This is a genomic window from Mesorhizobium sp. M7A.F.Ca.US.011.01.1.1 (assembly GCF_003998295.1).
Taxonomy (GTDB): Bacteria; Pseudomonadota; Alphaproteobacteria; order Rhizobiales; family Rhizobiaceae; genus Mesorhizobium.
In genome coordinates this window covers 34,114-88,576 of sequence record NZ_RZRT01000020.1, presented here as the reverse complement: position 1 = coordinate 88,576, position 54,463 = coordinate 34,114, and the positions used below count along the sequence as shown (strand labels likewise).

The window sequence follows — 54,463 nt, the reverse complement described above, 5'->3', positions numbered from 1 at the left end:
TCCGACCGCTTCGCGGCCACCTCTCCCCCGCTTTGCGGGGGCGAGGAACCCAGATCCTGCAAGGTTCGCCTTGCCGACCAATCATTCCCACGGAGCCTCCCCTATGCGCATCGCTGTCCTCGCCGATATCCACGGCAATGTGCTGGCGCTCGACGCCGTGCTTGACGATCTGAAGCGGCGCGGCGGCGCCGACCTGACCGTCAACCTGGGTGACAGCGTTTCCGGCCCGCTCTGGCCGCGCGAGACGTTTGCGCGGTTGGAGGCGCTGAACCTGCCGACGGTGCGCGGCAACCATGACCGCCGTGTCGCCGCCGACCCCGCTGATGACACCATGTGGCCCTCCGACGCCTATGCGCAGGAGCGGCTGACCGAGACGCAGCGCCAGATGCTTTTCGCCCAGCCGCTGACGCTGGAGATCGCACCCGGAATCATCGCTTTCCACGCCCGTCCCGACCATGACGAGAAATATCTCGCCGATACCATCGTCAATGGCCAGCTGGTGCGTGCGCCGTTGGCGGCGATCCGGCGCCGGCTGAAGGCGCTCGACCCGGCTTGCCGCATCGCGCTGTGCGGCCACAGCCACCGCGCGGAGCTGATCCGCGTCCCCGATGGTCCTGTCATCTTCAATCCGGGCAGCATCGGCTGCCCTGCCTATGACGATTCCACACCGCCGGCGCATGTCTCCGAGCAGGGCTCGCCACATGCGCGCTACGGCATCGTCACGTTGGGCGGCAGCGGCCAGCCTGACCGCTTCGAGGCCATCGCCGTCGACTACGACCATGAGGCGGCCGCCAGGCAGGCCGAACAGGCGGGCCGGCCGGAATGGGCTCACGCGCTCAGAACCGGGTTCATGCCCCTGCCCGGCTGAACGCTCTTGCATTCATGCCCGGTTGAACGCTCTTGCGTTCATGCCCGGCTGAGTAGGCTCACGGCCTGGCGGTCCGGGTTGAGACCGGCGAAACGGCGAATTTTCGGGCTTACATGGCGCGGCGTCGTCCCTTATAAAATCGGCCGGGCTTGCGGCGGGCTCGATCCGCCGCGGCATGGTATCAGCGCACGGCCAAACGATGAGGCGCACAGTTACGCTCCGAACAATCCTCCATGCGCTGATTGCTGCTCCGCTGTTGATGACGGCGTGGCCGGTCATTGCCCCTGCTATGGCTGAAGAGGCGCCGGACCTGGTCATTTCCGTCGTCACCGGCCTGGCGCCGGACGACCTTCTCAAAGTCCGCACCACCGCATCGCCGGTCGCCACGGTCGAGGCGCGGCTGAGCAGCGGCGACATGGTCACCAATCTCGGCTGCAACGACATCAACGGCTACAAATGGTGCAAGATCGAGAGCACGGGCAAGGAGAAGCTGAGCGGCTGGGCGCCGGCGCGCTATCTCATCCCCCTCAATCCGGCCCCCTATGTCGAAGGCGAGACAAGACCGGCCGATGCGCCGGTGGTTGCCTCCACCGGCAGCGCCAATGAGGCCGGGCAGGCCTCGGCGCCGGATCAATCGCAGGCCACCGGCTCGGCCAACAGCGCGCCGGTCCCGCCGCCCGACCTGACAGCGCGGCTTGGCGGCGCCCGTCCGGCAGCCGAAAGCACGCCGAAATCGGCCGCGGAAATCGGCCGCGCCGCGATGCAGGATGCGTACGTACTGGCGCTGGCGGCGCCTGACGTCCCGCCGGATCCCGCTCCGACGCCGGCTTCTGGCCCCGAGATTCCCTGCGCCCGCTATGTCGGCCAGCCAATGGAGCGCTGCAAGGTCAGCGTGGTGCACACCGCCGACAAGGCGAACATCACTGTGACCTGGCCCGATGGCGGCACGCGCATCATCTCCTTCCGTGCCGGCCAGCCGGCCGGTTCCAACGCGGACGGCAATTTCCGCTTCACTCGGGAGGGCAGCCTCAACATGATACGCATCGGCGAGGCCGAGCGGTTTGAGATTACGGATCAGCTGGCGCTGGGGAATTAGAATTTAGGGGAGTAAGGGAGTAGGGGAATAAGGGAGTATGTTTGGAATTCCCTCGAACCCACCCTATTCCCCTATTCCCCTACTCCCCTACCTCGCATTTTCGGGGTTACATCAGTCAGAACTCTTCCCTATAAGGCCCTCCTAGCCTGATACCAGAATCGCGAGCACAACCGGCCGGGTCTTCCCGTCCCGGTTTTTTGTGCAAGCCGCCCGCCGAACGGACCTTTGACATGCCAAGACGCACTGACATCAAGTCGATCCTGATCATCGGGGCCGGCCCCATCGTCATCGGCCAGGCCTGCGAGTTCGACTATTCCGGCACCCAGGCCTGCAAGGCGCTGAAGGAGGAAGGCTTCCGCGTCATCCTGGTCAATTCCAACCCGGCCACCATCATGACCGATCCGGAACTGGCCGACGCCACCTATATCGAGCCGATCACGCCTGAAGTGGTCGCCAAGATCATCGCCAAGGAGCGGCCCGACGCGCTGCTGCCGACCATGGGCGGCCAGACCGCGCTCAACACCGCTCTGTCGCTGCGCCGCATGGGTGTGCTCGAGCGTTACAATGTCGAGATGATCGGCGCCGACGCCACGGCCATCGACAAGGCCGAGGACCGCGCGCTGTTTCGCGAGGCGATGAAGAAGATCGGCCTGGAAACGCCGAAATCGATGCTGGCCAACGCCACTGACGTCAAGAACACCGACCGCAAGACGCATGAGGCCGAGCGCGCTGCCGTGAAGGCCGAAGCGCCGGCCGATCTCGACGCCGCGCTCGATGCGCTGGAAACCCGCTGGAACCTCGGCGAAGGCGACCGCAAACAGCGCTACATCAGCCATGGCATGGCGATCGCCGCACAAGCGCTCGACCATGTCGGCCTGCCCGCCATCATCCGCCCGTCCTTCACCATGGGCGGCACCGGCGGCGGCATCGCCTACAACCGCGCCGAATTCTACGAGATCGTCCAGTCCGGCCTCGATGCCTCACCGACCACCGAAGTGCTGATCGAGGAGAGCGTGCTCGGCTGGAAGGAGTATGAGATGGAGGTCGTCCGCGACAGAGCGGACAATTGCATCATCGTCTGCTCGATCGAGAACATCGACCCGATGGGCGTGCACACCGGCGATTCGATCACCGTCGCTCCGGCCCTGACCTTGACCGACAAGGAATACCAGATGATGCGCAACGCCTCGATCGCGGTGCTGCGCGAGATCGGCGTCGAGACCGGCGGCTCCAACGTCCAGTTCGCCGTCAACCCGGCCGACGGCCGCCTGGTCGTCATCGAGATGAACCCGCGCGTCTCGCGCTCGTCAGCTCTGGCCTCGAAAGCGACCGGTTTCCCGATAGCCAAGATCGCGGCAAAACTCGCCGTCGGCTACACGCTGGACGAGTTGGAGAACGACATCACCGGCGGCGCCACGCCGGCCTCGTTCGAGCCGTCGATCGATTACGTCGTCACCAAGATCCCGCGCTTTGCCTTCGAGAAATTCCCCGGCGCAGAGCCGGTGCTGACCACCGCCATGAAGTCGGTCGGCGAAGTCATGGCCATCGGCCGCACCTTCCAGGAATCGCTGCAGAAAGCCCTGCGTGGACTGGAGACCGGCCTGACGGGTCTCGACGAGATCGAGATCCCCGGCCTCGGCTATGGTGCGGCCAACCATGCCGACGACCGCAACGCTATCCGCGCCGCGCTCGGCACGCCGACGCCGGACCGGCTGCGCATGGTGGCGCAGGCGATCCGCATGGGCACGTCGCTGGAAGACGTGCACGCCATGTGCAAGATCGACCCGTGGTTCCTCGAGCAGATCGCCGGCATCGTCGCCATAGAAGCCCGCATCCGCGAGCACGGCATCCCCGAGGATGCCGTCAATCTGCGCATGCTCAAGGCAATGGGTTTCTCCGATGCCCGCCTCGCGTCGCTGACGAAGACCGACGCCGAAGTGATTCAGAAAGCTCGCGAAAAGCTCGACGTTCATCCGGTTTACAAGCGCATAGACACTTGCGCGGCCGAGTTCGCCTCGCCCACCGCCTACATGTACTCGACCTATGAAGTGCCGTTTGCCGGCGCGCTGGCCGACGAGGCGCAGGTCTCGTCGCGCAAGAAGGTCGTCATCCTAGGCGGCGGCCCCAACCGCATTGGCCAGGGCATCGAGTTCGACTATTGCTGCTGCCACGCCGCCTTCGCGCTGCGCGACGCCGGCTATGAAGCGATCATGATCAACTGCAACCCGGAGACAGTCTCGACCGACTACGACACCTCCGACCGGCTTTATTTCGAGCCGCTGACGGCCGAAGACGTGCTGGAGATCCTGCGCGCCGAACAGGCCTCGGGCGAGCTGGTCGGCGTCATCGTGCAGTTCGGCGGCCAGACGCCGCTGAAGCTCGCGGATGCGCTGGAAAAGGCCGGCATCCCCATCCTCGGCACCTCGCCCGACATGATCGATCTCGCCGAAGACCGCGACCGCTTCCAGAAGCTGCTGCACAAGCTCGGCCTCAGCCAGCCGAAGAACGGCATCGCCTATTCGGTCGAGCAGGCCCGCCTTGTCGCCGGCGAACTCGGCTTCCCGCTGGTGGTGCGCCCGTCCTATGTGCTGGGCGGCCGCGCTATGCAGATCATCCATGACGAGGGCATGCTGCAGACCTATTTGCTCGACACCGTGCCCGGCCTGGTGCCGGAGGACATCAAGCAGAAGTACCCCAACGACAAGACCGGCCAGATCAACACGCTGCTGGGCAAGAACCCGCTGCTGTTCGACACCTATCTGTCAGGCGCCATCGAGGTCGATGTCGACTGCCTCTGCGACGGCAAGTCGACCTTCGTCTCCGGCATATTGGAGCACATCGAGGAGGCCGGCATCCATTCGGGCGACAGTGCCTGCTCGCTGCCGGTGCACTCGCTGCCTTCCGAACTGGTCGACGAGTTGGAGCGCCAGACGGCGGCACTGGCCCGTGCGCTCAATGTCGGCGGTTTGATGAACGTGCAGTATGCGATCAAGGACGGCACGGTCTATGTGCTGGAAGTCAACCCGCGCGCGTCGCGCACCGTGCCCTTCGTCGCCAAGACCATCGGGCGACCGATCGCGAAAATCGCGGCCCGCATCATGGCCGGCGAAAAACTGGAAGATGCCTTCGCCCATTACGGCGCGATGCCTGATCCCCGCAACCCCGGCCACATCGCGGTCAAGGAAGCCGTCTTCCCCTTCGCCCGCTTCCCCGGCGTCGACATATTGCTCGGCCCGGAAATGCGCTCGACCGGCGAGGTCATGGGCCTAGACCGCGACTTTGCGCTCGCCTTCGCCAAGAGCCAGTTGGGCGCCGGCGTCGACCTGCCCCGCTCCGGCACGCTGTTCGTCTCGGTGCGCGACGAGGACAAGAAAGGCATCCTGCCGGCCGTCAAGCGCCTGGCAGGCCTCGGCTTCAAGGTGCTGGCCACATCAGGCACCGCCCGCTTCCTTGCCGAAAACGGCGTCGACGCCCAGAAGATCAACAAGGTGCTGGAAGGCCGCCCCCACATCGAAGACGCCATCCGCAACCGCCAGGTGCAGATCGTCTTCAACACGACTGATGGCCAGAAGGCGGTGTCGGACTCGAAGTCGCTGCGGCGAGCGACGCTGATGCAGAAGGTGCCGTATTACACGACGCTGTCGGGTGCCGCGGCTGTGGCGGAGGCCATTGCGGCGCTGAAGGCGGGGAGCCTGGAAGTCAGGCCGCTGCAAGAGTATTTTGCGTGAAGTGATTAGCTAATCTCCCTCCTTGTGGGGGAGATGGCCGGCCGGCCAGAGGGGCCCCCTGTCCCGCCGCGGGTGCGTGCTGCGGCATCCCTTGAGCCCTAGACTCCATAATTTTGCTTTGTAAACAGAAGCGGCAGTCAACTCGAGACATCGACAACAACTGCTTTCGCAACTTTGTTCTTCGCTCTCTCCAGCTTGTTTATTGCTTTGCGCATCCTGGCTACGGCTTCTTTCGCCTTGTCGCCTTCAACCGTGTCACGCTTGACCACCTCATTTTCGATGAGCAGCGATAGGTTCTCATTGCCGACCTTTATGTCTGGAAAGAGCTTGCGGATTTCCCTGCGCACCACCGAAATTACCGCCTCGGAACGGATGATCGCGGAAACGGTAAACTTGTTGAATAGTTGAGCCTGTTGGTGAAAGGCGTCCATCGCATCAGTCGTCAGCCCTTCCTTGGCGAACAGGAAGAGACACTGCAGATGATCCTCGTTCTTGGGACTCAAGTCGGCAAAGACGATGCGGCAAACTTCTTCGTGGCTGATCTGATTTGCCACATAAATACGAACCAGCCGCCACTCCACCGCGTTGGTCAGGATCACCCAATGAATGCCTTGATGAGCCCCATAGTCGATAACTTGGCGTAGATGATTGTCGGCAAGTCCACTGCCTGCTGATTTCACTTCGACGAGCAGCCGCAGTTTTCCACCAATCTTTATCGCAAGATCGCAGTATGTGGATTTGATCTGATGTTCAGACGTGAGCTCATCATATTTGTCGTAACCAAAAACATCTGCCAGAATGTCCTTGATCAAGGTAACCGTGTCGGCTTCCGCCACGTCGGACTTTTGCTGTGCCAGGGTAATCCGCTGATATTTCTTGAGATTCGATGCAATTCGTTCGACGAATTTCTTCGGCAGTTTGTTCAATGACTCACCCTCCCTGTCCCCGAAGAGAGTTGAGAGCGAGTTTACTTGAAAGACAAGCAAAAACTTATGTTAGGCACCACCGGCCCTTCGCAGGCTCAGGGCGTTCGAAGCTCGAAAAGCCAAGCAATTGGCTTTTCGTCCGCTGCGCGGACCGCCTCTCACCCTCACGCCACCGCCACACACTCAATCTCAATATCGAACTCCATCGGCCAAGACGCCACCGGCACAAAACTCCGCGCCGGCGGGTTCACGCTGAAATACCTAGCATAGACCCGGTTGATGGCGTTGTAGAAGCCGGAATTGACGGCGTAGATGCGCACCATCACCACATTGTCCAGCGAAGTGCCGGCCGCTTCCAGGCAATGCTTCAGCGCCTTCAGCGACGCCTCGGTCTGCGTTTCGATGTCGCCGCGCACCATCTCGCCGGTCACCATGTCCACCGGCGGCGTCGCCGAGATGAACACGAAGCCGTTAGCCCTGACCGCTGTCGAGCAGGGAAGGCCGAGCGCCCGCACCTTGTCCGACATGACCGGCACTTCGATGATTTCTTTCTTCATGGTGGTTCTCCCTGAGTATGCAGCAGGCTGCCGCGTTAGTTCTAATGAAGAGCCCCTAACCTTCCCCCCAAGGGCAGGGCTATCGCATGTGGATTCTTGCGAAGAAGGACCCCCACCCTAACCCTCCCCACAAGGGGGAGGGAACGCTGCCGCGTGCCTTTAAATTCTTCTTTGGCGCCGAAAGACAGACGATTTGCCTAGGTCAGCGCCAACGGAAGTCTCCCTCCCCCTTGTGGGGAGGGGTTAGGGGTGGGGGTCCTCTTCGCAAAAAAACTGTAGGTGACGCTTCAGGGAGCTTATCCCGGCGCTGGCGGAACGCCAGTGCAGGCGCTCGCTCTAATCAGAGAAAACCGATGAACCGTCCGGCGAAAAGCACGGAGGTCCACAGCACCATCGAGAGCACGGCCAGGACGGTCCCACCTGCCGGCTCGTCGCTATCTGTTGCGCGGGAGAAGCGCATGAAGGCGAGGAAGTTGACGCCGGCGAGAAGGATGAGCGCCATCTTGGCGAGGAAAATCGGCATCGCCGCATAGGTGCTCGCCTTGACCGAAAACAGCAGCGAGCCTGTGACGAGCGCACCCGCGAACGCCGCCAATGCAATGCGGCGCAGCAGCGCGACGAACGCCGCGTGCGGCAGCGAACGGAAGGCGCCGCAGATCCTGAGGTCCATGAGAACGACGCTGGTCAGCAGCGCGCCGATCGATATGATGTGGAGCGCGTTGACCACGGGGTAGGCGACGAAGGAAGCCTTCAGCCACCGCGCCAAAGCGAGTTGCTCGATACCGGCGAGGAGCTTCGCCATCTAGGCCGGCGGCACACGGTCGGGATAGACATCATAGGTCTTCCCGTTGACGATGATGCGCACCGCTTTCATGCGCTTTTCGGCCGCCTCGAGCGAGCGATTGCCGATCGCAGTCACCTCGTCGCCGACCTTGGCCACCTCCTCGGTGAAGCCGGCGGCGATGGTGCGGGAGGGCGGCGCCATCTCCACCCGCCAGGCCTCGCCCTCTGCATCGACATCCAGCGTGGCGTGCGGATTACCGATATAGATGGCCGTGATCTTGCCCCTGAGTTCGAAAAACCCGTCCTGGGTCCACGACCAGCCATGATGGGCATAGGCCGCGGTGCCGGCGGCAAGGATCACGGCCGCCGTCAGCGCGACGCTGCGAATTCCGTTGAACTGCATCGCTCGTCTCCTCGGTTCATCCCGCAGGGATTGAAGAGTAGGACGCGGCGCGGCAACGTCAAATCACATCGGGCGAAGCCGCCAGGCGCCGCTCGATCACCGGCGACCTTGCCTTGCTAATGACATCCACGCGCGTCACTCTCTCCTTCCTGGCCGTTCTTCCCCTGGGCTGAAGATCGGACTCACATCCAAACGAGGCAAATCATGAGCAGCATGAGAGACCGTCAGGAAGGCTTCGAAAAGAAGTTCGCGATGGACGAGGAAACGAAGTTCCGGGCCATGGCGCGCCGCAACAAGCTGCTCGGCCTGTGGGCCGCCGAACAGCTCGGCAAATCCGGTGCGGACGCCGACGCCTATGCGAAGGATGTGGTGCACGCGGACTTCGAAGAGGCCGGCGACAACGATGTGTTCCGCAAGGTCCGCGCCGATTTCGACGCGGCAGGCATCGCCCAGTCGGATGCCCAGATACGCACCGCCATGGAAGAACTGCTGGTGACCGCGGTCGAGCAGATCAGGTCGACCTGAGCAGCGCTCAGCCTTGATCGGTATAGGGCCACATTGTGGTGTTGGTTTGCCAAGCGGGCCGGCTTCCATGGTAGCGCCCTACGGCGCCCCCCTCTGTCCTGCCGGACATCTCCCCCTCAAGGGGGGAGATTGGCAGCTTTGGCGCCGGCCTTCATCTTGCAACGTTGAAAATTGGCGAAAACAGTGACGACGGCCAATCTCCCCACCTGTGGGGGTTGAGGAGTGGTCCGCGAAGCGGATGGAAAGCCAATTGCTTGGCTTTCCAAATAACGAACGTCCGGCAGGACAGAGGGGGGCGCCGTAGAGCACAGACCTTAAACCGCCGCCTAACCCTGATGCGCGGCCGCCAGTTCCTTCACGTGCTTTTCGTGCATCTGCAGCGTCGGCAGCGTCTTCTTGGCGAATTCCTTCATCGCCGGGTCGTCGCCTGACTTTGCATAGCCGCTGAACAGCGCGACGGCTTCCTTGTGGGCGTTGGTCTGCATTTCGATGTATTTCGCCTGGAACTGATCACCGCTGGCGCTCTTCAACTCATCGAGCATCTTCTGCTCCTTGGGCTGCAGGGCCGGACCGGACGGCGCTGTGGCCGAGGTTGTCTGGCCTTGGGCAAGCGCCGCCTTGAATTCCTCGCCGGCCTTGGTGTGATCGGCGATCATCTGTTTGGCGAACGCCTTGACGTCGGCGTCGGTCGCCTTCTGCTCGGCGAGCTTGCTGGACTCGATCTCGAACTCATTGGCGCTCGGCACCGTCTTGATGAAGGTCGAAGTGTCGACCTTCGTCGTCGTGGCGAGCGGCGTGGTCGTGGCGGTCGTGTTCGACTGGGCAAAGGCCGGCGCGCCGGTAAGCAATGCTGCTGCGGTCAGAATGGTAAGCGTTTTCATGGCATGTCTCCGGTTGGAATTGTCCCTCGGACAAACCAACGTCGCTTGGGCACTCCGGTTGCAGCTCATGAGGAAGAAGCCCGCGCATGTCGCCTCAATCGCCCCACCGTATCCGTACCTGACTCGAACGCTCGCCGATGCCCTCGTTCGAGCCAGCCATGGGACTCATGTTCCGAAAACTGAAACGCGGCGGCTGACCAGAGCTGCCTTTCAGTGGCAACACGCCTCGCCATATTGCAACTGCTCGTTCCAGTTCGGGCGGCCTTCAGGCGTGAAATCCATCAGGTTCCACAGCGTTTCGCAGGTGCCAAGGCCGCGTGGGTCCTGGCCCGGCTCCGTCGGTGCGAGATCCAGTTCCGAGCTCCAGAAATGGCGTATGCCGTCGCCGTCGCGGTGGAACACCGACAGCAGCGGGATCTGTGAGCCGTCGGCCGCCTCCGCATTGTAGTCGCGCTTGAAGCTGTTGGAAGCCGAAGACACAAGCCGCATGTTGCGCCAGCCCCGGTCGCGGCCGAGCGTAACCAGGTTTTCGAGCGCGGTCTTGCCCACCACCGCGAAATTGAAGCCGGCGGCCTGGAGATGCCCGACCGCGCCGTCGAACTGGTCGAGCAACGCCGTACAGGAGGGACATGGCTGGTCCGGTCGGGCAAGCTTCGCCGTGCCGCCGCTGGTCGCCACATCGCGCTTCTCCTGCGGGTGACGCGGGAACATCATGTTGTAAAGGATGAGCGAGTCCTTGCCCGGCGCGAACAGCTCCGACAGTCTTGTCTTTGCGGGCTTGCCCTGGGCATCCAGTGCGTCGAATTCATAGTCCTGGCGGATCAGCCCGCCCGGCGGCAGCGCGCGCCGGGCCTCGGCGACCTCTTCCATGACCCGGCGCAGCTCGATTTCCTTGCGCAGCAGTTTTTCACGCGCGGTGCGGTATTTCGCGGATTCGTTGGGAAAGGTGATCATGATCGGCTCCTTCAAGTCGCGGCGCCGGCGTCCCGGCGCGGTTGCTCTGCGACCCAAGGACGTTTGCGGCGATCGGTCCCGACATTTATTGCGCATGGTGAGATGTCGTAATACCTGTTCGGGCAGCGTGATCCGGGGAACAACATGCACGACGACGAGATCGATCTGCGCTGCCCGCAAGTGGTGGCCGACAATGCCGCCAAGGGCCTCAGGCTGCGCGGCGAATTCGGCCGCGGCGGCACCGGGATCGGCGTGGCCCGCGCCACCGAGCTGAAGAACCGGGAAAAGCTCACGCCCTCCACCATTCGCCGCATGGTCAGCTATTTCGCCCGCCACGAGATCGACAAGCGCGGCAGGAACTACGGCAATGAGCAAAACCCTTCGGCCGGCTACATTGCCTGGCTGCTGTGGGGCGGCGACGAAGGCCGCGCCTGGGCGCTGGAGCTCAAGAAGAAGATCGGCAACGCACCGGACATCTGAGCGTTCGCCCCCTCACCCCTTGACCCCGCCGGCGGTGAGGCCGGAAACGATCTTGCGCTGGAAGATCAGCACCAGCACCACCAGCGGCACCGTGACGATCACCGAGGCCGCCATGATGTTGCCCCAGGGGATCTCGAACTGCGAGTTGCCGGAGAGCAGCGCGATCGCCACCGGCACGGTCCGCTGTGCGTTATTGGAGGTGAAGGTCAGGGCAAACAGGAACTCGTTCCACGCGCCGATGAAGGCCAGCAGCCCGGTGGTTGCCAGCGCCGGCCACATCAGCGGCAGGAAGACCCGCGTGATGATGATCCACGGCGTCGCGCCGTCTAGGATCGCCGCCTCCTCGACCTCGACCGGCAGGTCGCGGACGAAGGTGGTGAGCACCCAGACGGTGAACGGCAAGGTGAAGATCATGTAGGAGAAGATCAGCGCGAACAGCGAATTGTAGAGGCCGAACAGGCGGACCAGTTCGAACAGCCCGGCCAGCAGCGCCACCTGCGGGAACATCGACACCGACAGGATGATGAACAGCAGGGCCGAGCGACCGCGAAAGCGAATACGCGCCAGCGCATAGGCTGATGTGACGCCGAGCAACAGCGAAAGCGCAACCACCGCGCCGGAGACGAACAGCGAGTTCAGCAAGTTGCGCACGAAGCTGCCTTCGGTCAGCACATTCCGGTAATTGGCAAGACTGATCGTCGTCGGCCACAGATCGGCCCGAAACAGATCGGTCCCCGTTTTCAGGCTGGTGACGATGGCGTAGTAGAACGGGAACACGGCGACGAAGACGATGACCGCGACCAGCAGGTAAAAGGCCGTGCGCTTCACGATCCACATGTCAGCGGCCTCCGTCCAGGCTTATCCGGCCGATCCGGATGGTAACGATGGTGAGCAGAGCCAGGATCAGGAAGAGCAAGGTCGAGGCGGCGGAGCCATAGGCGAACTTATCGAACTCGAACAGGTTCTCGCGGGCGAACACCGACATCGACTTGGTGTGCACATTGTTGGGCGTCAGCACATAGATCAGGTCGAAGATGCGCAGCGCATCGAGCGCGCGGAAGATCACCGCCACCATCAGCGCCGGGCGGATGAGCGGCAAGGTCACCCGCCAGAAGATCTGCCACGGATTGGCGCCGTCGAGCCTGGCGACCTCGATGATCTCCCTCGGCAGCATCTGCAGCGCGGCCAGGATGAGCAGCGTCATGAACGGTGTCGCCTTCCAGATATCGACGATGAGGACGGCCGCCATCGCCGTGTCGGCGTCGGCCGTCCAGGCGATCTTGGTGCTGATCAGGCCGAGATTGAGCAGCACGACATTGATGATGCCGAACTGGTCGTTGAGCATCCATTGCCACATCTTCGCCGAGACGATCGTCGGGATCGCCCAGGGGATCAGGATCGCTGCCCTGACGATGCCGCGGCCGGCGAATTCCGCGTTGAGAACCAGGGCAACGATGGTGCCGAGGATGGTCTCGCAGGCCACCGAAATCACTGTGAAACGAACCGTGTTCCAGACGGCACGCCACCAGACCGGATCGACGAGCAACCCGTCATAGAGGGTCCGGCCGCTCGGCATGCTGAACACCGAGAAATAATTGGCGAAGCCGACCCATTGGCGCGCATCGAGATCGGCCAGCGAGGCATCGGTGAAGCTGAAATAGACCGTGCGGGCAAGCGGCCAGCCGGCCGCCGCGGCGAGCACCAGCAGCATTGGCGCCAGGAAAAGCCACGCCGAGCGAACGCGCTGCGCCGTCAACTGCGAGTGCGCGGCCCTGGCTGTTTCCGGTTCCGTCCCTGTCATCTCGCTCCGCTCGTTGCGGTCCCGCCGGGTGGCTGTCCCAGTATCGTCACCAGCCTCGGCCCTTCAACTTGGTCAGCATCGCTTCGAGGTCGGCCAGATTGTCGGCGGCAGTGCCGTCGCCCGAGAGCGTGTTGTGAACGGCGTTCCAGAACTGGCTCGACGCCTCGTTGTATTTGATCCTGGTCGCGGCCGAGGGGCGCGGCACCGCATCGAGAAAGATCTGCTTCCAGCGCGGAACGATCGGCTGTTGCCTGGCGATGTCGGCATCGTCATACAGCGCCTGGATGGTCGGCAGGTTGGACGTCTTCAGCGTGCGGTATTTCTGCATCGCGGGCGAGGCGATGAACTTGATCAGCTCGATCGCGGCATCCGGATGCTTCGAATATTTGGAAACGGCGAGATTCCAGCCGCCCAGGGTCGCGACCGGTCGGGCGCCCTCGCCCGTGCCGGCCGGCAGCGGCGCCACGTCGAACTTGCCCTTGATCGGCGAGCCCTCGCCGTTGCCGAGCGCGTAGGCATAGGGCCAGTTGCGCATGAACACCGCATTGCCTGTCTGCCAGACACCGCGCGATTCCTCTTCCTGGTAGGCGAGCACGCCGGGCGGCGCGATGGTCCCGACCCAGCCCTTGACCATGTCGAGCACCGCCGCCGCTTGGCTGTTGTTGACGGAGATGGTGCCGTCCGGCTCGATGATCTGGCCGCCGCCATTCGACATCACCCATTCGAGCGCGTCGCAGGTCAGCCCCTCATAGGCGTTGCCCTGGAAGACGAAGCCCCAGATATCCCGATTGCCAGCCGCACGCTCCTTGTCCATGACCAGCCTGGCGGTGTCGGCCAGTTCCTTCCAGGTGGCCGGCACCTTGGCGCCATATTTGTCGAGGAGATCCTTGCGGTAGTAGAGCGCCGGCGCATCGGTAAAGATCGGCAAGGCGACGAGCTTGCCGTTGACGGTCTGCGACTGGATGATCGACGGGAAATGCTCAGCCACGATATCCTTGGTGGCCGCGGTCAGATCGACGAGCTGGCTGGCGAGCTGCGGCGCCCAGATGACATCGGTCTGGTAGACGTCGATATCGCTGTTTCCCGCGGCGAGCCAAAGCCGGTACTGGCCGAACTGGTCGGTCCCGGACGTCGGCATGACGACGATGCCGACTTTGTTGCCGCTGTTTTTCTCGTAACGGTCGAGGATCTCGCGCAGCACCTTGATGCCGTCGCCGGTATCGCCCGACACGATCGACAGCTCGACGGCCCGCGCTTGCGTGCTAACCAGCATGGCGGCGACGCCGAGCACCAGGAATGCGTGAAAAAGCTTCATGATGGTGGATGTCCCCCTGGAGCCGGCGAAATCCTCCCACGCGCCGGCAGCTTGTCAGACCCCACCCTGCAATGAATGCGGAGCGACGCTTTGGGTTCCCAAAGCGAGCCATTCCTGGTGTGTCGAGATTGGGGGGCAAGGCGAGACGCGAAAGCCGGTGGGTCCCGAAACCCGCCAGCCCAGGGACCCACCGTGGAGTGGTGACACATGCCGGCGCAGCCCTCTCCGACGCCTTGCCAGCGTCGACCCCCCGATCGGCCGCACAGCGTGATGTATCGGTTAGCATTTGCCTGTGGGGGCCTATGTGAAGCAGTTCACAGACCGAACGCTTTTCCCGCCAACGCGGCTGGAAACCGCCTCAGCCTTCCCGGGCGATCAGCCTTCCCAGGCGACGGGGCTCATGCCCAGCCGCTCATAGAGCCGGACGGCGGCGGGATTCTCGACCGTGTTGGTCTTGAGGTCGACATGATCGGCGCCGCGTTCGCGAAAAACGGCGAAGGCGTGCCACATCAGCGCTTCGGCAACACCCTTGCCGCGCGCCTCGGGATGAACGGCGAGGTCCTTGACGAAGCCGCGGGTCCAGCACAGTGCCGCCGCCGCCAGCCGGCCCTTGACGTCGATGACGAGGAAGCACAGTGCCGGGTCGAATTCGGGATCGTCCGCGATACGCGGCCACCACTCGTCGAACGGGCCATCGGCGCCATCATCGAACACTTCGGTCAACAGCGCATGAAGGGCGGGCGCGTCACCGGGCTCGAAGCTGCGCATGACAAAACCCTCCGGCCAATGTGGCGGAACCAGCGTCTCGTCGAGGATTTTGCGCAGCCGGATGTCGTTCAAAGCCGGCGGGCGCGGTTCAGGCATCGCGCTCAGGCGTCGGGCTGCAGGCGGCGGCGCTGGCGGTCGCGGCCAAGGCCGGTCGCCTCGAGCAGGCCCTTGCGCTTGGCGTCGTAATAATAGCCGGTCTGGTAGAGCCAGTCGGCCTTCTTGGCGTTGCCGCCGGCCACCAGCCAGGCGCCGCGCAGATATTTGACCGCGTATTTCAGATTGGTATCGGCGTCGAACAGGCCCTTGGCCGGCCCGTCATAGCCCATGCCGCGCGCCGTCGCGTGCTTGATCTGCATCAGTCCCCAATGGCCGTTGTTGTAGGCTTTTGGGTTGAAGGTGCTCTCGCGGTTGACGACATGGCGCACCAGATCCACCGGCACCTGATAGATCGCCGCATATTTTTCGATCAGCCGCTCGACGTCGCCACGCACGCCCGTCGCGTGTTCTTCTTGCACGGGCCCTGCCGGGAACTGGACCAGGGCGGCCGGGTTCTGCGGCACGACATAGGCGATCTGCTGGACGCCCGGCATGCGATCGCCCTTGGCGGTTGCCGGTATGACGAGCCCCGCGGTCGTATAGGTCTCGGCCGCCTTGACCGGCTCGCTCGCCTTTGCCGGCGGCGGCGCCTGCCAGGCATTGGCGGTCATCACCGCGGGCACGGCTGGTGCCGCCGGTGTCGATCCGGCAAAAGCGGCGGTCGCGGCAGCCGGCTGTGCGGCGGGATCGAGCGGCAGTTCGGCCGTCTGAGCGGGAGCAATGCCGGAGGATTCCGGCAGCACCGAAACGGTCTCCGGCAGAGGCACAGTGAAGCCGGCGTCAGTGCCGGCGACGGTCGCTGTTTCGGTGAGAGCAGGCGCGGACTTCATCTGCGAGGTCGACGTGCAGCCGCTGATGCCGGCGGCGGCCAGGATCACGCCGATCGCGATAAGGTTGAGTTTTGCTGGCAAGCCGCGCTCGGGTCCGGTTTGTCGGGTTGTTAAGAAATCCCTTACACCAGCGATTCAGGCCGGGCAATCGGGGCGATCAGGTGGTTTTCGGGTGGCGAGACGCAGGCGCTGGTGCCATATTGTTCCGGATATGTACTGGGGCGAATCCCGGATTTCGTCACTTTGCGGGAAGGAACGCATCATGGTCACGACAGCTTCGATCACGGCCGGCCACGCAGTGTTAGAAACAGTGATCGGTTTCATGGGCATTGCCTGGAGCGAAAAGGGCCTGATCCGGCTCTGCCTGCCCGAACGCAGCCGCGAAGCGGTGGAGCGGCGCCTGCTGCGCCATGGCGGCGTTTCCACCTCCACGGCGCAGCCGCCATGGGTGATCGAGCTGATCGCAGCGATCAAGGCCTATGCGGCGGGCGAGGACATCGATTTCTCCGCCGTGCCGGTCGATCTCGACGGCGTCGACGATTTTCGCCTCGCCATTTACGACGCGGCGCGAAAACTCTCCTTCGGCGAAACCACCACCTATGGTGAGCTGGCCAAAACCGCCGGCCATGCCGGGCTCGCCCGCGAAACCGGGGCCGCCCTTGGCGCCAATCCGGTGCCGCTGGTCATCCCTTGCCATCGCATCCTTGCCGCCGGCGGCAAGATCGGCGGCTTCTCGGCGCCCGGAGGTTCGGTCACCAAGGAGAAGATGCTGGCCATGGAAGGCGTGCGCGTCGGCCCGCCGCCACCGGCGCAGGTGTCGTTCGGGTTTTGAACGGCGGCGGCCGAGAACCTAGTTGTTGTGGAAGAACCGCCGGCGGAAATGCCGGTCATTGTCCGGCCGCTTACAGTTGTAGACCGGGCAGGACTTTGTGTCGGCGCTCGGCACGTAGGCCCGTGTCCTCACCTCGCCCATGCTGCAGAATCGCTGGCTCTGCACATAGCGGTCGTAGAGCGGCAGCCCAGGCACCCGCTTCGACTGGTAGCGCAGGATGACGGCCCCTTGCCGGGCGATCGTCCCCTGAACCTTGCCGCAGCTCATACGCGTCGGGTCGTAGCGCGAGATCGCCTGCGCCTGAGCGGCGACAAGCGTCAGGCAGGCGGCAAGCAGAATGATTTTCATGGTCCTCTCCCCCAAGATCCCCTCCCAAGCGGGTGTGGATCGAGCGCCCACAGGCTCCGATCATCGCGACGCTCTCACGCGATTGGGGCGGCCATCGGGCGGCGCCCTCATCACGGCTTTCTCACGCAGTCTTGTTTTTCGTGCGAAAGCAGCCTATATGCCTTCCATTGATATTTCGGCCGATCGATCCGGGCCTCGCGATAATCGCGTTTGCTGACGTCTATCTCCAAAATCTCGATGCACACCGGCTGGACCTCGGTCCGGTCAATCTAAAGCAAATGTGAAGGACTATCTAAATGGCAACAGGAACGGTCAAGTGGTTCAACGCCACCAAGGGCTTCGGCTTCATTCAGCCTGACGCGGGCGGCGCGGACGTTTTCGTCCACATCTCCGCTGTCGAGCGTGCTGGACTGTCGACCCTGGTCGAAGGCCAGAAGATCAACTTCGAGATTGAGCAGGACCGCCGCACTGGCAAGTCGTCCGCTGGATCTCTGAGCAAGGCAGCCTGATTTTGCGATAGCGCGCGCCGGGCGAGAGCTCGGGGCGCGCGGCAAGTCACGGATGTACTGACAGTCGCGCGAGAAGCGCGCTGGAGCGGAAAGACCCGACAAGCTGGATCAGCAGATAGCTGCCAGCCCGGACCGGACGCTCCGATCAGGCTACCAAGCATGGAAGGCGGGATTTATCCCGCCTTTTTGCTGTCTGGGCTTCAAATGCCGCCGCCAGGACCTATAGTCCCACTTGTGGTACTTTTGGCCCAATAGTGGTACTATTCAGCCATGACCAAGCTTGAGCAAATCGAAAAATCCGTCGCCGAACTGAGCCCTGAAGAACTGAAGGCGTTTGCCGCCTGGTTCGAAGCGCTTCGGGAGGACATGTGGGATCGGCAGATCGAGGCCGATGCGAAGGCCGGCCGATTGGATAAATTGGTGGGCGAGGCGCGGGCTGAGATAGCTGCCGGCAAATTGCGCGACTTGTGAAACACCGCGCGACCGCGAGCTTTTGGACGAAGTATCAATCTCTGCCGAAAGCCGTTCGCCGTCTGGCCGACAAAAGCTTCGTGCTGATGAAAAGCAATCCCCGCCATCCATCTCTTCATTTCAAAAAAGTGAGCGAGTTTTGGTCAGCAAGAATAGACATCAACTATCGCGCCCTGGCTCTGGAGAGCGCTGACGGCTTTGACTGGTTCTGGATCGGCACTCATGCCGAATACGATCGTCTCCTGAAATAGGCGGCGCCTTGTGCGGGCAGCCGCGAAATGGCGACGGCGGCGTGCGGGACAAAACTATCCCATCCACCCGATCGGCACATGTCCGGGATCGGCTTCCACCCTTTTCAACCAGGCAGCCACCGCCGGATAGGCGTCGAGCTGGAAGCCGCCCTGCTCTGCCGTATGCGTATAGGCATAGAGCGCGATGTCGGCGACGCTGAACGCGCCGCCGGCGAAGAAGGCATTGTTTTCCAGATGCCTGTTCATCACCCCGAGCGCCTTGTTGCCGCGCTCCAGCGTCACCGCCAGCCGCTCCGGCGTCGCATCCCCAGCACGTTCGGGGAAGGTCAGCAGCGCCTTGCGCACGGCGATGTAGGGCTCGTGGCTGTATTGTTCGAAGAACAGCCATTGATACGCAAGCCCACGCTCATACCTGTCCGCCGGCAGGAAGCGGGTGCCTTCGGCGAGATAGAGCAGGATGGCGTTGGATTCGGCCAGCCGCCGGCCATCGTCGAACTCGAGCAGCGGCACCATAGCGTTCGGATTCTTGGCGACAAAGTCGGCTTTGCGCGTATCGCCGGTGTGCGAACTCACTTCGACATTGGTAAAGCCAAGGCCAAGCTTGGCCATCAGCAGGCGCGGCTTGTAACAATTGCCGCTGTCGATCATGCCGTAAAGTATCATGGCTGTTCCCCGGAGCACTGTCTCCGCGCGATTATCGCAGCGGCGGCGGCCTCAACCAATGATTTGTTTTGGTACGACGATCAGCGCCGCTGATGCAAAGCGTCCAAGGACGCTCACGGCACCAATTGTCGGCATGCCCTAGCCAAAGAGGGGCACGACCTTGCTGTCCCGGCCCAGCAGCGCATCGATGACCAGCGGCTTTTCCTCGAATACCGTGCCGGCAAGCGCGGGACGGGCGAGGAGAAAACCCTGCAGCAGGTCGACGCCGCCTTCCAGCGCGACGCGCAGATGAGTGGGCTGCTCGATGCCTTCGACCAGCACCTTGGCGCCGCGGTCATGCAGGCTGGAAACCAGCGGGCGGAAGAACCGTTCGGCGGCGGCGTGGCGGCAGAACTCCGCGAACCAGGTGCCGTCGATCTTGACGATGTCGGGCTTGAGCAGGCTCACCCGCTCCTCGGTCGAGTGCCCGGTGCCGAAATCGTCGATGGCGATGCGGATGCCGTCGCGCCGCATTTCGCGCACCAGCCGCGCGAGAAGCGCGTCGTCCGCCGCCTGTTCGGTGATTTCGCATACCAGCATGGCCGGCGCGAGGCCGAACTCGCCGAGATGCCTGGTCATCAGGCGAATTTCGGCCAGTGCCCGCCCGGCATGGTCATTGATCAACGGATTGTAGTTGAAGAACAGATCGAGCCCGTCGACGCCGATGTTGCGGAAATTCCTGAGATGCAGCGCCCGGCACATGGTTTCCACAAACAGCCGGTCCGAGACGGCAACGCTTTCAAAGAACATCTTTGGCGCGCCGGGGCGGCCGGCACGGTGCGGCTCGATCAGGGCTTCGGCCGCGACCGCGTGAAGGAAACGGCCGCGCGGCGCGAAAATCGGCTGGTAGGCGCTGCGCAGCCGGAACTCGCCATGCATGCCGTATTCGATACCGACTTCGTCGACCCGGATCGCATCGCCGACATTGCGCCGCCGATCGTCTCTCATGTCGCCACACGGCGCCCGAAGGCCTTGACCGGCCGCGCCGAAGGCGTTGCCACGGCAGGAACCGTGTCGACGGCAGCAGCGACAGGCGCCTGCCTGGCCTTGTCGAAGACGCCAAAGCTGGTCGGCGCCAATTCGGGCCGCGCCAGCACGAAACCCTGCACCATCGATGCACCCGATTTCTCGGCGAGCTCCAGTTGCCAGCCCTCCTCGATGCCTTCGAACACCGTATGGATGCCTTGCTCCTCGAAGTTCTTCACCATGGCGGTCAGCAACGCGAAGCCGGCGCCGGACTCCATCAGTTGCGTGATCCAGTAGGCATCGAACTTGACGATATCCGGCTTCAACTCCTTGACCCGATTGATGTCGGAATCGTCGGCGCCATAATCGTCGACGGCGATGCGAAAACCGTTGGCCCTCAGTGCCGCGACGAAGCCGTGCAAGGCTTCCTGCGACGCCGACCGCTGCTCGGTCACCTCGCAGACGATGCGACGCGGGTCGATGCCGGCCTCGTGCAGCACGAGCCGCATGTCGCGCAAGGCAGCGTCGGCAACAGTGCGTTCGGTGAACACCGACGGGTCGAAATTGACGAAGATCGACGCTTCCCGCGGCAGGCAGGCACCGGCGTTGAGAAGATGCAGCGTCCTGGTCAGCGCCTCGATATGCAGCCGGTCGGCGGCCGGACAGGTCGAGAAGAAATTCATCGGCGATTGTGGCTCGCCGTCGCGGAACGGTCGGATCAGCCCTTCGAACGCGACCACCGACAGCTTGCCTTCCTTGAAGGCGAAGATCGGCTGGAAGGCGCTTTGCAGCGTGTAGATGCCCCAGACACCGGTGGAGGTGCCGTCGTCCTGGCGGATGATGTGGGCAAGCCCGACGCTGCGCGACACGGTTCCTCGCTCCGCAATTGGTCTGTGATCCTGCCACTCAAGCCTCTACCGCTCGTTAATGAATTTATTGTTGCCGACCAGGTCCCGATCACGGCTCCTTGAGACCTGGATCAGCCGACAATGCTTGCGTTGCGCGAAATCATGCGACATGAGAAGCGCCGCGGCCGCTTCCGGACGCGCGACCTTCCATGGAGACGTCAAGCTCATGGCCTTTCTTGCCGACACCCTTTCCCGCGTGAAGCCTTCCGCCACCATCGCGGTGACGCAGAAAGCGCGCGAGCTGAAAAATGCCGGCCGTGACATTATCGGGCTTGGCGCCGGCGAACCGGATTTCGACACGCCAGACAACATCAAGAATGCGGCGATTGAGGCAATCCACCGTGGCGAAACCAAGTATCCGCCGGTTTCGGGCATCGTGCCGCTGCGCGAGGCGATCGCAAAAAAGTTCAAGCGCGAGAACAATCTCGACTACAAGCCCGAGCAGACCATAGTCGGCACCGGCGGCAAGCAGATTCTGTTCAACGCCTTCATGGCGACGCTGAACCCCGGCGACGAGGTCATCATTCCTCGCCCCTATTGGGTCAGCTATCCCGAGATGGTGGCGATCTGCGGCGGCACGTCGGTGTTTGCCGACACCTCGATCGACAATGGCTTCAAGCTGACTGCTTCCGTGCTGGAAAAGGCGATCACACCGAAGACCAAATGGCTGCTGATGAACTCGCCATCGAACCCGTCGGGCGCTGCCTATACCGAGGCCGAACTGCGCGCGTTGGCCGACGTGCTGTTGAAGCATCCGCATGTCTGGACGCTGACCGACGACATGTACGAGCACCTGACCTATGGCGATTTCGTCTTCAAGACCATCGCCGAGGTCGAGCCGAAGCTCTACGAGCGCACCCTGACCATGAACGGCGTGTCGAAAGCCTATGCCATGACCGGCTGGCGCATCGGCTATGCCGCGGGTCCGGTTCAACTGATCAAGGCGATGGACATGATCCAGGGCCAGCAGACGTCAGGCGCCTGCACCATCGCGCAATGGGCCTCGGTCGAGGCGCTGAACGGCCCGCAGGACTTCATCGCCAGGAACAAGGCGATCTTTCAAGGCAGGCGCGACCTTGTCGTGTCGATGCTCAACCAGGCGCGCGGCATCTCTTGCCCGTCACCGGAAGGCGCCTTCTATGTCTATCCCTCTTGCGCCCAGCTGATCGGCAAGAAGACCAAGGCCGGCAAGCTGATCGACACCGACGAGACCTTCTGCTCGGAACTGCTCGAGGCCGAGGGTGTCGCGGTGGTGTTCGGCTCGGCGTTTGGCCTCGGCCCCAACTTCCGCATCTCCTACGCCACCTCGGAGACGTTGCTGGAAGAAGCCTGCACGCGCATCCAGCGCTTCACGGCATCGTTGACCTGACGCGCACTATGAAGGCAGAAAACCCGGCTTCATCGCCGGGTTTTTAATGGGCGGTCAGCCTCACGCCTCGTTCTTGGTCTCTTTGGCTGAGCGCGCCTCGGCCGGCGCCAGCACGGCAACCAGCAGTGCGGCGGTGAGGAACGCGCCAATCGCCGCCGTCAGCATGGCGGCATGGAAGCCGCCAGCATAGGCGGCAGCATACAGGTCGTGCACGCCGCTTTCGCCCATCGCCGCATCGGTTGCGAAATCATGCCGCGAAATTGCGGCACGGGCCACCGCTTCGGCATTGGCGACGCCCGCATCGCTGAGATATCCGGTCAAGAGATCGGTCGCTCGCATGCTCATCAAGGCGCCGAGCAGGGCGATGCCGATGGCAAGGCCGCTCTGGCGGGTGGCGTTGATGACCGCCGACACCATGCCCGAGCGTTCGCGCGGCGCGTAGGACATGGCCGCCGCGCTGCCGGTCGGGATCGCCAGCGCATTGCCGAGGCCGCCAATGGCGAACAGAACGCACAGCACCGAATAGGGCGTCGAAGGTCCGGCCCAGCACATGCCAAGCATGGACAGGCCGATCGCGACATAACCAATGGTCATCAGCGCCGAATGACCATAGCGCGCGCTCAGCCTGCCGATCCATGGCGACACCACGATCTGAACAATGAAGGCCGGCGCCATGCGCAGGCCGGTCTGCGTCGGCGACCAGCCCTGCACCTGCTGCAGGAACATCGAAAAGAAGAAGACGCTGGAATAGGAGGTGAAGCCAAGCGCGAACGAAGCGATATTGGCGACGGCGAAGCGGACGTCGCGGAACAGGAAGAGCGGCAGCATCGGCCGTGCCGTGCGCGCCTCGAAACCGAGGAAGACCGCCAGGCCGGCGACACCGGCGATGAGCGCCATGATCGTTCTTGGCTCGCTCCAGCCGTTCTCGCCGGCCGAGATCAGGCCGAAAGTCAGCGCGCCCAGCCAAACGATGCTGAGCGCCAGGCCGACAAGATCGAGATGGGCATGTTCGGGATGCGCCGTCTCGTTGATCGAAGCAGCACCGAGCGCGATCGTGATCAAGCCAAGCGGCAGGTTGATCAGGAAGATGCTTTGCCAGCCGACGGTCTCGACCAGGATGCCACCGAGGACGGGACCAACGAGCAGAGAGATGGCAGCGAACGACGCCCAGCCGCCGATGACGCCGGCGCGCTCGCGGGCATCGGGAAAGGCCTGTGTCAGGATCGACAGCGCGCCGGGAATGAGCAGCGAGCCGGCGATACCTTGCACAACCCGGCCCGCCAGCAGCACCGGCAAACTGGGCGCGATGGCGCAGATCAGCGAGCCGGCAACGAAGATGCCGACGCCGGCCAGCCACGAGCGCTTGCGGCCATAGCGGTCGCCGACCAGGCCCGACGACAGCATGAAGGCCGACAAGCATAGTGTGTAGGCATCGACCACCCATTGCAGGCCGCCGAAATCGGTCTGCAATGCCTGCTGGATGGTCGGCAGCGCGACATTGACGATGCTGACGTCGAGCAGAGCCACGAACGAACCGAGATAGACGGCGGCGAGTAGGGACAGACGATGCTTTGACATGACATATCCAGACCTGAATTTCGCAATCACCTACATCACTGACTGACGGTCAGCTGAACGGGCAGCATGGCACTGCCGATCACGCGATTGAGCGTGGCCTGCGCCACGATACGGGACTCGCCGCGAGTCGCCCTCTTCTAAAAATGTAGCGGCTGGAAGAGAAGCCCGGCTTCCTACAGACTGAGCATTCAGCCGCCATATTGCTCCGCGGTCACGGCTTCTAGCCAATCGGCATGGACGCCATCGATTGCTTCCTGCATGGAGATATGTGTCATCGCCGATTTCGGCGCTGCGCCATGCCAGTGCTTTTCACCTGGCGCGAACGAGATGACATCGCCGGCCCTGATCTCCTGGACCGGTTCACCCCATGTCTGGGCAAGCCCGGCGCCCACGGTGACATAGAGTGTCTGGCCAAGCGGATGCGTGTGCCAATGGGTGCGCGCGCCCGGCTCGAAGCTGACCAGCGTCGCCCGCAGCCGCGCTGGCGCTTCTTTCTCGATGATCGGCGTCTGCAGCACCCGGCCGGTGAAGTATTTTTCTGGCGCTATGATGGTTGGCACGCTGCCACAGGCAATGATCTTCATGGTTGATGGTCCCAGAAACGGAGGCGGATAAGGCGACAAGCCGCCCATCCTCAGTTTCGGCTGATATCGACCAACGTGCAACAGCTTCCCGCTGCCAACCATCGTCCGATCGGCGCGTAGCTACCGCAGAGCACCGGATTTCTATTTTTCTTGCCCTGCCGGCAAACAAATGGGACGATGGCTTTGGGCAGGTGGCGCTTGAAAAGAACCCCGCCCGCGACGGTCGAACAGGCCGGCCGCCGCTCAGGACCGATTGACCACGCCTGAACCATGTAGCCAGTCGGTCCTACGGGAAACGCCTGAGTGGAGGTCAGTGATGGGTACTCGCGCCGGAGGACGACGCACGGGACCGAAATGCATTGCCATAGTCGGTCCCTTCGCAAGCGGTAAAACGACACTTCTCGAAGCCATACTGGCCCGCACGGGCTCAATTCCCCGACAAAATCCCGTTTCATCGGGCAATACCGTTTCAGACCATTCGCCCGAGGCGCGCGCCCACGCTATGAGCGTCGAGGCGACAATCGCGACCACCGAATTCATGGGCGAGCAGCTTACTTTCGTCGATTGTCCCGGCTCGATCGAATTCTCCTTCGAGGCCGAGCCGGTGCTGGCCGCCTGCGACCTCGCGGTGGTCGTTGCCGAGGCCGACGAAAAGAAAATCCCTGCCCTGCAGCTGATCATGCGCAAGCTCGACGATCTCGGCGTGCCGCGCATCCTGTTCCTCAACAAGGTCGACAAGGCAATCGCCGGTGTGCGCGACACGCTGAAGATGCTGCAGCCGGCAAGCTCGGTGCCGTTGCTGCTGCGCCAGATTCCGTTGCGCAAGGATGGCGTCGTCATCGGTTCGATCGATCTGGCGCTGGAGCGTGCCTACATCTATCGCGAATATGCTGAGAGCGAGGTCGCCGAGATACCGGGCGATGACAAGGCGCGCGAACTGGAGGCGCGCTTCTCCATGCTGGAGGCGCTGGCCGACCATGACGACCAGCTGATGGAACAGCTGCTCGAGGAGATCGAGCCGCCCAAGGACGCCATCTTCGACGATCTTGCCGCCGATCTGCGCGACGGCGCGGTGACGCCGGTGCTGATCGGCACCGCCGAGAAAGGCAACGGCGTGCTGCGCCTCTTGAAGACGATCCGCCACGACGCGCCCGACATCGAGGCAACCCGCAAGCGGCTCGGCGCACCCGACGGCGCGGCTACCCTGGTCCAGGTGATGAAGACCATCCACACCTCGCATGGCGGCAAGCTGTCGGTGTCGCGCATCCTCTCCGGTCAGGTCGTCGACGGTTCCGAACTCTGGCTGCCCGGCGGTGACACCGCCAAGGTTTCCGGCATCTACCGGATGCTCGGCAAGGACCAGTCCAAGCTCTCCATCGCCAAAGCCGGCGACACGGTGGCACTGGGCAAGCTGGACGAGGTCAAGACCGGCCAGACGCTGAGCTCGGCCAAGGGCGGCATCAAGCCGCTCGTCCAGTTCGAGCCGCCGCAGCCGGTCTTCGCCTTCGCGCTCCGTCCCAAGGAGCGCAAGGACGAAGTGAAGATGTCGGCTGCCATCCAGCGGCTGGCCGAGGAGGACCCCTCGCTCAGCCTGCGCCACAATCAGGACTCGGCCGAAACCGTGCTGTCGGGCCATGGCGAGATGCATCTGCGCGTGGTGCGCGAGCGGCTGGAAGGCAAGAACCAGATACCGGTCGAAGGCCATCCGCCGGCAGTGCCCTATCGCGAGACGATCCGCAAATCGGCGCAGCAGCGCGGCCGTCACAAGAAACAGTCCGGCGGCCATGGCCAGTTCGGCGACGTGTTGATCGAGATCAAGCCGCTGCCGCGCGGTTCCGGCTTCCAGTTCACCGATACAATTACCGGCGGCGTCGTGCCCAAGACCTACATCCAGTCGGTCGAGACCGGGGTGCGCGACTATCTGAAATCCGGGCCGCTGGGCTTTCCGGTCGTGGATGTCGCAGTCAACCTGTCGGACGGCTCCTATCATGCGGTCGATTCCTCCGACATGGCCTTCCAGATGGCGGCCAGGTTGGCGATGAAGGAAGGCATGGCCGCGTGCTTGCCGGTGCTCCTGGAGCCCGTGATGAAGGTCGAGATCGTCACCCCCTCCGACGCCACCTCGAAGATCATCGCTCTCATCCCGCAGCGGCGCGGCCAGATCCTCGGCTACGACGCGCGGCCCGACTGGCCGGGATGGGATGTCGTCGAGGCAACCATGCCGCAAGCCGAGATCGGCGACCTGATCATCGAGTTGCGCTCCGCGACCGCGGGCGTTGCCAGCTATCGTGCCGTCTTCGACCACATGGCCGAACTCACCGGCCGTCTGGCCGACGACGCAATGAACACCAACGGCAAGGCTGCCTGATGGCGTGGCGTTCCTGTCGACCTGATTCGGGGGGAACAAGAGAAAACGACGTCCGGCGGGGCCGGACGTCGTTTTGTTCGCGGACCGTTTCCTTGGGAGGTAAAACGTCAGGTCCGCCGCATTTGGTACCGCCGTGTTCGGCGGAAAACGGTTCGGACGCGGTAGCCGCCTGAGCCCGGGCCGTACGAGTGATGCCCCCATCTCCCGTCCGAACCACACCGCGTCCTATGATCTACATAGCAGGTCGCGAGCGTCCGGGATATGTTACCAGAGGTTACATGTCACCGTTACGTGGCAATTGTGATGGAATTTTTGGCCGGCCCAGCAGGGCACAGGCAACAAAAAAGCCGGATCAATGAAGATCCGGCTGAGTTTGATTGGAGTGCCTGTTAAGGCTAACCTCCAGAGGGGAACACTCGAGGGCGCTAATGGGAGGAGAACGCGCCCAGGAGATGATCTATATATGTGCTCATCATGCCCAAGAAACAAGCATCTATTTTGCAACACACACATGCAAAAAGACGCAGGCTGTGGTCTAACCCATTCCAGAAGCCAATAGGACCAGCAAAATCGTCGAAATGGAGCGCTGAATCGGGCAATTGCAACTACAGAATCGCCAATCTCGGCTGGCTTTCGGCTCGAAATGCCAAAACTGGGCAATGATGTGGAAGCGGGCAGCAGGCGTGTATTTCTAAGGCAATCGGGGAGGAAGCAGCCAATGCGGACGTTTTCGGCGATCGCGGGCAGTGCGGCCTTCTTCATCGCGGCGCCCTGCGTGGTTGCCGGGCTGGTGCCTTGGCTGTTGACCGATCGCTGGGGCTTGCCGTGGTCTGGTCTGCCGGGCTTTGTCCCTGTCGGCGGGCTTCTGATCGTCGCCGCGGTCGCGGCACTCCTGCATGCCTTCGGCCGTTTTGCGTTTGAGGGCCTGGGCACACCCGCACCGGTCGCCCCGACCGAGAGGCTGGTGATCGGCGGCATCTACCGCCATGTCCGCAACCCGATGTATGTCGCCGTGCTGTCGATCATCCTCGGCCAGGCGCTGCTGTTCTCGAGCTGGGCGCTTGTCGCCTATGCAGTCATCGGCGCGATCGTCATGGGCTCTTTCGTGCGGTTCTACGAGGAGCCGACCTTGGCTCACCGCTACGGCGCCGAATACGACACCTACCGCCGCAACGTCCCGGGCTGGCTGCCTCGACTGTCGCCCTGGCGTGGTTGAGCCACCATCGCAGGGCGCGTTGAGATTCAGGTCAGGCCGAGTCGAGAATGGTGGCTGCCGAGAACCGGAGCGGAGCGTACTTAAGTGCGTGAGCACAGTTCTACCGCGATGCGGTAGAACGGGAAGCGCAGGAAGCGGCCATGCGCAGGCCGGCCTCACTTGAATATCGGCATGCCCTCAGAAGGACCAGCTTCGGGCCTTGGCGATGATGAAGTCCCGGAACACATGCAGCTTGGCCTGGTTCTTCATCGCGTCGGGATAGGCGAAATAGGTGTCGAAAGACGGCACCTCGGTCTCCGGCAGCAGCTGCACCAGATCGGAGTCCTTGCTGATCACATAGTCGGGCAGCATGGCGATGCCGGCACCGCCCTGCACCGCACGCTTGATCGACAATATGTCGTTGATCTGCAGCGTCGGCACCCTTTGTCCGCCTTCGAAATCACCGACCGTTTCCAGCCAGTTCAGCTCCGACAGATGCGACGGCACCGGCACGCCGAAGGTGACGATGCGATGGGCCTTCAGCTCGGCGACGGAAGACGGCTTGCCATGCTTGGCGACATAGGATGGGGCCGCGTAGAGGTGGAAATGCACGGTGAACAGGCGGCGCTGGATCAGGTCCGGCTGCTGCGGCTGGCGCAGCCGGATGGCGCAATCGGCCTGGCGCATGGTGAGATCGAGTTCCTCGTTGGCGAGGATCAGCTGCAGGCTGATTTCGGGATAGAGTTCGATGAATTCCTGCACCCGCTCGGTCAGCCAGCCGGCGCCCAGCCCCACCGTCGTCGTCACCCGCAGCACGCCCGACGGGCGATCCTTGGTCTCGGTCAGCCGGGACTTTATGGTCTCAAGCTTCATCAGCACGTCATGCGCCGTGCGAAACAGCATCTCACCCTGCTCGGTCAGCACCAGCCCGCGGGCGTGGCGGTTGAAAAAAGGCACGCCGACATCATGCTCGAGTGCGCTGCCCTGCCGCGAGATCGCCGATTGCGACAGATGCAATGTCTCGGCCGCATGGGTAAACGACCCCGCCTCCGCCGCAGCGTGAAACACGCGTAGCTTGTCCCAGTCCAACGCCATGATTCCCCTCGTTCTGTTTTGGCGTCTGAATGAAAAATCAGGCTTTTACACGGCGTTTCTAAGCCGCTCTCTGAACTCTCTACTCGGCCGCTTCGCGATGCACTTCGATGCCGGCCAGATACTTCTCCGCCTCGAGTGCGGCCATGCAGCCAAGCCCCGCCGCCGTCACCGCCTGGCGGTAGATATCGTCGGTCACATCGCCGGCCGCGAACACGCCCGGCACATCGGTGCGGGTCGAATCCGGCGCCGTCCACAGATAGCCGTTCGGCTTCTGCTTGAGCTTGCCGGCGAACAGTTCAACCGCCGGCGCATGGCCGATGGCCACGAACACGCCGTCGATCTTGAGGTGCGACACCTCGCCGGTCACCGCATGCTTGAGCTTCAGCCCCTCGACCGAGGGCGGCAGCGGCGTCTTGCCGGGCCGGCCGGTGATCTCATCGACGATCGTGTCCCAGATGACGCGGACATTGTCCTTCTTCAGAAGCCGCTCGCGCAGGATACGCTCGGCGCGAAAGTCGCTGCGCCTGTGGATGACCGTCACGCTCTTGGCGAGATTGGACAGATAGAGCGCCTCTTCCACCGCTGAATTGCCGCCGCCGATCACCGCGACATCCTTGCCCCGGTAGAAGAAGCCGTCGCAGGTGGCGCAGGCCGAGACTCCAAAACCCATGAAGTCCTGCTCGGTCGGGATGCCCAGCCATTTCGCTTGCGCGCCGGTGGCGATGATCAGCGCGTCGGCGGTGTAGGTGGTGCCGGAATCGCCCTTGGCACGGAACGGTCGCACGTTGAGATCGACCTCGGTGATGATGTCGTTGATGATGTCGGTGCCGACATGCTCGGCCTGTTTCAGCATCTGCTCCATCAGCCACGGACCCTGGATCGGGTCGGCGAAGCCTGGATAGTTCTCGACATCGGTGGTGATCATCAACTGCCCGCCCTGCTGCAGGCCGGCGACCAGCATCGGCTTCAGCATGGCGCGGGCGGCATAGACCGCCGCCGTATAGCCGGCCGGGCCGGAACCGATGATGAGAACGGGCGCGTGCTTGGTGGTCATCTAAAGCCTCTGCGGAGGGCTGCCGGCAATTGCGGCATGGAAAACTCGATCATTATCGCGCGTAATGTAAGTGTTGCCCACGACGCCAGCAAGGCAAGTTGGAGTTCGTCCCCGGAAAGCTTTGTCACACCTGTCGCCCCGCTGATCCCGTGAAATATTCCCGGACGAAGGATGGAATGGACAGCGAAGTCGTTTAATTACAAAATCCCGCAAGATTCTTGCGTATTGCCCCTCATGGTCGAGAACCCCCATGCCGCTCAAGGCCGACCTCGACGCCATCGACTGGAAGATCCTGCGCGAATTGCAGGGCGACGGCCGCATGACCAATGTCGAACTGTCGAATCGCGTCGGCATTTCGGCGCCGCCATGCCTGCGCCGCGTCAAGCGCCTGGAGGAAGCCGGCATCATCCGTGGCTACCGCGCCTTGCTCAATGCACCAGCGCTCGGCCTCGATGTCGTTGCCTTCTGCCTGGTCGGCCTGCATCATCAGGCCGATGCCGAGCTGCGCATCTTTGCCGAGCGCACCCGCGGCTGGCCTATCGTACGCGACGCCTGGATGGTGTCGGGTGAATCCGATTTCCTGCTGCATTGCGTGGCGAGCGACCTCGGCGCCTTCCAGAGCTTCGTCATCGAGGAACTGACCTCGACCCCGAACGTCGACACGGTGCGAACCGCGCTCACCATCCGCCGGGTCAAGGACGAAGGGCTGGTCTCGTTCGCACAGCCTTGAGCCGGTTGAACCGCAGCGGGCTTTCGCCGATGCGGCTTGAGCGCCCCGCCATATCAGCGCCGCTTTGGCGTTCGATAGACTCTTCCGTGAAGCCGGATGTTCTGCCGTAGCCGTCTTGTTGGTTTCCTAGAGCAATTCCAGAAAAAGTGTGTAACGGTTTTCCTGGGGAAAGCGCATAGCGCTTTCGGGATTGCGTAAACAAGTGGCGCAGGGCAGCCCAATTCCGAGAATTGTGTGCCGTGGGGTGGGACGATGACTCGATTTTCTAGCCCGGTTTCGGCGCTGGTCATCTGCATGAACGAGGCCGATATGATCGGCGAGTGCCTGGAAAGCGTCGATTTCTGCGCCGAGATCATCGTCGTCGATTCGGGCTCGACGGACAGCACTCTGGACGTCGTCAATGGGTACATCGCCAAAGGCTACCCGATAAGGCTGTTTCACAACGATTGGCCGGGCTTTCCTCGTCAGCGGCAATTCGCGCTCGATCAGGCCACGCAATCATGGTGCCTTTCGATTGAAGCCGACGAGGCCATCGACGACGTGCTCAGGCAGTCAATCATGAATGTGACCCAGCTTGGGAATGACGCCTTCGACGGATGGTACATCAGACGCCGCGACAAGCTGAAGGGCTATGGCTATGCGCACCGCTGGGTGCTTCACAACAGGCTGCTGCGTCTTTTCCGCCGCGACAAGGCCACGATGGACCTTAATCTGCGGGTCCATGAGTCGTTCGAGGTGCCAGGCGAAACCGGCACGATAGAAAATGGCGTGCTGCTGCATCGCCGCGAAATGACCATTGCCGAGGATCTGGCAAGAGCCAACACCTACTCCAGCCTCAAGGTTGCCACGCTGGTCGAACGAGCCAAGAAGCCCGGCCTGATAAGACTGGTGCTGTCGCCTCTCGGCAACTTCCTGAAGTTCTACCTGGCCAAGCGCTACTTCCTGTGCGGCCGGCACGGGTTCGTCTATTCGATGCTGGTGATGCTGTATTCGTTCGCGACAGAGGCCAAGCTTTATGAAGCCTGGCGAGACAAAGATCGGATGTAAGCCGTCACGGCGCGCCCGAGGCGGTGCCAAGCGCAGCTATTGCGGCGAGCAGGCCGTCGAAATCCGCGCGGTCGCACCAAGGCCGAATTGTGAAGCCCGATCGGACAGCCGCTTGCCCGTCTACCAGCCAGCCCTGCGCGAGGCCGGCGCGTTGTCCCGCCTCCATGTCGGCCTCCTTGTCGCCGACGACCAGCGAACGCCGCAGATCGAGCCCGAGGCGCCCGGCCGCCTCCAGCAGCATGCCCGGATTGGGCTTGCGCATCGGATGATCGGCGACCGCAAGCACACCGGTGCCAGCTTCGTGATAGGCGCAGGCGACGACCATATCGACGAACGCATTGTCGGCGCGCAGCAGCTCGAGCACGCGGCCGTTGACGGCAGCGAAATCGCCCCAGCCGAAATAGCCACGCGCGATGCCCGACTGGTTGGTGACGATGATGACCGGAATGCCGGCCCGGTTGGCGGCGGCTATCACCGCGGCTATGTCCGCGCGCAGCACCATTTCGGCAGGATCATCCGGATAGCCCGTATCGACATTGATGGTGCCGTCGCGATCGAGGAACAGCGCCGGCGAGCCGGCGGCGAACACCCTTGAGCCGACCTGCTCGACCCATAGGCCAGGCTCCGCCAGCGGATAGCGGCCAGAGGTCGGGGGATCAGCCATTGCTGAGGCGCGCTTCGACCACCTCGCACAGATGATGATAAAGGCACAGATGCCCCTGCTGGATGATCGGCGTCGAAGTCGACGGCACGTTGAGCAGGATATCGGACAGAGGTTTCAGCTTGCCGCCGGCGTCGCCGGTCATGCCGATCACCGTCATGTCCATCCTCCGTGCCTGTTCGGCGGCGGCGAGGATGCTCGGCGAATTGCCGCTGGTAGAGATTGCCAGAAGCACGCCGCCGGCCGCGCCATGCGCCTCGACCTGTCGCGAAAACACCGTGTCGAAGCCATAGTCGTTGCCCCAGGCGGTCAGCACCGCTGCATTGGCCGGCAGCGCGATGACATTGTAGGCCTTGCGCTCCTTGAGAAAGCGGCCGACCAGTTCGCCGGCAATGTGGATGGCGTCGCTGGCCGATCCGCCATTGCCAGCGATGAGCAGGGCCTTCCCCGACGAAAGCGCCGTCACCACCGCGCTCGCTGCCTGCTCCATCTCACCGGTCAGGTCCCGTTCAACCATGGCTGATATGGCAGCCGCCGAGCGGACAAGGTAATCGTTCAAGTCGGACATGAAACCCTCAGTTTGTGGTGCCGCCGGCGCGCAATTTGCCAATGGTGTTGGTGGTGCTTTTGCCGGCGACGAGATCGACCAGCACGACGCGGCCGCCGGCTTTCTGCACGGCATCGGCGCCGACCACGGTGTCGACGGTGTAATCGGCGCCCTTGACCAGTATGTCGGGCAGCAGCGCTTCGATCAGCGCCAGCGGCGTATCTTCCTCGAACACCACGACCGCGTCGACCGAGGCCAGCGCTGCCAGCACGCAGGCGCGGTCGTGCTGGTCGTTGACCGGCCGGCCGGCGCCCTTCAGTCGCCGCACCGAGGCATCGCTGTTGAGGCCGAGCACCAACCGGTCGCACTGGCTGCGCGCCGCGTGCAAGAGGCTGACATGGCCGGCATGCAGGATGTCGAAGCAGCCATTGGTGAAGCCGACGCTCAGGCCCTCTTCCTTCCACGCCGCCACCATGCGGGCGGCCGATGTGGCGTCGAGGATGGCGTCCTTGTGGGCCGTCGGCCCATGCGAACGGAACAGCGCCCCGGTGAGTTCCTCGACCGTCAGCCGCGCGGTGCCGCGTTTTCCTACCACGACGCCACCGGCGGCATTGGCGATCGAAGCGGCCATGACCGTATCGGCGCCTACGGCCAGCGCCAGCGCGAAGCTCGCGATCACCGTGTCGCCGGCGCCCGAAACGTCGAACACTTCGCGCGCCTGGGTGGCGATGTGGCGCGCCTCGTCGGGACCGACCACGCTCATGCCCTTTTCGCTGCGCGTCGCAACGACGAAATCGAAACCATGTGCCGAAATCAACTCGCGTGCGGCAGCCACGATCTCGTCATCGGCGAACACCGCATGGCCGACGGCCTCGCCGAGTTCCTTGCGGTTGGGGGTGATGGCGGTCGCCCCGGCATAGCGCGCGTAATCGCGGCCCTTCGGGTCGACCAGCACCGGCTTTCCAGCCTCGCGGCAGATGGCGATCAAGTCGCCGGCGACGCCGTCGAGCAGGATGCCCTTGCCGTAATCGGACAGGATGACGATGTCGGCGTGCGCCAGCGCGGCGCGGAAATGCCGGATCAGGCCGGCTCGCTCCGCAGCGCCGAGCGGCTTGATCTCCTCTTCGTCGAAACGCAGCACCTGCTGGTTGAGCGCGCTGAAGCGGCTTTTGGACGAGGTCATGCGACCACGCTCCTGCGCAAGGCCCGCCGTATCGGCGCCAAGCTCGCCGAGCATCCGCACCAGACTGTCGCCCGCCAGATCGGCGCCGATTACGGAAACGGGAACAGCGGCAGCGCCGAGCGAAACGATGTTGGCCACGACGTTGCCGGCGCCGCCCATGGTCGAGGTCTCGCCGCGCCCGTGCAGCACCGGGATCGGCGCCTCCGGCGAAATCCGCTCGATGACGCCGTTGACGAAACGATCGAGGATAAAGTCGCCGACCACCAGCACGGTGGCCTGGCCAAACCGCGCAATGGCGCGGTGCAACGGTTCGGGAGAAGGCGGATTGTGCTTGATCATGTCACCGGCAACGCAGGGAAAAGGCCAATTTCAACTCTCATAAGTGCTCATCAATCGACTGGTCGGGTCGCTCATGGCGAAAGCCGATATACCGCAAATTCACGCAGCGCAACGGCAGGGCATGATCCCGGCAGGCTCGGGCGGTCAGCTCTTCTGCAGGGCGACATGGACGCCCAGCCCGACCAGTACAGCCCCTCCCGCCCGTTGCATCAGCCGCTGTGCGCGGCTCGAACGCCGCAAACGGCCGATCACGGCGCCCGCCAGGAACACGCAGACGATATCGGCCGAGGAGAACATCAGATTGACAATCGTGCCGAGCACGACGAACTGCAGCCAGACCGGAAACGCCGCCGAGGCGTCGATGAATTGCGGCAGGAACGCCATGAAGAAGATCGCTGTCTTCGGATTGAGCACCTCGACGGTGATGCTCTCGAAAAAGGCGCGCCGCGCCGATTTGCGCTCGATCGCGGGCAGTGCCGCATCGCCGTCCGCGCGCTTGCGAAACAGCGAGACGCCAAGCCAGATCAGATAGAGCGCGCCGACCAGCTTGACCGCCAGGTAGAGCGTCGGCACGGCATGAAACAGCACCGACAGCCCGGCAGCCGCTGCGAAAACATGCACGTAGCCGCCCAGATGAATGCCAAGTGCCGCCGTCAGGCCGGACCAGCGGCCGCGCGCCATCGTCTGCGCGGCGGCATAGAGCATGGCCGGGCCGGGAATGTAGGCGAAGATCGCCGTGGTGGCGAAAAACGCGATGAGCAGTTCGGTCGATGGCATTTTTGGTCCCTCACGATCGTGCTCTGTTCTGTCGATTCAGTCCGCGCGCGGGATGGCTTTGGACTTACCCGTGCGGACAACCGCAGTAAAAGCGAACATAATTTTCTTGTGAAATGACGGGCTGAACGCGCCGATTCGCGCACCCGGCTCGAAATAGGCTGACGTTTCCAGAATATCATGATTGTACTCGTCGACCATGACCCAAAGGGGCATAGGGTCGAGGCCCGCACGGTGGCGTTCAATTTCCGGGATGCTGACGGCAACGCGATCATGGCCCGGCTGCGTGGAAGTGATTGCAAGGACGAAGAGGTTCGTGCCGCCGGCTTTCCCAGGAAGGACAGCCACAAAGGCCACAGGCCGTGACTTCCGGCCTTCGGTCTCGCCGTCTCCGTGTTGGCGATGCCAAAGATACGGATATCGCCAGACGTCCGCAGCGGCGGGTTTAATCACGGTCCAATTCCGCGGCGTATTCCTCGAGCATCTCGACATGTTCGGACGGGGCGTCCTCCGCAGCGTAGACGCGGCGGCTATCGTTGCCGAAGCGCGCTTCGTAGGCCTCGATGCTCATCAGGACGTATCTCGGCTTGTTGTGGCGAGTGATGGAGACCGGCTGCTGGCTGGCAGCTGCAAGCACATCTCCAAGATTCTGTTTCAGATCGGTCGATGGATAGTTTTTCATGGGATGCCTCGTTTTGTCCATAATAGACAAAACAGACAAAACAGACAAGCGCATAAAAATGGCAGGCCAGGCGCATGCACCTGACTTTATCGACAGCCCGCCTAGCCTCCCCTATAAGGGCCGGAATCGCAAGCAACCAGAGGCCCTTCATGATCATCGTCACGGGCGGCGCCGGCATGATCGGCTCCAACATCGTCGCCGCGCTGAATGCCGAAGGGCATGACGACATCCTCGTCGTCGACGACCTCACCGACGGTCACAAGATCGCCAATCTTGCCGATCTCAAGATCGCCGACTATCTCGACAAGGACGATTTCCTGCCCCGCATGGAGGCCGGCTCGCTCGGCCGCATCGAGGCCGTGTTCCACCAGGGCGCCTGCTCGACCACCACCGAGTGGAACGGCAAATTCATGATGGAGGTGAATTACGCCTTCTCGAAACGGCTGCTGCATGCAAGCCAGGCGTTGCGCGTGCCTTTCCTTTATGCCTCCTCGGCTTCCGTCTATGGCGGCGGCTCGGAGTTCCGCGAGGATCCCGCGCTGGAGCGGCCGCTCAATGTCTACGCCTATTCGAAAAAACTGTTCGACGACTACGTCAGGCGAACCGTGTTCGCCGGGCAGGCCGACCATTCACAGGTCGTGGGCCTGCGCTACTTCAACGTCTACGGCCCGCGCGAAGCGCACAAGGGCGCCATGGCCTCCGTCGCCTTCCATCTGTTCAACCAGGTCGAGCGAGGCGAGAACCCGAAACTGTTCGGCGCCTATGACGGGTTCGGACCCGGCGAACAAAGCCGCGACTTCATCCATGTCGGCGATGTCGCCGAGGTCAATCTGTGGCTGTGGAAACGGGGCTCAAGCGGCATCTTCAATTGCGGCACCGGCCGTGCCCAGCCCTTCCGCGCCATCGCCGAAACGGTGATCGACACGTTGGGTAAAGGGGAGATTGAATTCATCCCCTTTCCCGACCATCTCAAGGGCAGCTACCAGAGCTTTACGCAAGCTGATATGTCCCGTTTGCGCGCGGCCGGTTACAATGGCCAATTCCGGACAGTGGAAACCGGTGTCAGAGACTATGTCGAATGGCTGAAAGCCCAACGATCCTCGTGATCGGCCCACGCTGGGTGGGCGACATGGTGATGGCGCAGTGCCTGTTTTCGGCGCTGAAGGAGTTGCATCCCACCGCCGCCATCGATGTGCTGGCGCCGGCCTGGGCAGCACCCCTGGTCAAGCGCATGCCCGAAATCCGCCAGCAGATCGACTTTCCGCTCAAACCCGGCGCGCTCGAGTTCACCCATCGCCGCCGCTTCGGCCGCCTGCTGCGCGGCCGCTACGACATGGCCTATATCCTGCCCGGCAGCTGGAAGTCGGCGCTGATTCCGTTCTTTGCCCGTATTCCGCGCCGTGTCGGTCATTTGCGCGAGATGCGCTATGGCCTGTTGACCGACATCGTGCCATTGCCCGACAGCATCAAACGACGCACCGCGCAGGCCTATTTCGGCCTTGCCCAGGGCGGTAGTTTCCGGGCGCCACGGCTTGACGTGGACACGAAAAACCAGGTCGACCTGCTCGGCCGTTTCGGGCTGGCGCCTCGGAAATTCGTGGCCCTGATGCCCGGCGCCGAATTTGGCCCGGCCAAGCGCTGGCCCAGCGAAAGCTATGCCGGGCTTGCCCGCAATTTCATGGGTAAAGGCTTGAAGGTTGCGCTGTTCGGCTCGAAGAACGACCGCGACGTGACGGCGGAGATCGCAGCCCTGGCCCCCGGCGTCGTCGATCTCGCCGGACAGACGCGGCTGGAGGACGCCATCGACCTGATATCCGCCGCAAGGCTGGCGGTGTCCAACGACAGCGGGCTGATGCATGTCGCGGCCGCCGTCGGCACGCCGATCGTTGCCGTCTACGGCTCGACCTCGCCCGAGAACACGCCCCCGCTGGCGGAGCGCCGCGAACTGGTCTGGCTCGGCCTGTCGTGCTCGCCCTGCCACCGGAAGGTCTGCCCGCTCGGCCACCTCAACTGCCTGATGACGCTTGAAGTCGGCCAGGTCGCGGCAGCTGCGGACCGGCTGCTGGAAATCCCGGCCGCGGCATGAAGGTGCTGATCGTCAAGACATCGTCGATGGGCGATGTCATCCACACCTTTCCGGCCGTCGAGGATGCCGGCCGCAACCGACCGGACGTCACCTTCGACTGGTGCGTCGAAGAGGCGTTCGCCGGCATCGTCGCGCTCCACCCGGCGATCGACAAAATCCACACGATGGCAATCCGGCGCTGGCGCAGGGCGCTGTTCGACGGCGGCACCTGGCGCGAGGCGGCCGGCTTGCGCCGTACCTTGCGCGATTGCCGCTACGACCTGGTCATCGATGCTCAAGGCCTGCTGAAATCGGCCCTGGTGGCAAGACAGGCCGGCGCGCCAATTGCCGGTTTCGACCGGTCGAGTGCGCGCGAACCTTCAGCGACGCTGCTCTACGACGTCACCTATGCCGTGCCACGCGACCTGCACGCCATCGAACGGACGCGACGGCTGTTCGGCCTGGCGCTCGGCTATCAGCCCGATCTTTCGACCTTGGACTCCGGCATCGTGCCGCCCACCGGCACACTGGCGGGCACTTCTGGAAAAACCGCCTTCCTGCTGCACGGCACCAGCCGCGAAGACAAGAAATGGCCGGCCGAAGCCTGGATCGGAACCGCGCGCCTGCTGGCTGAACGGGGGATGACGCCGGTCACCACATGGTCGAACGAGCGCGAGAAGGCCGTGGCCGAAGCCATTGCCAAGGCAGTGCCGTCGACAGTTGTGGTGCCAAAGTCACCGCTGGCCGACATCGCTGCGTTCATCGGCTGCTCGGAACTGGTCATCGGCGCCGACACCGGGCTGACCCATCTCGCCAGCGCCTTCGGCCTGCCAACGGTTGCGGTGTTCCTGGCGACCGAGCCCGGGTTGACGGGTCCGCGCGGGCAATATGCGTCAACGCTTTTGGCCGCGCCTGGGGAGCGTGTGATGCCGGCGGAGGTGGTGGCGGAGGCAGAGAGGCTGGCGGGACTCCGGGTCCTTGGCAAGGCCAACGCTGGCAAGAACTGAAGTCAATCGGAAAGGCTGGCGCTGCCCCTCATCCGCCTGCCGGCACCTTCTCCCCGTATAACGACGGGGAGAAGAGAGCTGAACGCAAGGCCAGCGTCTATTCTGCTACGTTGAAAATTGGCGAAATCGTCGATGAGAGCATCTTTCTCCCCGTCACTATACGGGGAGAAATGCCCGGCAGGGCAATGAGGGGCAGCGCAAACCTCAGCTTAAAAATCGCAGCCGCGCCCCCCTCAAATTCCCTAGATGAACTGCACCTGGACGATCTCATACCCCCTGGCACCGCCGGGCGCATTGACCTCGATGGCGTCGCCGACTTCCTTGCCGATGAGCGCACGCGCGATCGGCGAGGAGATCGAGATGCGGCCGGACTTCACGTCCGCCTCCTGGTCGCCGACGATCCGGTAAGTCTTCTTTTCCTCGGTGTCCTCGTCAACCAGCACCACGGTGGCGCCGAACTTGATCTTGTCGCCGCTGAGCTTGCTGACGTCGATCACCTCGGCGCGCGCGATATAATCCTCAAGCTCGTTGACGCGGCCTTCATTGAGGCTCTGCGACTCCTTGGCGGCATGATACTCGGCATTTTCGGAAAGGTCGCCATGCGAGCGCGCCTCGGAGATCGCCTCGATGATGCGCGGCCGCTCTTCCTGCTGGCGCCAGCGCAGTTCTTCCTTCAATGACGCGAACCCCTCGCCTGTCATCGGGACCTTGTTCATGATGCCTGACCTTTCCTGCTGCCACCCCCGCGTTTCGGGGAAAGCCTTGTCGATGGGTACAAAAAGAAAACGGGTCCGGCAGCCTCGGGCTAACGGAACCGTTTCACCGCAATTTCCCTGAATATAGCAATGTCAGCGGGTTTTTCACGCCTAAAAATCGGTTTTGCTAAAATCATCCCCGTTTTCATCAGCCGCGGGCGGTGAATGAGACTGGGGGCAACAAAAAAGCGGCCGCGATCGCTCGCGGCCGCTTGAAAGAGCCCTGGGATCTTTTCAGCTTCTCATGAAATGGTCGATCTGCTCGGCCAGCATGCCATATTCACGCGAACCCTTGCCGGTCCGCTTCTCGATTTCCATCAACTGCTGCTGGGCGCCGGCCAGATCGCCGATCTGCAGACGCGCTTCGCCGAGATATTCGCGCACCAGCGTGTAGTTCGGATCGATGCGCAGCGCTTCCTCGTAATAGCCGAGGCCGACGGTGACGCGGCCGGAATGGCGGTGCGAATAGCCGAGATAGTTGAGGATGCGCGGATCCTGCTTGTTGGCGGCAAGGCTGAGCACGGCGATCGCCTCGTCATAGCGCCCGGCCATCGCCAGCGCGTGGCCAGCATCATAGATGCTGTCGTCATCGAGCATGCCCTCCTGGGGTGCGACGCACTTTTTCTTCTTCTTGTCCCAGACCTCGCCCTTCTTGCATTGGGTGACGGTTTCGTCACCGCCGCCGCCATCGCTGCCGGCGGCGTATACGGGAACGGCGAGGAACTGCAGCGCGAGTAGCGCGGTCGCAGCCTGGATCAGCACTCTCTTATGCATCGAAACCTCCTGGAGGGTGAGAATGCAACACTAACGCCGGTCGGCTCGCGTTTCATCCCGGAAAATTGCGTGCGGAGAACATCAGGTGACGGATGCCGCAAATCCGCTATCATCCGGCAAACGACCTGAGGGAGACGGCCCTTGCAGCGGCGGCTTGAAAAGGACTGGGAGCTTTCGATCGGCCCCGACACGGTGCGCCTGTTCATCCTCAAGGCCAAGGCGCTGAGTGCGGCCGTCAATGAAGACTATGCCGATGGCGCCGAGCACGAGGTCGAGCTCGACGGCGAGTCCCATGTCAACCATCACCATGACGGCCTTGCCGAGGAAAGCTCGGAGAATCTGACCGAAGAAGAGCTGCGCGAGCTGATCAACGACCTCAATGTCGATGAAGCAGCCGAGCTGATCGCGCTGGCCTGGGTCGGTCGCGGCGACTACGACGCCACCGAATGGGCGGACGCGCTGGCGGCCGCGCGCGAACGCGCCAACAAGCGCACCGCGAAATACCTGCTCGGCATGCCGTTGCTCGCCGACTGGCTGGAGGAAGGGCTGGAAGCGATCGGTGCGTAACGGAGCGGTTACCGTTCGTGATGCGGCCGAGGCAACCACCTTGCGTCGGCGCCGTTGACGGCGATGGGGTCGCTTGTCTTTTCCCGAACATTCAGGATCGCATTGGTCATGGCCGTCACGGCTCTGCTGGTGACACCGGCTGACGCCAAACATCGCCACCGCCATCACCAGCCGCTGACGCCGCGAATGGAGCAGCCGCTGACACAGCGGGCCGACCAACCCCTGAAACACCGGCGCGGAAAAAGCCTGAAACCACGGCGCCACCGGCAGGTCACACCGAACCGGACACAGCAGAAAACGCAGGCTCCGCTGCCCTCGCCCGCCGATGTTCCCATGCCCGAGGCCGGTATTCCAGCACCCAAGCCCGGCATTCCAGTGCCCGAGCCACGCCCGGCGGACGCTCCAAAGGCTGACGCTGCAAAGACCGAGGAGCAAAAGCCGGAAGCTCCGAAGAGCGCCGGAGCGCCCGACCGGTTCAAGCAAGAAAAATCCCACCAGGAAAAGCAGACACGTCCCGAGCCGTCCGCTCAGGAGCCGTCAGCCGGGGAAAGCGAGCCGGAGCCGCCGGCCATTGCACCGACGCCGACGCCAAAACCCGACATCGCGGAGCCCGAGGCTGGGCCGCCGGTCGTCGCACCTCAGCCGCCGCAAAAGCCGGCCGATACAAGCGACAAAAAAATGCTGCCCGACCCGCGCTCGGCCGACCAGCCCGAGGGGAAGATGCCCACCGAAGAGGTCGCCTGCCGCGAGCGGCTGAAGACGCTCGGCGTCGAATTCGAGGAGCACAAAGCGGAAAGCAACCCCGAAATCGGCTGCTCGATCCCCTATCCCCTGGTGCTGAAGACGCTTGGAAAGTCGATCGCGATTGCCCCCGGAACCGAACTCAATTGCAAGATGGCCGAGGCGGCAGCGCGTTTTGCCACCGATGTGATCCAGCCGGCGGCGAAGGCCGAATTCGGCGCCGACCTGAAATCAATCGGCCAGGCATCGGCCTTTGTCTGCCGGCCACGCAACGGCACCCGAAAACTGTCGGAGCATGCGTTCGGCAACGCGCTCGACATCGCCAGCTTCACGCTGTCGGACGGCAAGAAGATCGAGGTCGGCCCGGCGCCGCCCGAGAAGGACGCCAAATTCCTCAACGCCGTGCGCAAGGCGGCCTGTGGTCCCTTCAAGACAGTGCTCGGTCCGGGCGCCGATGCCGATCACTCCCTGCATTTCCATCTCGATCTCGAACCGCGCCGGCATGGCGGCACGTTCTGCCAGTGAGCATGGCTGATCCAGGCCGCGTGCCGCAATTCGGCCGCAGGCATGAACGCGGGCGCTGAGTTTTCCTTTACCCTTGATCGTTAAAATGCCGGATATCCATCAACGGGATTCCGCCAATGGCCGGCAAATTTCGGGCCGTGTTTTCCACCGCGCGCCTGTCAAAATATGAAGCAATGCTGACCGCCAGCCTGGCGCTGGCGGCGCTCTCCGCCTGCAACACCGGCAGTGTGCTGTCGCTGCAGCCGGCCGTCGACGTCGGCGCGCAGACGGCTGCGGTGCCGCAATATGCCGGCATGCAGAAGCTTGTCCCTTCCAATCCATATATGACGCAGGCCGCTTATCCGCGCATGGACGAGCCGATGTCGCCCGTCGAGCAGATGCCGGCCAGCGAAACCGACTGCCGGCAGCAATTGAAGCGCCTCGGTGTCGCCTACACCGACCTGGCGCCGATCCATGAAGGCCAGTGCGGCATCGATTATCCGGTCAAGGTTTCGGCCATCGGCAACATCCAGATGAAGCCCGCAGCGACCCTGACCTGCGACATGGCCGCTACCTTCGCCGGCTGGACCAAGAACGAGCTCGTCCCCTCCGCCCGCTGGCGTTATTTCTCAGGCGTCAAGACCATCCACCAAGGCTCCAGCTATTCCTGCCGCAGGATTGCCGGCGAAGGTGTGCTGTCAGAGCACGGCAAGGGCAATGCGCTCGACGTCATGAGCATCGAGCTCAACAATGGCGACGACATCGACGTGCGCAAGCCCGGCCTGTTCGCTTTCCGCACCCGCGGCTTCCTCAACAATGTGCGCGCCGACGGCTGCCAGTATTTCACCACCGTGCTCGGCCCCGGCTACAATTACGACCACCGCAACCATTTCCATTTCGACATCAAGAACCGCAAGAACGGTTATCGCGCCTGCCGTTAGGAAGAGATCAGCCTAATCGGCGCCACCGGTTGAAGCGGCGATTTGCCGTGCGACCAAGTCCTGGATGCGCCAGAGATTGCGGTCGCGGATGCCGCTCTCTTCAAGCTTGCTCACGGTCCTGAGCAAATACTGCGCCGAAGAGCCCCAATGACCGGCAGCCCGCGCCAGCGTGTCGGCAACCTGCTCCAATGGCAACCGGCCGGCATAGGCGCTGCCGTTCGGCGCGGCGACGAAGGCCAAGGCACGAAGCGGCCCGTCCCTGGTCTTGACCTTGATCCAGCATGGCACGTTGGTGGGCGGGTTGGCGTCGATCTCGCGGCGCATGAGCTGGCCGAGTTGCCCGAAATGGTCTTCCGCGGGCAATCGGTAGACGATCCCGTTGCAACTGCCACCACGGTCGAGGGCCAGCATCAAGGCCGGCAATTCGCGTGTTCCGCGCCAGCGCGTCAGCTTCAGGCAGAACGAGCGGTGCCATCCCGTCGCCGTTGCGGGACGCTGCTCGACATGGGCGAATTCGGGATTCCAGATCAACGACCCATAGGCGAAGACCCAAAGCGTGTCGGGCCGATACTGCGAAAGCAGTTGCTCCACCAGGCAATCGAACTCCGCATCGGTGTGCTCGCTGGTTCCGGGCTCTGGCCCGGGATCAGGCTCGACACGCTCAACTTGCGCGACAAGCTCGGCGGTCAACGCCATGGGCTTGCGGCCTGCCAGCTTCCGCTCCATTGCTGCCCCCGCGAAGAAACGATGGCCCACGATAGACCGGCAGCGCGCCGCTGGCCATTGATTTCCAGGGTCCGTCAGGCAACAGATATCGCACGGATCGGGCGGCGTTCATGAGCCAGCGAAGTTTTCGGCGACGCGTTGCAATCTGGGTGGCGACCTTGCTGGCTGCCTATCTGGTGCTCGCCTATTTCGCCGCACCGGAATTCTGGACGTTCCGCGATCGCGGTTTTCGCACGCAGCGCTTCGAGATGCTGACGCACACGCCGCAAGGCATTCCGGGCGACCCGATCAATGTCGGCCTTGTCGGCACGCAGAAGGAGGTGGTCCATGCCTTCGCCGTCGCCGGCTGGGACACCGCCGACGCCGTCACCCTGAAGACCGCGATCGAGATCGGTGAAAGCGTGCTGTTCGACCACCCCTATCCCGATGCGCCGGTCAGCAGGCTGCTGTTCGATGGCCGCGCCCAGGATCTCGCCTTCGAAAAGCCGGAGGGCCTCAGCGCCGACCGCCGGCATCATGTCCGCTTCTGGCAGACCGATGCTGCCGACGATGACGGCCGGCCGCTGTGGCTGGGCTCGGCCAGCTTCGATCGCGGCGTCGGCCTCAGCCACGACACCGGCGCTGTCACCCACCATATCGGCCCCGACATCGACGCCGAGCGCGATTTCCTGATGCGCGACTTGGCCACCGCCGGCACGCTGATCTCGACCAGCGACATATCGGGCGTCGGCGCCACCAGTACGGGTCGCAATGGCGGCGGCGATCCCTATTTCACGGACGGCGAGGCAATTGTCGGCGTACTTAAACAGTAGGTCGTACGGGCCTTGCAGGCTGAAACAGGCCGGCGGTTTCAAAAGGAGGTTTTGATGTTTGACGCGGAAAGTGTGGTGACTAGCTACTGCAGGGCCTGGTTCGACCCGGAAGCTGAGGAGCGTCGCCGGCTGTTGTTCACCTCATTCGAACCGCAAGGCACATACATTGATCCGACGGTGCATATCTCCGGAGCCGAGGCGCTGCTCCAACACATTGATCAGGTGCTGAAAGCCCGTCCGGGCTTCTGGCTCGAACGGACGACCTTGGTCGATGTTCATCATGACTTCTTGCGTTTTGGCTGGGTGCAGAGAGGCGAAAACGGATTTCGGGGCACCGACAGCATGGATATGTGCCGCGTTTCCAAGGAGGGAAAACTGTCGCTGGTCGTCGGCTTTTTCGGACCCTTCAGAGCAATGCCAAATCCCTGACGGTTCCTCACCGCCCTGGGATGCCGCATGACCGAAATACCAGTCATTTCTCAAAAATCACGCCGGACTATTTTCGAAGACCGCGCCGCAATGCTATTGACCGCTCATGTTATACGTAGAAATCGCTATCGTGGTCGTCCTCATCTGTGTGAACGGCCTTCTGTCGATGTCCGAACTTGCCATCGTCTCGTCGCGACCGGCCCGCCTGAAAGCGATGATCGACCGCGGCATCAATGGCGCCGGTCGCGCGCTCGAGCTGGGATCCAATCCCGGCAAGTTCCTGTCCTCGGTGCAGATCGGCATCACCCTGGTCGGCGTCCTCTCCGGCGCCTTTTCCGGCGCCACGCTCGGCGAACGGCTGGCGCAGTTCCTGGCCTCGACCGGCATCCGCGAGACCGTCGCCGATCCGCTCGGCGTCGGCATCGTCGTCGCCATCATCACCTATTTCTCGCTGATCGTCGGCGAGCTGGTGCCCAAGCAGATCGCCTTGCGTGACCCCGAGCGGGTCGCCGCCAGGGTCGCTCCTGCAATGACCATCCTCGCCACCGTCTCGGCGCCGCTGGTCTTCCTGCTCGACTTCTCCGGCCGCACCATCCTGTGGCTTCTCGGCCAGCGCGGCGAAAGCGAGGAGAAGGTCACCGATGAGGAGATTAAGATGCTGGTCGCTGAGGCCGAGCATCACGGCACGATCGAATCCGACGAGCGGCGCATGATCGCCGGCGTCATGCGGCTTGGCGACCGCGCCGTGCGCGCGGTGATGACGCCGCGCACCGAAGTCGACTGGATCAATCTGCAATCCGACGAGGCGGCCATCCGCAAGCTGCTCATGGAAACCCAGCATTCGCGCCTGCCGGCAGGTGACGGCGGCGTCGACGTCATGGTCGGCGTCGTCCAGACGCGTGACGTGCTGGCGGCGTTGCTTGCCGGCCGCGTGCTCGACCCGCGCAGGCATGTGCGCGCAGCTCCCATCGTCTACGATCAGGCCGACGCGCTGGATGTGCTGCAGAAGCTGAAGGAATCCGACGTGCCGATGGCGCTGGTGCATGACGAATACGGCCATTTCGAAGGCATCGTCACCCCGGCCGACATTCTGGAAGCCATCACCGGCGTGTTCCGCGCGGACACAGACGCCGGCGATGAGGAAAACGCGGTCAAGCGCGAGGACGGCTCGTGGCTGCTCGCCGGCTACATGCAGGCCGACGAGATGGCCGACATTCTCGGCATCGACCTGCCGGAAAACCGCGATTACGAAACCGTCGCCGGTTATGTGCTGTCGCACATGCACCATCTGCCGGCGACCGGCGAATGCGTCGACGCCCAGGGCTGGCGCTTCGAGGTGGTCGATCTCGACGGCCGCCGCATCGACAAGCTCATCGCCACCCGACTGCCCGGCGCCCACCGCGAGGCGGTGCGCTGACGCGAGGCGCGGCATTCGCTCTATCGTTCCCAGAAGGGCTTGGCGATCTCTCCCTCGACCTGCTGTGTCGTCAGGCCGATATCGTCGATCAGATGCGGATTGTCCTTCGACATCTGCCTGAGCTGCCAGCGAAAGCGTATGCGCTCGCGCCAGGTCCGATCGTGCCAGCTCGCGATGATGCTTCGCAGGGTCTTCAGGAGCCGGCGCGATGCCGGCCGCACGGGCGTTCCCGGTCGCGCTGCACAACGCTGGGCTGATGCAAGTGTATTGGTCATGGCAACCTCCATATGGTTTGAGGGCCTAGGGCTCTCGATGAGGTTGAATTCTGCGCGATACGGACGGCGCCGTAATTAAGCCCTCCCAAATAGTTCTCAAAACTTCCAAACGAGCTAGAGCAGTTCACCGGCTCACGGAACCGGCAAACTACTCTAACCCTTTGTTTTGACGCAATTCCGAACAGAAAACCGCTTCACACTTTTCCTGGAATTGCTCTATAGATGCGCCTATGCAGGGATCGCGTTTTGCCTTTGGTCCGTTCGTGCTTGATCCGGGTGCGGGAACGCTGCTTCGGAACGACGTCCCCGTTGCCGTTGGCTATCGCGGGCTGAGCCTGCTTGCGGCACTCGTCGGGCGGCCCGGTGAAATCTTGGGAAAGGCCGAGCTGATGGACGCTGCATGGCCGGGCACGGCCGTGGAGGAAGGCAATCTCACCGTCCAGATCGCGCAGTTGCGCAAGCTGCTTGGTCCTGTCGGCGAGAACGGCGAATGGATATCCACCGTTCCGCGCGTCGGCTACCGTTTCACGGGGGCCGTCGAACAGCTCGGCGAGGCCAAACGAAAACCCTTGCCGCTGCCCGACAAACCATCGATAGCCGTGCTGCCCTTCGTCAATTTCAGCAACGATCCCGAGCAGGATTCCTTCGTGGACGGGTTGACCGAAGACCTGATCACCGACCTGTCCAGGATCTCCGGCCTGTTCGTCATCGCCCGCAACTCGACCTTTGCCTACAAGGGAAAAGCGATGGACGTGCGCGAGATCGCCGGGGACCTTGGCGTGCGCTACCTGCTGGAGGGTAGCGCAAGACGCGCCGCGGGGCGCGTGCGCATCAACGCACAGCTGGTCGACGCGGTGAGTGGCGATCATCTGTGGGCGGAACGCTTCGATCGCGGCCTGGACGACATCTTTGCCGTTCAGGACGAGGTGACGGCCAAGATCGTGGAGGCATTGCTTGGCCGTCTGCGCACGCTGCCGCCGCGCAACCGGCCCAGCAATCTCGAGGCTTACGATCTCTGCGTGCGGGCACGCAAGCTGATCGACGATTCGCCGCAGACGGCGCGCGAAGCGCATCTGATGCTGACGCGCGCGGTATCGCTCGATCCGGAATACGCCGAGGCCTATCGCTGGCTTGCCATGAACCACTGGATGGGATGGGTGCATTGGGGCGAACCCATCGAGCCAAACCGCGGCATTGCCTTGGAGCTGGCGCGCAAGGCCGTGGCGATCGATCCTAACGATGCCGGCTGCCACTGGGTCCTTGCCAACCTGCTCGCCTATGAACGCCGCTTCGCCGAGGCGGACGCGGAATTCGCCAAGGCGTTCGAGCTCGACCCGAACGAGGCCGACGCCTGGGCGACATTGTCCGACATCGCGGTCCTGGCCGGACGGGTCCAAGAGGGCCTGGAATACATTCGCAAGGCGTTCCGGCTGAACCCGTTTCCCGCAAGCTGGTACTATCTGACGCTCGGCGCGGCGCAATATGCGGCGCGTGAATACGAAGCCGCCGTCGAGACCCTGCGCCGGGACGAGACCTATCGCACAAGCTCACGCCGTTTCCTTGCGGCAAGCCTGGCCCAACTCGGACGGCTCGACGAGGCGCGCGCCGAGGTCGAAATGTTCCTCATCAGCAACCCGCATTTCACGACCCGCCATTGGGTGATGACCGAGCCATTCCGCGACGCGACCATAGAGGAGCATTTCGTAGATGGCTTCCGCAAGGCCGGTCTTCCGGAGTGACGCCGGCATCCGGCCTGCCCGCAGCAAAGCGACGTGGTGCGCCAACCCGGATCTAGGCATGGGCATGATCTCGGTGGCGCGAGACCTTCTCGCGGTTACCGCAGGTGCGCATGCTGCACCAGCGCCGCTTGCCGCCTCGCGACGTATCGAGGAAAAGCCAGCCACAGCGAGGGCAGGAATGCAGCCTGTCGCGCGGCAGGGTGAAGAACGCTTCGATGGACAGCATGGCCAGCAAGGCGGTGACGGCGTCCGGGTCCCGCCACCGGGCAAGGGCAAGCTTCGGTCTGGTGCGATCCAGCTCGATAGAGCCGGCGGCAAGCGAGCTTGCCGTGCGCGAGAATAACATGCCTAGAGCAATTCCAGGAAAAGTGTGAAGCGGTTTTCCGTCCGGGATTGCGTCAAAACAAAGAGTTAGAGCAGCTCGCCGTTTCCGTGAAACGGTGAAATGATCTAGCGGTTCGACCGCGGACGGTTTGCCCGCGGCGATTGACTCGAAGACCTGAAATGACGCCTCCCGCACTTCGCGGACCCGTTCCACGAACCGCCCATCCGCTATCTCGGCAACGGCCTGCGCCTGGCGATCGTCGGCAAGCCCTGAGGCGTTGAACCAGTTCGCTACATCCCGGACGGACTTGAACAGTTCATTATCAGCCGCTGGCGCCCGCCGGTCGAACACGGCGTTCGACAGGTCCAAAGCGGGATGCCCGCCTATGAAGTGATCCGGCACCCATTCGGTGTGTGCATGGCTCACGGAACATAACCTCATTACCTGCATTATACGGTTACAAGATGAATCACTATCACACCGGTATACGGTGTCAAAGTCACCCCGGTTCGGCGCCAGGCCCTGGAGAGAGAGGATGCGCAGTAACCGTTACAAGACCCGCCACCAGACCATCAATGTCGACGGCCTCGACGTCTTCTACCGCCATGCCGGCGACCCAGGCAGATCGGCAATCCTGCTGCTGCACGGATATCCGACTTCGTCGCACGTCTATCGCAATGTCATCGAACCGCTGGCGGAGACAGCCTATGTGGTGGCGCCGGACCTGCCCGGTTTCGGCTTTTCGTCCGCCCCTTCCATCGATGCCTATGACTACACGTTCGAGAACCTGGCCAACACGATAGAAGCCTTCATCGAGGCCCTCGGCCTCCAGCGATTCTTCCTCTACATCACTGACTTCGGCACGCCCGTCGGCTATCATCTCGCCACACGGCGGCCGGATCGCATCCTCGGCCTGATCGCGCAGGACAGCAACGCTCATGACGAGGGGCTGGGACCGGAATGGGACGCGCCGAAGGCGTTCTTCGCCGAACCGACTGAAGAAAACCGCGCCAAACTGCCGGACTGGATGAATTTCGAGGGGACCCGGAACCAATATATCGGCGGTCTCCCCGAGCGTCTGAAGGTGTTGTTTCCGCCCGAGGGTTGGTATCTCGATACGGAGCGTCTGGCGAGGCCCGGCAACACCGACATTCAGTTCGAACTCTTCACCGATTATGGCTCGCACATCGCCCGCTTCCCGGCCATCCAGGCCTATCTCCGCGACCAACAGCCAGCATGCCTCGTGCTGTGGGGACGGCACGACGCCTTCTTCGCGCTGGACGAGATCATGGCCTACAGCCGCGACCTCGACGCAGTCGAAATCCATGTCTTTGAGAGCGGACACATGCTTCTCGAAACGCATCATCGCCAATGCGCGGCTCTCATCGCTCACTTCATCCACGAGGTGGAGACTGGGGTATTTCGCGAACCTGCCGGGCGCTGAACGTCGGCGCTCAAACCGCCACTTCGATGGGCTCGGCAAGCCTGGGATTGGCCCGCGCGGCGATCAGGCAGCCGGCGACGATCAGGCACGCTCCGGTCAAGGTGGTCCAGGTCGCCTCCTCACCGAAGAAGAACCAGCCGAGCGCGACCGCCCAGATGAAGGCCGAGTATTCCGTCGGGATCAGATATTGCGCTTCGGCTCGGGCGTAGGACCAGCTCATCAGGAACTGCCCGGCAAGCGACAGCACCGTCACCCCGGCCAAAGGAAGCCAAAGATTGCTCGGTAGGGCGACGGCAAGCCAGGGTGCTGCGAGGCCGAGGAGGATGGCAACGCAAAGGTTCTGGAACAGCATGATCTCGATGGGCTTGGCCAACTGCGCCTGTTGCCGGGCGAGGATCAGATTGTAGCCGTAGAACACCGTCGACACGAGCACCGCTGCCGTGCCGAGCATGCCATCTTGCGAATAGTCTGCCTTCCCGAACTGGCCGGCCATGATGATGGCGACACCGGCAATGCCGGCCAAAGATGCCCAGACAGCCTGGCGCCGGATCCGTTCGCCCAGCAGCAGCGCGGCGAGAAACAGGGCAAACAAGGGCGCCACGAAACTGAGCCCGATCGCCTCCGCGAGCGGCAGCCTGGCCAAGCCCCAGAAGAAGGATATCAGGACGATGCCGACAATCGCGGCACGCAGCGCATGCAGCCTCAGCACCGGAATGGTTGGCGTTAGGCGCGGTCCCGCCAACCAGGCCGCGCCCGCGACCACGGTCGCGACCATGCTGCGCCACAGCAAGGTGTTGTAGACGCCGACCGCGATGACCAGGATCTTCATCGCCGCATCCATCCCGGACAGCAGGAAGATCGCAAGGGCGCATACGAGCACCGGGATCATCGGGGAAACGGCGCCGGTCAGGCTGGATGTCTTCACGGCTTCACTCATGTGACGGATTGCAGCCGGATATATCAGGCCACAGGGCGCGACCAGATGGCAGTCCCGTCGATGTAGCAGTCCAACCCTGATTGGCGTCGTGTTCGCGACTATCGCCATATCAGGGTATCAGCACCACCTTCCCGGTCGACCGGCGTTCATCCAGCAATCGGTGCGCTTCGCCGGCCTGGTCGAGCCGGAATCGGCCGCCGATCGTGACCTGCAGAAGACCGCCTGCCGCCATTTGGAACAACTCGGACAGACTGGCTTTCAGCACGTCGGCAGACAGCAGCGGCAGCAGCGCGAAACCCCTGAGTGACTGGTTGCGGCCGATCAACTGCTCCAGATCGGAGGCAGCGAGGCCAAAGCGCCCGAGCGCAGCAAACACCAGTTCGCCGCCAGGCGCCAGGGCCTCAAGCAAGGCAGCGGTCAGCGCACCGCCGACTGTGTCGTAGATGATGTTGGCGCCCTCCCCGCCGGTGAGGTCGCGGACGCAAGCGGGCCAGTCCGGCTTGGTATAGTCGACTGCGGCATCGGCGCCGAGCGACAAGGCGAAATCCAGCTTTGCCTTGCCGCCGGCGGCCGCGATCACCTGGCGTGCGCCCTTCAGCCTGGCCAGTTGGACAAGCAGCGTTCCCACACCGCCCGATGCGGCCGGCACCAGCACCGCCTTGTCATCGGGCGGGCTTTGCCGAAGCAGATGGAGGGCCGTCAGCCCCTGTACCATCAGCGCCGTGGCAGCCTCGAACGGCAGCGCATCCGGCAGCGGCACGACGAGATCGGCTGACATCGTCACCTGCTCCGCATAGCCGCTGTGGGGACGCTGCGACATGAACAAAGGCGCGGCCACGCGGCGACCCAGCAATTGTGCATCCACACCTTGCCCGACGGCCTCGACGACACCCGCCGCCTCGACGCCCGGGATCATCGGCAGTTGCGGTGTCACCGCGTAGCGGTTCGCGCGCATCAGCACTTCGAAGAAGTTGATCCCGGCGGCATGGACACGGATCAGCACCTCGCCGGCCTGCAGCACCGGCCCCGGCAGATCGACCGCCTCCAGCACCTCGGGACCGCCGAAGCGGCTGAGTTGAATGGCTTTCATGGCAAACTCCGATAGCACTGGCATCGGCAGCGGTTTGCCACTATCTGCGGAGCCTCGACTACACACTCATTTGTCCCCTGCTGACCAGGAGGTGACCATGCCAGATCCCAAGAGAATGCCGATCAAAAGACTGCCTGTGCTGCCGGCGGAACGGGCGCTGAAAGTGATCGCGGGTCGCTGGAAGGCGGTCATCCTCTACCATCTCTTCGATGGTCCCCGGCGCCTGTCGGCACTCAAGGCGCTGATGCCGGGCATCACCCAGAAAGTGCTGATCCAGCAGCTGCGCGAAATGGAGGAGCACGGCCTGGTCAGCCGCGAGATCTTCGCCGAAGTGCCATCGCGCGTCGAATATTCGGCGACGCGCCTCGGCCTCAGCCTCGAGCCGATCCTGCTGGCGCTCTGCCAATGGGGCCAGCACCACGCCGACGAGTTGAACGAGACGGACCGCCTCGCCGACTGCATCATACGGCCGAGGCAGGCGACGCACGCCCAAATGGCATAAATCGAATTTGACGGGTGAGTTGCCGACGCGGGCTGCCAGACCGTCAATTGTCTACAGAACGGATCGGAAAATGCACCGCATAGCTTCGGGCGACCTTTATCAGACCTACGATCTTGGTGACTTGCGCATCACCTCCTTGCGCGATGGCTATGTCGACATGCCGATCGGACGGCTTCGGCAACGCGGCGACAAGCCATTTGGCGATGAATTGCCGCAACAAGTCGCGTTGGTTGGTGGTCAACTCAGGCTTTCCGTCAATGCCTTCGCGATTGACGATGGAAACGGGATCATCTTGATCGATACCGGCGCCTCGAACGCCTGGCATCCCACCATGGGCCGACTTCCCGAGGCGCTGGACGAAGCTGGCATCGATGCCGGACGAGTCCGTACCGTCTGCTTCACCCACACGCATCTCGACCACATCCATGGTCTTGTGCTTGCCGACGGCCGCGACGCTTTCCCGCGCCTGGCGCGCTTGCTCGTTCCCGGGGAAGAACTCGGCTTTTTTCGCGCCGAAGCGCGGCTCGAGCGATTTCACGGCATGGCGGAACCCTTCGAAGCCGGAGACCGTATCGGGACACATGTCGACATTGTCGGCGCTCATGGCCATGAAGCGGGACACAGCTGCTTTCGTGTTTCTACCGGCGGCGAACGCATTTTGATCTGGGGCGACACCGTTCACGTCCCATCGCTTCAGTTCGATCGACCTGAGGTGACATGGGAATTCGACGCCGATCAGGACCAGGCGCGCGAAAGCCGGTTGCGGTTGCTGGCGCTTGCAGCCGACGATCATTGTTTCGTCGCCGGCGCGCATCTGGATTCGCCCGGTGTCGGCCGCGTCGTCCGATCCGGCGCCAGCTTTCAATTCGAGCCGCTATAATTGAAAAAGGGCGGCGCAAGACGCCGCCCCCGGATCCTTGGGAGGATAATTCGAATTGGCGGTCAGGCCGCCTTGACTTCCTCGGCAACGGCGTCGGCCTGACGCGCCGCCTTGAGCACCTTGGCCCACCACGCAACATCGTTGACCAGCGCGGTGGCGGCCTGGTTCAGATGCTCGAGGTCTTCCAGCTTCTTCTCGCCCTGGCGGACGGCGAGGAAATCGCCCCAGGCGATATGGACGGCCGACTTGACCGGCGCCATCTGCAATTCGACGGCATACAGTCTAAGCTGTTCGACGGCACGCGAGCCGCCGACGCTGCCATAACCGAC

At 63.1% G+C, this 54,463-nt stretch carries 59 protein-coding genes and 1 pseudogene; 27 read left to right on the top strand and 33 right to left on the bottom strand.

Annotated elements, in window-relative coordinates; genetic code table 11:
* Window positions 1–103 precede the first annotated feature (103 nt).
* The 3 genes from EOA13_RS19535 to carB all read left to right on the top strand — a co-directional run bounded on the left by EOA13_RS19535 (window position 104) and on the right by carB (window position 5,692).
* Window positions 104–868: a metallophosphoesterase family protein gene (locus EOA13_RS19535; protein ID WP_127295093.1), complete on the top strand. Its 765-nt coding sequence runs from the start codon at window positions 104–106 to the stop codon at window positions 866–868.
* Between the two features lie 199 nt (window positions 869–1,067).
* A complete protein-coding gene (locus tag EOA13_RS19530) occupies window positions 1,068–1,964 on the top strand; it encodes an SH3 domain-containing protein (protein WP_164780180.1) in 897 nt (298 codons plus the stop codon).
* A gap of 230 nt (window positions 1,965–2,194) precedes the next feature.
* Window positions 2,195–5,692: a carbamoyl-phosphate synthase large subunit gene (gene carB, locus EOA13_RS19525; RefSeq protein WP_127295091.1), complete on the top strand. Its 3,498-nt coding sequence runs from the start codon at window positions 2,195–2,197 to the stop codon at window positions 5,690–5,692.
* Between the two features lie 137 nt (window positions 5,693–5,829).
* Here carB and EOA13_RS19520 read toward each other — a convergent pair whose 3' ends face one another.
* The 4 genes from EOA13_RS19520 to EOA13_RS19505 all read right to left on the bottom strand — a co-directional run bounded on the left by EOA13_RS19520 (window position 5,830) and on the right by EOA13_RS19505 (window position 8,361).
* On the bottom strand, window positions 5,830–6,618 hold the full coding sequence (locus EOA13_RS19520) for a type I restriction enzyme HsdR N-terminal domain-containing protein (RefSeq protein WP_164780179.1): 789 nt from the start codon (window positions 6,616–6,618) through the stop codon (window positions 5,830–5,832).
* Window positions 6,619–6,782: 164 nt separating this feature from the next.
* Window positions 6,783–7,175 (bottom strand): RidA family protein, encoded by a 393-nt coding sequence (locus EOA13_RS19515; protein ID WP_127295087.1) that lies wholly within the window; start codon window positions 7,173–7,175, stop codon window positions 6,783–6,785.
* A gap of 340 nt (window positions 7,176–7,515) precedes the next feature.
* Window positions 7,516–7,977, bottom strand: coding sequence for a hypothetical protein (locus EOA13_RS19510; protein WP_127295085.1), 462 nt, complete (start codon window positions 7,975–7,977; stop codon window positions 7,516–7,518).
* Window positions 7,978–8,361 (bottom strand): DUF6152 family protein, encoded by a 384-nt coding sequence (locus EOA13_RS19505; protein ID WP_127295083.1) that lies wholly within the window; start codon window positions 8,359–8,361, stop codon window positions 7,978–7,980.
* A gap of 204 nt (window positions 8,362–8,565) precedes the next feature.
* Between EOA13_RS19505 and EOA13_RS19500 the strand changes: the two genes are divergently transcribed.
* Window positions 8,566–8,886: a DUF1476 domain-containing protein gene (locus EOA13_RS19500; protein WP_127295081.1), complete on the top strand. Its 321-nt coding sequence runs from the start codon at window positions 8,566–8,568 to the stop codon at window positions 8,884–8,886.
* 326 nt (window positions 8,887–9,212) lie between these two features.
* Here EOA13_RS19500 and EOA13_RS19495 read toward each other — a convergent pair whose 3' ends face one another.
* Together EOA13_RS19495 and EOA13_RS19490 are read right to left on the bottom strand one after the other, a co-directional pair.
* Window positions 9,213–9,767, bottom strand: coding sequence for a DUF4142 domain-containing protein (locus tag EOA13_RS19495; protein ID WP_127295079.1), 555 nt, complete (start codon window positions 9,765–9,767; stop codon window positions 9,213–9,215).
* Window positions 9,768–9,977: 210 nt separating this feature from the next.
* Complete coding sequence (locus EOA13_RS19490; RefSeq protein ID WP_164780177.1) at window positions 9,978–10,721, bottom strand: DUF899 family protein; 744 nt, start codon at window positions 10,719–10,721, stop codon at window positions 9,978–9,980.
* A 144-nt stretch (window positions 10,722–10,865) separates the two neighbouring features.
* Between EOA13_RS19490 and EOA13_RS19485 the strand changes: the two genes are divergently transcribed.
* Window positions 10,866–11,201 carry a hypothetical protein gene (locus EOA13_RS19485; protein ID WP_127295075.1) on the top strand — a complete coding sequence of 112 codons (336 nt, stop codon included), beginning with the start codon at window positions 10,866–10,868 and terminating at the stop codon, window positions 11,199–11,201.
* A gap of 12 nt (window positions 11,202–11,213) precedes the next feature.
* Here EOA13_RS19485 and EOA13_RS19480 read toward each other — a convergent pair whose 3' ends face one another.
* The 5 genes from EOA13_RS19480 to EOA13_RS19460 all read right to left on the bottom strand — a co-directional run bounded on the left by EOA13_RS19480 (window position 11,214) and on the right by EOA13_RS19460 (window position 16,092).
* Window positions 11,214–12,038 (bottom strand): carbohydrate ABC transporter permease, encoded by an 825-nt coding sequence (locus EOA13_RS19480; RefSeq protein ID WP_127295073.1) that lies wholly within the window; start codon window positions 12,036–12,038, stop codon window positions 11,214–11,216.
* A 1-nt stretch (window position 12,039) separates the two neighbouring features.
* Window positions 12,040–13,002 (bottom strand): sugar ABC transporter permease, encoded by a 963-nt coding sequence (locus EOA13_RS19475; RefSeq protein ID WP_127295071.1) that lies wholly within the window; start codon window positions 13,000–13,002, stop codon window positions 12,040–12,042.
* 46 nt (window positions 13,003–13,048) lie between these two features.
* On the bottom strand, window positions 13,049–14,317 hold the full coding sequence (locus EOA13_RS19470; protein ID WP_127295069.1) for an ABC transporter substrate-binding protein: 1,269 nt from the start codon (window positions 14,315–14,317) through the stop codon (window positions 13,049–13,051).
* A gap of 375 nt (window positions 14,318–14,692) precedes the next feature.
* Window positions 14,693–15,181, bottom strand: a complete 489-nt coding sequence (locus EOA13_RS19465) for a GNAT family N-acetyltransferase (RefSeq protein ID WP_127295067.1) — start codon at window positions 15,179–15,181, stop codon at window positions 14,693–14,695.
* A gap of 5 nt (window positions 15,182–15,186) precedes the next feature.
* Window positions 15,187–16,092, bottom strand: a complete 906-nt coding sequence (locus tag EOA13_RS19460) for a lytic transglycosylase domain-containing protein (protein ID WP_127295065.1) — start codon at window positions 16,090–16,092, stop codon at window positions 15,187–15,189.
* 181 nt (window positions 16,093–16,273) lie between these two features.
* Here EOA13_RS19460 and EOA13_RS19455 point away from each other — a divergent pair, with 181 nt between their 5' ends.
* The gene (locus EOA13_RS19455) at window positions 16,274–16,843 is read left to right on the top strand and encodes a methylated-DNA--[protein]-cysteine S-methyltransferase (RefSeq protein WP_127295063.1); all 570 of its coding nucleotides are present in this window, start codon (window positions 16,274–16,276) and stop codon (window positions 16,841–16,843) included.
* 18 nt (window positions 16,844–16,861) lie between these two features.
* On the opposite strand, the gene EOA13_RS19450 is transcribed toward EOA13_RS19455, so the two are convergent.
* Complete coding sequence (locus tag EOA13_RS19450) at window positions 16,862–17,191, bottom strand: hypothetical protein (protein ID WP_023809723.1); 330 nt, start codon at window positions 17,189–17,191, stop codon at window positions 16,862–16,864.
* A gap of 296 nt (window positions 17,192–17,487) precedes the next feature.
* On the opposite strand from EOA13_RS19450, the gene EOA13_RS19445 reads away from it, so the two are divergent.
* The 3 genes from EOA13_RS19445 (at window position 17,488) to EOA13_RS19435 (ending at window position 18,422) form a co-directional block, all read left to right on the top strand.
* Entirely contained in the window at window positions 17,488–17,700 is a 213-nt protein-coding gene (locus EOA13_RS19445) for a cold-shock protein (protein ID WP_010910991.1), read from the top strand.
* Between the two features lie 270 nt (window positions 17,701–17,970).
* Window positions 17,971–18,171, top strand: coding sequence for a hypothetical protein (locus EOA13_RS19440; RefSeq protein ID WP_127295061.1), 201 nt, complete (start codon window positions 17,971–17,973; stop codon window positions 18,169–18,171).
* A complete protein-coding gene (locus EOA13_RS19435) occupies window positions 18,168–18,422 on the top strand; it encodes a hypothetical protein (protein WP_127295059.1) in 255 nt (84 codons plus the stop codon). Before EOA13_RS19440 ends, EOA13_RS19435 begins: the two co-directional genes overlap by 4 nt.
* 54 nt (window positions 18,423–18,476) lie before the next feature.
* Here EOA13_RS19435 and EOA13_RS19430 read toward each other — a convergent pair whose 3' ends face one another.
* The 3 genes from EOA13_RS19430 to EOA13_RS19420 form a co-directional block, all read right to left on the bottom strand.
* Window positions 18,477–19,085, bottom strand: a complete 609-nt coding sequence (locus EOA13_RS19430) for a glutathione S-transferase family protein (RefSeq protein WP_127295057.1) — start codon at window positions 19,083–19,085, stop codon at window positions 18,477–18,479.
* A gap of 138 nt (window positions 19,086–19,223) precedes the next feature.
* A complete protein-coding gene (locus EOA13_RS19425) occupies window positions 19,224–20,072 on the bottom strand; it encodes an EAL domain-containing protein (RefSeq protein ID WP_127295055.1) in 849 nt (282 codons plus the stop codon).
* Complete coding sequence (locus EOA13_RS19420) at window positions 20,069–20,959, bottom strand: EAL domain-containing protein (protein ID WP_127295053.1); 891 nt, start codon at window positions 20,957–20,959, stop codon at window positions 20,069–20,071. Before EOA13_RS19420 ends, EOA13_RS19425 begins: the two co-directional genes overlap by 4 nt.
* A gap of 205 nt (window positions 20,960–21,164) precedes the next feature.
* Between EOA13_RS19420 and EOA13_RS19415 the strand changes: the two genes are divergently transcribed.
* Window positions 21,165–22,367 (top strand): pyridoxal phosphate-dependent aminotransferase, encoded by a 1,203-nt coding sequence (locus EOA13_RS19415; RefSeq protein ID WP_127295051.1) that lies wholly within the window; start codon window positions 21,165–21,167, stop codon window positions 22,365–22,367.
* A 60-nt stretch (window positions 22,368–22,427) separates the two neighbouring features.
* Here EOA13_RS19415 and EOA13_RS19410 read toward each other — a convergent pair whose 3' ends face one another.
* Together EOA13_RS19410 and EOA13_RS19405 are read right to left on the bottom strand one after the other, a co-directional pair.
* Complete coding sequence (locus EOA13_RS19410) at window positions 22,428–23,945, bottom strand: MFS transporter (protein ID WP_127295049.1); 1,518 nt, start codon at window positions 23,943–23,945, stop codon at window positions 22,428–22,430.
* 188 nt (window positions 23,946–24,133) lie between these two features.
* Window positions 24,134–24,529 (bottom strand): cupin domain-containing protein, encoded by a 396-nt coding sequence (locus EOA13_RS19405; RefSeq protein ID WP_127295047.1) that lies wholly within the window; start codon window positions 24,527–24,529, stop codon window positions 24,134–24,136.
* 316 nt (window positions 24,530–24,845) lie between these two features.
* Between EOA13_RS19405 and EOA13_RS19400 the strand changes: the two genes are divergently transcribed.
* Entirely contained in the window at window positions 24,846–26,897 is a 2,052-nt protein-coding gene (locus tag EOA13_RS19400; protein WP_127295045.1) for an elongation factor G, read from the top strand.
* Window positions 26,898–27,615: 718 nt separating this feature from the next.
* Complete coding sequence (locus tag EOA13_RS19395; RefSeq protein ID WP_127295043.1) at window positions 27,616–28,113, top strand: isoprenylcysteine carboxylmethyltransferase family protein; 498 nt, start codon at window positions 27,616–27,618, stop codon at window positions 28,111–28,113.
* Window positions 28,114–28,290: 177 nt separating this feature from the next.
* On the opposite strand, the gene EOA13_RS19390 is transcribed toward EOA13_RS19395, so the two are convergent.
* Window positions 28,291–29,187: a LysR family transcriptional regulator gene (locus EOA13_RS19390; RefSeq protein ID WP_127295041.1), complete on the bottom strand. Its 897-nt coding sequence runs from the start codon at window positions 29,185–29,187 to the stop codon at window positions 28,291–28,293.
* A gap of 79 nt (window positions 29,188–29,266) precedes the next feature.
* Entirely contained in the window at window positions 29,267–30,241 is a 975-nt protein-coding gene (gene trxB, locus EOA13_RS19385) for a thioredoxin-disulfide reductase (RefSeq protein WP_013530078.1), read from the bottom strand.
* Window positions 30,242–30,491: 250 nt separating this feature from the next.
* On the opposite strand from trxB, the gene EOA13_RS19380 reads away from it, so the two are divergent.
* A complete protein-coding gene (locus EOA13_RS19380) occupies window positions 30,492–30,971 on the top strand; it encodes an Lrp/AsnC family transcriptional regulator (RefSeq protein ID WP_013530077.1) in 480 nt (159 codons plus the stop codon).
* A gap of 252 nt (window positions 30,972–31,223) precedes the next feature.
* A complete protein-coding gene (locus EOA13_RS19375; protein WP_127295039.1) occupies window positions 31,224–32,018 on the top strand; it encodes a glycosyltransferase family 2 protein in 795 nt (264 codons plus the stop codon).
* Window positions 32,019–32,022: 4 nt separating this feature from the next.
* Here EOA13_RS19375 and EOA13_RS19370 read toward each other — a convergent pair whose 3' ends face one another.
* The 6 genes from EOA13_RS19370 to EOA13_RS19345 all read right to left on the bottom strand — a co-directional run bounded on the left by EOA13_RS19370 (window position 32,023) and on the right by EOA13_RS19345 (window position 36,204).
* Window positions 32,023–32,682, bottom strand: coding sequence for an HAD family hydrolase (locus EOA13_RS19370; protein WP_127295037.1), 660 nt, complete (start codon window positions 32,680–32,682; stop codon window positions 32,023–32,025).
* Complete coding sequence (locus EOA13_RS19365; RefSeq protein ID WP_127295035.1) at window positions 32,675–33,247, bottom strand: SIS domain-containing protein; 573 nt, start codon at window positions 33,245–33,247, stop codon at window positions 32,675–32,677. The genes EOA13_RS19370 and EOA13_RS19365 overlap by 8 nt, the downstream gene beginning before the upstream one ends.
* Before the next feature lie 7 nt (window positions 33,248–33,254).
* Window positions 33,255–34,748: a D-glycero-beta-D-manno-heptose-7-phosphate kinase gene (rfaE1, locus tag EOA13_RS19360; protein ID WP_127295033.1), complete on the bottom strand. Its 1,494-nt coding sequence runs from the start codon at window positions 34,746–34,748 to the stop codon at window positions 33,255–33,257.
* A gap of 144 nt (window positions 34,749–34,892) precedes the next feature.
* Entirely contained in the window at window positions 34,893–35,525 is a 633-nt protein-coding gene (locus EOA13_RS19355; RefSeq protein ID WP_013530072.1) for a LysE family translocator, read from the bottom strand.
* A gap of 36 nt (window positions 35,526–35,561) precedes the next feature.
* Window positions 35,562–35,975, bottom strand: a complete 414-nt coding sequence (locus EOA13_RS19350) for a hypothetical protein (protein ID WP_027039330.1) — start codon at window positions 35,973–35,975, stop codon at window positions 35,562–35,564.
* Window positions 35,968–36,204, bottom strand: a complete 237-nt coding sequence (locus EOA13_RS19345; RefSeq protein WP_013530070.1) for a type II toxin-antitoxin system Phd/YefM family antitoxin — start codon at window positions 36,202–36,204, stop codon at window positions 35,968–35,970. Before EOA13_RS19345 ends, EOA13_RS19350 begins: the two co-directional genes overlap by 8 nt.
* 149 nt (window positions 36,205–36,353) lie before the next feature.
* Here EOA13_RS19345 and rfaD point away from each other — a divergent pair, with 149 nt between their 5' ends.
* The 3 genes from rfaD to waaC are packed head-to-tail and all read left to right on the top strand — an operon-like array spanning window position 36,354 to window position 39,276.
* Window positions 36,354–37,310 (top strand): ADP-glyceromanno-heptose 6-epimerase, encoded by a 957-nt coding sequence (rfaD, locus tag EOA13_RS19340; RefSeq protein ID WP_127295031.1) that lies wholly within the window; start codon window positions 36,354–36,356, stop codon window positions 37,308–37,310.
* Entirely contained in the window at window positions 37,283–38,290 is a 1,008-nt protein-coding gene (gene waaF / locus EOA13_RS19335; RefSeq protein WP_127295029.1) for a lipopolysaccharide heptosyltransferase II, read from the top strand. Before rfaD ends, waaF begins: the two co-directional genes overlap by 28 nt.
* Window positions 38,287–39,276, top strand: a complete 990-nt coding sequence (gene waaC / locus EOA13_RS19330) for a lipopolysaccharide heptosyltransferase I (RefSeq protein ID WP_127295027.1) — start codon at window positions 38,287–38,289, stop codon at window positions 39,274–39,276. The genes waaF and waaC overlap by 4 nt, the downstream gene beginning before the upstream one ends.
* A 242-nt stretch (window positions 39,277–39,518) precedes the next feature.
* Here the strand turns inward: waaC and greA are convergent, their stop codons facing one another.
* Window positions 39,519–39,992, bottom strand: coding sequence for a transcription elongation factor GreA (greA, locus tag EOA13_RS19320; protein WP_027039333.1), 474 nt, complete (start codon window positions 39,990–39,992; stop codon window positions 39,519–39,521).
* 273 nt (window positions 39,993–40,265) lie between these two features.
* A complete protein-coding gene (locus EOA13_RS19315; RefSeq protein WP_127295025.1) occupies window positions 40,266–40,805 on the bottom strand; it encodes a tetratricopeptide repeat protein in 540 nt (179 codons plus the stop codon).
* Between the two features lie 141 nt (window positions 40,806–40,946).
* On the opposite strand from EOA13_RS19315, the gene EOA13_RS19310 reads away from it, so the two are divergent.
* From EOA13_RS19310 to EOA13_RS19300, 3 genes are all read left to right on the top strand, one after another.
* Entirely contained in the window at window positions 40,947–41,372 is a 426-nt protein-coding gene (locus tag EOA13_RS19310) for a DUF3775 domain-containing protein (RefSeq protein WP_013530064.1), read from the top strand.
* Between the two features lie 186 nt (window positions 41,373–41,558).
* Window positions 41,559–42,638, top strand: coding sequence for an extensin family protein (locus EOA13_RS19305; RefSeq protein WP_027039335.1), 1,080 nt, complete (start codon window positions 41,559–41,561; stop codon window positions 42,636–42,638).
* 116 nt (window positions 42,639–42,754) lie between these two features.
* Window positions 42,755–43,558, top strand: a complete 804-nt coding sequence (locus EOA13_RS19300; RefSeq protein ID WP_127295023.1) for an extensin family protein — start codon at window positions 42,755–42,757, stop codon at window positions 43,556–43,558.
* Window positions 43,559–43,570: 12 nt separating this feature from the next.
* Here EOA13_RS19300 and EOA13_RS19295 read toward each other — a convergent pair whose 3' ends face one another.
* A complete protein-coding gene (locus EOA13_RS19295) occupies window positions 43,571–44,284 on the bottom strand; it encodes a gamma-glutamylcyclotransferase (RefSeq protein ID WP_127295021.1) in 714 nt (237 codons plus the stop codon).
* A gap of 110 nt (window positions 44,285–44,394) precedes the next feature.
* Here EOA13_RS19295 and EOA13_RS19290 point away from each other — a divergent pair, with 110 nt between their 5' ends.
* The 3 genes from EOA13_RS19290 (at window position 44,395) to EOA13_RS19280 (ending at window position 46,942) form a co-directional block, all read left to right on the top strand.
* Complete coding sequence (locus tag EOA13_RS19290) at window positions 44,395–45,096, top strand: LssY C-terminal domain-containing protein (RefSeq protein ID WP_027039338.1); 702 nt, start codon at window positions 44,395–44,397, stop codon at window positions 45,094–45,096.
* Window positions 45,097–45,150: 54 nt separating this feature from the next.
* Complete coding sequence (locus tag EOA13_RS19285) at window positions 45,151–45,525, top strand: hypothetical protein (RefSeq protein WP_027039339.1); 375 nt, start codon at window positions 45,151–45,153, stop codon at window positions 45,523–45,525.
* A 106-nt stretch (window positions 45,526–45,631) separates the two neighbouring features.
* A complete protein-coding gene (locus tag EOA13_RS19280) occupies window positions 45,632–46,942 on the top strand; it encodes a hemolysin family protein (protein ID WP_127295019.1) in 1,311 nt (436 codons plus the stop codon).
* A gap of 20 nt (window positions 46,943–46,962) precedes the next feature.
* Here EOA13_RS19280 and EOA13_RS19275 read toward each other — a convergent pair whose 3' ends face one another.
* Window positions 46,963–47,217 (bottom strand): DUF1127 domain-containing protein, encoded by a 255-nt coding sequence (locus EOA13_RS19275; protein WP_127295017.1) that lies wholly within the window; start codon window positions 47,215–47,217, stop codon window positions 46,963–46,965.
* 230 nt (window positions 47,218–47,447) lie between these two features.
* On the opposite strand from EOA13_RS19275, the gene EOA13_RS19270 reads away from it, so the two are divergent.
* On the top strand, window positions 47,448–48,956 hold the full coding sequence (locus tag EOA13_RS19270) for a winged helix-turn-helix domain-containing tetratricopeptide repeat protein (RefSeq protein ID WP_127295015.1): 1,509 nt from the start codon (window positions 47,448–47,450) through the stop codon (window positions 48,954–48,956).
* 52 nt (window positions 48,957–49,008) lie between these two features.
* Here EOA13_RS19270 and EOA13_RS19265 read toward each other — a convergent pair whose 3' ends face one another.
* Window positions 49,009–49,707: a CGNR zinc finger domain-containing protein gene (locus tag EOA13_RS19265; RefSeq protein ID WP_127295013.1), complete on the bottom strand. Its 699-nt coding sequence runs from the start codon at window positions 49,705–49,707 to the stop codon at window positions 49,009–49,011.
* Window positions 49,708–49,816: 109 nt separating this feature from the next.
* On the opposite strand from EOA13_RS19265, the gene EOA13_RS19260 reads away from it, so the two are divergent.
* The gene (locus tag EOA13_RS19260; protein ID WP_127295012.1) at window positions 49,817–50,725 is read left to right on the top strand and encodes an alpha/beta hydrolase; all 909 of its coding nucleotides are present in this window, start codon (window positions 49,817–49,819) and stop codon (window positions 50,723–50,725) included.
* A 10-nt stretch (window positions 50,726–50,735) separates the two neighbouring features.
* Here EOA13_RS19260 and EOA13_RS19255 read toward each other — a convergent pair whose 3' ends face one another.
* Together EOA13_RS19255 and EOA13_RS19250 are read right to left on the bottom strand one after the other, a co-directional pair.
* Window positions 50,736–51,662, bottom strand: coding sequence for a DMT family transporter (locus tag EOA13_RS19255; RefSeq protein ID WP_127295010.1), 927 nt, complete (start codon window positions 51,660–51,662; stop codon window positions 50,736–50,738).
* Window positions 51,663–51,771: 109 nt separating this feature from the next.
* Window positions 51,772–52,752, bottom strand: a complete 981-nt coding sequence (locus EOA13_RS19250) for a zinc-binding dehydrogenase (RefSeq protein WP_127295008.1) — start codon at window positions 52,750–52,752, stop codon at window positions 51,772–51,774.
* 97 nt (window positions 52,753–52,849) lie between these two features.
* Here EOA13_RS19250 and EOA13_RS19245 point away from each other — a divergent pair, with 97 nt between their 5' ends.
* Both EOA13_RS19245 and EOA13_RS19240 read left to right on the top strand, forming a co-directional pair.
* Window positions 52,850–53,254: a helix-turn-helix domain-containing protein gene (locus EOA13_RS19245; protein ID WP_127295006.1), complete on the top strand. Its 405-nt coding sequence runs from the start codon at window positions 52,850–52,852 to the stop codon at window positions 53,252–53,254.
* A gap of 70 nt (window positions 53,255–53,324) precedes the next feature.
* Window positions 53,325–54,134 carry an MBL fold metallo-hydrolase gene (locus EOA13_RS19240; RefSeq protein WP_127295004.1) on the top strand — a complete coding sequence of 270 codons (810 nt, stop codon included), beginning with the start codon at window positions 53,325–53,327 and terminating at the stop codon, window positions 54,132–54,134.
* 62 nt (window positions 54,135–54,196) lie between these two features.
* On the opposite strand, the pseudogene EOA13_RS38810 reads toward EOA13_RS19240, so the two are convergent.
* A pseudogene (locus EOA13_RS38810) lies at window positions 54,197–54,463 on the bottom strand (FMN reductase); the annotation flags it as partial.

Coding starts and splice junctions, on each gene's coding strand:
- EOA13_RS19535 (WP_127295093.1), top strand. CDS start 104: ATGCGCATCGCTGTCCTCGCCGATATCCACGGCAATGTGCTGGCGCTC.
- EOA13_RS19530 (WP_164780180.1), top strand. CDS start 1,068: ATGAGGCGCACAGTTACGCTCCGAACAATCCTCCATGCGCTGATTGCT.
- carB (WP_127295091.1), top strand. CDS start 2,195: ATGCCAAGACGCACTGACATCAAGTCGATCCTGATCATCGGGGCCGGC.
- EOA13_RS19515 (WP_127295087.1), bottom strand. CDS start 7,175: ATGAAGAAAGAAATCATCGAAGTGCCGGTCATGTCGGACAAGGTGCGG.
- EOA13_RS19510 (WP_127295085.1), bottom strand. CDS start 7,977: ATGGCGAAGCTCCTCGCCGGTATCGAGCAACTCGCTTTGGCGCGGTGG.
- EOA13_RS19505 (WP_127295083.1), bottom strand. CDS start 8,361: ATGCAGTTCAACGGAATTCGCAGCGTCGCGCTGACGGCGGCCGTGATC.
- EOA13_RS19500 (WP_127295081.1), top strand. CDS start 8,566: ATGAGCAGCATGAGAGACCGTCAGGAAGGCTTCGAAAAGAAGTTCGCG.
- EOA13_RS19495 (WP_127295079.1), bottom strand. CDS start 9,767: ATGAAAACGCTTACCATTCTGACCGCAGCAGCATTGCTTACCGGCGCG.
- EOA13_RS19490 (WP_164780177.1), bottom strand. CDS start 10,721: ATGATCACCTTTCCCAACGAATCCGCGAAATACCGCACCGCGCGTGAA.
- EOA13_RS19485 (WP_127295075.1), top strand. CDS start 10,866: ATGCACGACGACGAGATCGATCTGCGCTGCCCGCAAGTGGTGGCCGAC.
- EOA13_RS19480 (WP_127295073.1), bottom strand. CDS start 12,038: ATGTGGATCGTGAAGCGCACGGCCTTTTACCTGCTGGTCGCGGTCATC.
- EOA13_RS19475 (WP_127295071.1), bottom strand. CDS start 13,002: ATGACAGGGACGGAACCGGAAACAGCCAGGGCCGCGCACTCGCAGTTG.
- EOA13_RS19470 (WP_127295069.1), bottom strand. CDS start 14,317: ATGAAGCTTTTTCACGCATTCCTGGTGCTCGGCGTCGCCGCCATGCTG.
- EOA13_RS19465 (WP_127295067.1), bottom strand. CDS start 15,181: ATGCCTGAACCGCGCCCGCCGGCTTTGAACGACATCCGGCTGCGCAAA.
- EOA13_RS19455 (WP_127295063.1), top strand. CDS start 16,274: ATGGTCACGACAGCTTCGATCACGGCCGGCCACGCAGTGTTAGAAACA.
- EOA13_RS19450 (WP_023809723.1), bottom strand. CDS start 17,191: ATGAAAATCATTCTGCTTGCCGCCTGCCTGACGCTTGTCGCCGCTCAG.
- EOA13_RS19445 (WP_010910991.1), top strand. CDS start 17,488: ATGGCAACAGGAACGGTCAAGTGGTTCAACGCCACCAAGGGCTTCGGC.
- EOA13_RS19440 (WP_127295061.1), top strand. CDS start 17,971: ATGACCAAGCTTGAGCAAATCGAAAAATCCGTCGCCGAACTGAGCCCT.
- EOA13_RS19430 (WP_127295057.1), bottom strand. CDS start 19,085: ATGATACTTTACGGCATGATCGACAGCGGCAATTGTTACAAGCCGCGC.
- EOA13_RS19425 (WP_127295055.1), bottom strand. CDS start 20,072: ATGAGAGACGATCGGCGGCGCAATGTCGGCGATGCGATCCGGGTCGAC.
- EOA13_RS19415 (WP_127295051.1), top strand. CDS start 21,165: ATGGCCTTTCTTGCCGACACCCTTTCCCGCGTGAAGCCTTCCGCCACC.
- EOA13_RS19410 (WP_127295049.1), bottom strand. CDS start 23,945: ATGTCAAAGCATCGTCTGTCCCTACTCGCCGCCGTCTATCTCGGTTCG.
- EOA13_RS19405 (WP_127295047.1), bottom strand. CDS start 24,529: ATGAAGATCATTGCCTGTGGCAGCGTGCCAACCATCATAGCGCCAGAA.
- EOA13_RS19400 (WP_127295045.1), top strand. CDS start 24,846: ATGGGTACTCGCGCCGGAGGACGACGCACGGGACCGAAATGCATTGCC.
- EOA13_RS19395 (WP_127295043.1), top strand. CDS start 27,616: ATGCGGACGTTTTCGGCGATCGCGGGCAGTGCGGCCTTCTTCATCGCG.
- EOA13_RS19390 (WP_127295041.1), bottom strand. CDS start 29,187: ATGGCGTTGGACTGGGACAAGCTACGCGTGTTTCACGCTGCGGCGGAG.
- trxB (WP_013530078.1), bottom strand. CDS start 30,241: ATGACCACCAAGCACGCGCCCGTTCTCATCATCGGTTCCGGCCCGGCC.
- EOA13_RS19380 (WP_013530077.1), top strand. CDS start 30,492: ATGCCGCTCAAGGCCGACCTCGACGCCATCGACTGGAAGATCCTGCGC.
- EOA13_RS19375 (WP_127295039.1), top strand. CDS start 31,224: ATGACTCGATTTTCTAGCCCGGTTTCGGCGCTGGTCATCTGCATGAAC.
- EOA13_RS19370 (WP_127295037.1), bottom strand. CDS start 32,682: ATGGCTGATCCCCCGACCTCTGGCCGCTATCCGCTGGCGGAGCCTGGC.
- EOA13_RS19365 (WP_127295035.1), bottom strand. CDS start 33,247: ATGTCCGACTTGAACGATTACCTTGTCCGCTCGGCGGCTGCCATATCA.
- rfaE1 (WP_127295033.1), bottom strand. CDS start 34,748: ATGATCAAGCACAATCCGCCTTCTCCCGAACCGTTGCACCGCGCCATT.
- EOA13_RS19355 (WP_013530072.1), bottom strand. CDS start 35,525: ATGCCATCGACCGAACTGCTCATCGCGTTTTTCGCCACCACGGCGATC.
- EOA13_RS19345 (WP_013530070.1), bottom strand. CDS start 36,204: ATGAAAAACTATCCATCGACCGATCTGAAACAGAATCTTGGAGATGTG.
- rfaD (WP_127295031.1), top strand. CDS start 36,354: ATGATCATCGTCACGGGCGGCGCCGGCATGATCGGCTCCAACATCGTC.
- waaF (WP_127295029.1), top strand. CDS start 37,283: ATGGCTGAAAGCCCAACGATCCTCGTGATCGGCCCACGCTGGGTGGGC.
- waaC (WP_127295027.1), top strand. CDS start 38,287: ATGAAGGTGCTGATCGTCAAGACATCGTCGATGGGCGATGTCATCCAC.
- greA (WP_027039333.1), bottom strand. CDS start 39,992: ATGAACAAGGTCCCGATGACAGGCGAGGGGTTCGCGTCATTGAAGGAA.
- EOA13_RS19315 (WP_127295025.1), bottom strand. CDS start 40,805: ATGCATAAGAGAGTGCTGATCCAGGCTGCGACCGCGCTACTCGCGCTG.
- EOA13_RS19305 (WP_027039335.1), top strand. CDS start 41,559: ATGGAGCAGCCGCTGACACAGCGGGCCGACCAACCCCTGAAACACCGG.
- EOA13_RS19300 (WP_127295023.1), top strand. CDS start 42,755: ATGGCCGGCAAATTTCGGGCCGTGTTTTCCACCGCGCGCCTGTCAAAA.
- EOA13_RS19295 (WP_127295021.1), bottom strand. CDS start 44,284: ATGGAGCGGAAGCTGGCAGGCCGCAAGCCCATGGCGTTGACCGCCGAG.
- EOA13_RS19290 (WP_027039338.1), top strand. CDS start 44,395: ATGAGCCAGCGAAGTTTTCGGCGACGCGTTGCAATCTGGGTGGCGACC.
- EOA13_RS19285 (WP_027039339.1), top strand. CDS start 45,151: ATGTTTGACGCGGAAAGTGTGGTGACTAGCTACTGCAGGGCCTGGTTC.
- EOA13_RS19280 (WP_127295019.1), top strand. CDS start 45,632: ATGTTATACGTAGAAATCGCTATCGTGGTCGTCCTCATCTGTGTGAAC.
- EOA13_RS19275 (WP_127295017.1), bottom strand. CDS start 47,217: ATGACCAATACACTTGCATCAGCCCAGCGTTGTGCAGCGCGACCGGGA.
- EOA13_RS19270 (WP_127295015.1), top strand. CDS start 47,448: ATGCAGGGATCGCGTTTTGCCTTTGGTCCGTTCGTGCTTGATCCGGGT.
- EOA13_RS19260 (WP_127295012.1), top strand. CDS start 49,817: ATGCGCAGTAACCGTTACAAGACCCGCCACCAGACCATCAATGTCGAC.
- EOA13_RS19255 (WP_127295010.1), bottom strand. CDS start 51,662: ATGAGTGAAGCCGTGAAGACATCCAGCCTGACCGGCGCCGTTTCCCCG.
- EOA13_RS19250 (WP_127295008.1), bottom strand. CDS start 52,752: ATGAAAGCCATTCAACTCAGCCGCTTCGGCGGTCCCGAGGTGCTGGAG.
- EOA13_RS19245 (WP_127295006.1), top strand. CDS start 52,850: ATGCCAGATCCCAAGAGAATGCCGATCAAAAGACTGCCTGTGCTGCCG.
- EOA13_RS19240 (WP_127295004.1), top strand. CDS start 53,325: ATGCACCGCATAGCTTCGGGCGACCTTTATCAGACCTACGATCTTGGT.